The 57,671-nt window shown below is 55.1% G+C and carries 47 protein-coding genes and 3 riboswitches (1 of these 50 running past the window's edge); of the genes, 36 read left to right on the top strand and 11 right to left on the bottom strand.

The window, feature by feature from the left end:
* Positions 1–195 precede the first annotated feature (195 nt).
* The 5 genes from J2Z49_RS09680 to J2Z49_RS09700 all read left to right on the top strand — a co-directional run bounded on the left by J2Z49_RS09680 (position 196) and on the right by J2Z49_RS09700 (position 3,155).
* The gene (locus J2Z49_RS09680; RefSeq protein WP_307402562.1) at positions 196–324 is read left to right on the top strand and encodes a hypothetical protein; all 129 of its coding nucleotides are present in this window, start codon (positions 196–198) and stop codon (positions 322–324) included.
* A gap of 215 nt (positions 325–539) precedes the next feature.
* Entirely contained in the window at positions 540–767 is a 228-nt protein-coding gene (locus J2Z49_RS09685; protein WP_307402686.1) for a helix-turn-helix domain-containing protein, read from the top strand.
* 149 nt (positions 768–916) lie between these two features.
* Entirely contained in the window at positions 917–1,525 is a 609-nt protein-coding gene (locus J2Z49_RS09690) for a tyrosine-type recombinase/integrase (RefSeq protein ID WP_307402564.1), read from the top strand.
* The gene (locus tag J2Z49_RS09695; RefSeq protein WP_307402567.1) at positions 1,495–1,980 is read left to right on the top strand and encodes a site-specific integrase; all 486 of its coding nucleotides are present in this window, start codon (positions 1,495–1,497) and stop codon (positions 1,978–1,980) included. Before J2Z49_RS09690 ends, J2Z49_RS09695 begins: the two co-directional genes overlap by 31 nt.
* Before the next feature lie 209 nt (positions 1,981–2,189).
* A complete protein-coding gene (locus tag J2Z49_RS09700) occupies positions 2,190–3,155 on the top strand; it encodes a copper amine oxidase N-terminal domain-containing protein (RefSeq protein WP_307402571.1) in 966 nt (321 codons plus the stop codon).
* A 165-nt stretch (positions 3,156–3,320) separates the two neighbouring features.
* Here the strand turns inward: J2Z49_RS09700 and J2Z49_RS09705 are convergent, their stop codons facing one another.
* From J2Z49_RS09705 to J2Z49_RS09715, 3 genes are all read right to left on the bottom strand, one after another.
* Complete coding sequence (locus J2Z49_RS09705; protein WP_307402688.1) at positions 3,321–4,142, bottom strand: aminotransferase class IV; 822 nt, start codon at positions 4,140–4,142, stop codon at positions 3,321–3,323.
* 71 nt (positions 4,143–4,213) lie between these two features.
* Entirely contained in the window at positions 4,214–5,779 is a 1,566-nt protein-coding gene (gene pabB / locus J2Z49_RS09710; protein WP_307402574.1) for an aminodeoxychorismate synthase component I, read from the bottom strand.
* Positions 5,780–5,804: 25 nt separating this feature from the next.
* Positions 5,805–6,371, bottom strand: coding sequence for an anthranilate synthase component II (locus J2Z49_RS09715; protein WP_307402689.1), 567 nt, complete (start codon positions 6,369–6,371; stop codon positions 5,805–5,807).
* 357 nt (positions 6,372–6,728) lie between these two features.
* Between J2Z49_RS09715 and J2Z49_RS09720 the strand changes: the two genes are divergently transcribed.
* Both J2Z49_RS09720 and J2Z49_RS09725 read left to right on the top strand, forming a co-directional pair.
* Positions 6,729–7,442 (top strand): type 1 glutamine amidotransferase, encoded by a 714-nt coding sequence (locus tag J2Z49_RS09720; protein WP_307402577.1) that lies wholly within the window; start codon positions 6,729–6,731, stop codon positions 7,440–7,442.
* Positions 7,443–7,755: 313 nt separating this feature from the next.
* On the top strand, positions 7,756–8,313 hold the full coding sequence (locus J2Z49_RS09725; RefSeq protein WP_307402579.1) for an O-acetyl-ADP-ribose deacetylase: 558 nt from the start codon (positions 7,756–7,758) through the stop codon (positions 8,311–8,313).
* Positions 8,314–8,455: 142 nt separating this feature from the next.
* Here J2Z49_RS09725 and J2Z49_RS09730 read toward each other — a convergent pair whose 3' ends face one another.
* The 3 genes from J2Z49_RS09730 to J2Z49_RS09740 all read right to left on the bottom strand — a co-directional run bounded on the left by J2Z49_RS09730 (position 8,456) and on the right by J2Z49_RS09740 (position 12,889).
* Entirely contained in the window at positions 8,456–10,243 is a 1,788-nt protein-coding gene (locus J2Z49_RS09730) for a carbon starvation CstA family protein (protein WP_307402582.1), read from the bottom strand.
* 170 nt (positions 10,244–10,413) lie between these two features.
* Entirely contained in the window at positions 10,414–11,169 is a 756-nt protein-coding gene (locus tag J2Z49_RS09735) for a LytR/AlgR family response regulator transcription factor (protein WP_307402585.1), read from the bottom strand.
* Positions 11,162–12,889 (bottom strand): sensor histidine kinase, encoded by a 1,728-nt coding sequence (locus J2Z49_RS09740; RefSeq protein WP_307402588.1) that lies wholly within the window; start codon positions 12,887–12,889, stop codon positions 11,162–11,164. Before J2Z49_RS09740 ends, J2Z49_RS09735 begins: the two co-directional genes overlap by 8 nt.
* 187 nt (positions 12,890–13,076) lie before the next feature.
* A riboswitch (cobalamin riboswitch) is annotated at positions 13,077–13,361 on the top strand.
* 172 nt (positions 13,362–13,533) lie between these two features.
* Positions 13,534–13,812, top strand: a riboswitch (cobalamin riboswitch).
* 314 nt (positions 13,813–14,126) lie between these two features.
* On the opposite strand from J2Z49_RS09740, the gene J2Z49_RS09745 reads away from it, so the two are divergent.
* From J2Z49_RS09745 to J2Z49_RS09800, 12 genes are all read left to right on the top strand, one after another.
* Positions 14,127–15,743 (top strand): S-layer homology domain-containing protein, encoded by a 1,617-nt coding sequence (locus J2Z49_RS09745; RefSeq protein WP_307402591.1) that lies wholly within the window; start codon positions 14,127–14,129, stop codon positions 15,741–15,743.
* A gap of 162 nt (positions 15,744–15,905) precedes the next feature.
* Positions 15,906–18,719 carry an S-layer homology domain-containing protein gene (locus tag J2Z49_RS09750; RefSeq protein WP_307402593.1) on the top strand — a complete coding sequence of 938 codons (2,814 nt, stop codon included), beginning with the start codon at positions 15,906–15,908 and terminating at the stop codon, positions 18,717–18,719.
* 156 nt (positions 18,720–18,875) lie between these two features.
* Positions 18,876–19,613 (top strand): DUF4430 domain-containing protein, encoded by a 738-nt coding sequence (locus tag J2Z49_RS09755; RefSeq protein ID WP_307402596.1) that lies wholly within the window; start codon positions 18,876–18,878, stop codon positions 19,611–19,613.
* Between the two features lie 12 nt (positions 19,614–19,625).
* Entirely contained in the window at positions 19,626–20,555 is a 930-nt protein-coding gene (locus tag J2Z49_RS09760) for an energy-coupling factor transporter transmembrane component T (protein WP_307402599.1), read from the top strand.
* Positions 20,519–22,273 carry an ABC transporter ATP-binding protein gene (locus J2Z49_RS09765; protein ID WP_307402602.1) on the top strand — a complete coding sequence of 585 codons (1,755 nt, stop codon included), beginning with the start codon at positions 20,519–20,521 and terminating at the stop codon, positions 22,271–22,273. Before J2Z49_RS09760 ends, J2Z49_RS09765 begins: the two co-directional genes overlap by 37 nt.
* Positions 22,240–22,863: an ECF transporter S component gene (locus J2Z49_RS09770; protein WP_307402604.1), complete on the top strand. Its 624-nt coding sequence runs from the start codon at positions 22,240–22,242 to the stop codon at positions 22,861–22,863. The genes J2Z49_RS09765 and J2Z49_RS09770 overlap by 34 nt, the downstream gene beginning before the upstream one ends.
* 99 nt (positions 22,864–22,962) lie before the next feature.
* Entirely contained in the window at positions 22,963–24,357 is a 1,395-nt protein-coding gene (locus J2Z49_RS09775; RefSeq protein ID WP_307402607.1) for an outer membrane protein assembly factor BamB family protein, read from the top strand.
* A gap of 363 nt (positions 24,358–24,720) precedes the next feature.
* Positions 24,721–25,155 carry a DUF3842 family protein gene (locus J2Z49_RS09780; protein ID WP_121450998.1) on the top strand — a complete coding sequence of 145 codons (435 nt, stop codon included), beginning with the start codon at positions 24,721–24,723 and terminating at the stop codon, positions 25,153–25,155.
* A gap of 34 nt (positions 25,156–25,189) precedes the next feature.
* The gene (locus tag J2Z49_RS09785) at positions 25,190–27,226 is read left to right on the top strand and encodes a putative cobaltochelatase (protein WP_307402612.1); all 2,037 of its coding nucleotides are present in this window, start codon (positions 25,190–25,192) and stop codon (positions 27,224–27,226) included.
* A 27-nt stretch (positions 27,227–27,253) separates the two neighbouring features.
* Entirely contained in the window at positions 27,254–28,321 is a 1,068-nt protein-coding gene (locus J2Z49_RS09790) for an ATP-binding protein (protein WP_307402614.1), read from the top strand.
* Between the two features lie 70 nt (positions 28,322–28,391).
* Complete coding sequence (locus J2Z49_RS09795) at positions 28,392–29,231, top strand: ABC transporter ATP-binding protein (RefSeq protein ID WP_307402616.1); 840 nt, start codon at positions 28,392–28,394, stop codon at positions 29,229–29,231.
* On the top strand, positions 29,224–29,964 hold the full coding sequence (locus tag J2Z49_RS09800; protein WP_307402618.1) for an ABC transporter permease: 741 nt from the start codon (positions 29,224–29,226) through the stop codon (positions 29,962–29,964). The genes J2Z49_RS09795 and J2Z49_RS09800 overlap by 8 nt, the downstream gene beginning before the upstream one ends.
* Positions 29,965–29,991: 27 nt before the next feature.
* Here the strand turns inward: J2Z49_RS09800 and J2Z49_RS09805 are convergent, their stop codons facing one another.
* Positions 29,992–30,225 (bottom strand): hypothetical protein, encoded by a 234-nt coding sequence (locus J2Z49_RS09805; RefSeq protein ID WP_307402620.1) that lies wholly within the window; start codon positions 30,223–30,225, stop codon positions 29,992–29,994.
* A gap of 308 nt (positions 30,226–30,533) precedes the next feature.
* Here J2Z49_RS09805 and cobN (J2Z49_RS09810) point away from each other — a divergent pair, with 308 nt between their 5' ends.
* The 9 genes from cobN (J2Z49_RS09810) to J2Z49_RS09850 all read left to right on the top strand — a co-directional run bounded on the left by cobN (J2Z49_RS09810) (position 30,534) and on the right by J2Z49_RS09850 (position 43,881).
* The gene (gene cobN, locus J2Z49_RS09810) at positions 30,534–34,427 is read left to right on the top strand and encodes a cobaltochelatase subunit CobN (protein ID WP_307402622.1); all 3,894 of its coding nucleotides are present in this window, start codon (positions 30,534–30,536) and stop codon (positions 34,425–34,427) included.
* A 74-nt stretch (positions 34,428–34,501) separates the two neighbouring features.
* Positions 34,502–35,542 (top strand): ABC transporter substrate-binding protein, encoded by a 1,041-nt coding sequence (locus J2Z49_RS09815; protein ID WP_307402624.1) that lies wholly within the window; start codon positions 34,502–34,504, stop codon positions 35,540–35,542.
* A complete protein-coding gene (locus tag J2Z49_RS09820) occupies positions 35,521–36,636 on the top strand; it encodes a FecCD family ABC transporter permease (RefSeq protein ID WP_307402626.1) in 1,116 nt (371 codons plus the stop codon). The genes J2Z49_RS09815 and J2Z49_RS09820 overlap by 22 nt, the downstream gene beginning before the upstream one ends.
* 111 nt (positions 36,637–36,747) lie before the next feature.
* A complete protein-coding gene (locus J2Z49_RS09825; protein WP_307402628.1) occupies positions 36,748–37,803 on the top strand; it encodes an ABC transporter substrate-binding protein in 1,056 nt (351 codons plus the stop codon).
* Between the two features lie 31 nt (positions 37,804–37,834).
* Positions 37,835–40,198 (top strand): copper amine oxidase N-terminal domain-containing protein, encoded by a 2,364-nt coding sequence (locus J2Z49_RS09830; protein ID WP_307402690.1) that lies wholly within the window; start codon positions 37,835–37,837, stop codon positions 40,196–40,198.
* A gap of 72 nt (positions 40,199–40,270) precedes the next feature.
* Positions 40,271–41,092: an ABC transporter ATP-binding protein gene (locus J2Z49_RS09835; protein ID WP_307402629.1), complete on the top strand. Its 822-nt coding sequence runs from the start codon at positions 40,271–40,273 to the stop codon at positions 41,090–41,092.
* Between the two features lie 125 nt (positions 41,093–41,217).
* Positions 41,218–42,117, top strand: coding sequence for an ABC transporter ATP-binding protein (locus J2Z49_RS09840; RefSeq protein WP_407650079.1), 900 nt, complete (start codon positions 41,218–41,220; stop codon positions 42,115–42,117).
* Positions 42,089–42,925, top strand: a complete 837-nt coding sequence (locus tag J2Z49_RS09845; protein WP_307402631.1) for an ABC transporter permease — start codon at positions 42,089–42,091, stop codon at positions 42,923–42,925. The genes J2Z49_RS09840 and J2Z49_RS09845 overlap by 29 nt, the downstream gene beginning before the upstream one ends.
* 242 nt (positions 42,926–43,167) lie before the next feature.
* Complete coding sequence (locus tag J2Z49_RS09850) at positions 43,168–43,881, top strand: ABC transporter permease (protein ID WP_307402635.1); 714 nt, start codon at positions 43,168–43,170, stop codon at positions 43,879–43,881.
* 2 nt (positions 43,882–43,883) lie between these two features.
* On the opposite strand, the gene J2Z49_RS09855 is transcribed toward J2Z49_RS09850, so the two are convergent.
* The 3 genes from J2Z49_RS09855 to J2Z49_RS09865 are packed head-to-tail and all read right to left on the bottom strand — an operon-like array spanning position 43,884 to position 45,140.
* Entirely contained in the window at positions 43,884–44,468 is a 585-nt protein-coding gene (locus J2Z49_RS09855) for an ABC transporter permease (RefSeq protein ID WP_407650081.1), read from the bottom strand.
* Positions 44,469–44,482: 14 nt separating this feature from the next.
* A complete protein-coding gene (locus J2Z49_RS09860) occupies positions 44,483–44,716 on the bottom strand; it encodes a hypothetical protein (protein WP_307402639.1) in 234 nt (77 codons plus the stop codon).
* Positions 44,673–45,140: a MarR family transcriptional regulator gene (locus tag J2Z49_RS09865; RefSeq protein WP_307402694.1), complete on the bottom strand. Its 468-nt coding sequence runs from the start codon at positions 45,138–45,140 to the stop codon at positions 44,673–44,675. Before J2Z49_RS09865 ends, J2Z49_RS09860 begins: the two co-directional genes overlap by 44 nt.
* A gap of 305 nt (positions 45,141–45,445) precedes the next feature.
* Positions 45,446–45,727, top strand: a riboswitch (cobalamin riboswitch).
* Positions 45,728–45,866: 139 nt separating this feature from the next.
* Between J2Z49_RS09865 and J2Z49_RS09870 the strand changes: the two genes are divergently transcribed.
* The 7 genes from J2Z49_RS09870 (at position 45,867) to J2Z49_RS09900 (ending at position 56,285) form a co-directional block, all read left to right on the top strand.
* The gene (locus J2Z49_RS09870; protein ID WP_307402641.1) at positions 45,867–47,576 is read left to right on the top strand and encodes a carbon-nitrogen hydrolase family protein; all 1,710 of its coding nucleotides are present in this window, start codon (positions 45,867–45,869) and stop codon (positions 47,574–47,576) included.
* Positions 47,577–47,595: 19 nt separating this feature from the next.
* Positions 47,596–51,369, top strand: coding sequence for a cobaltochelatase subunit CobN (gene cobN, locus J2Z49_RS09875; protein WP_307402643.1), 3,774 nt, complete (start codon positions 47,596–47,598; stop codon positions 51,367–51,369).
* 34 nt (positions 51,370–51,403) lie between these two features.
* Positions 51,404–52,483 carry a radical SAM/SPASM domain-containing protein gene (locus J2Z49_RS09880; protein WP_307402645.1) on the top strand — a complete coding sequence of 360 codons (1,080 nt, stop codon included), beginning with the start codon at positions 51,404–51,406 and terminating at the stop codon, positions 52,481–52,483.
* Between the two features lie 175 nt (positions 52,484–52,658).
* The gene (locus tag J2Z49_RS09885; protein ID WP_307402646.1) at positions 52,659–53,237 is read left to right on the top strand and encodes an FmdE family protein; all 579 of its coding nucleotides are present in this window, start codon (positions 52,659–52,661) and stop codon (positions 53,235–53,237) included.
* Positions 53,238–54,202: 965 nt separating this feature from the next.
* Positions 54,203–54,997, top strand: coding sequence for an FmdE family protein (locus J2Z49_RS09890; protein ID WP_307402648.1), 795 nt, complete (start codon positions 54,203–54,205; stop codon positions 54,995–54,997).
* Between the two features lie 90 nt (positions 54,998–55,087).
* The gene (locus J2Z49_RS09895) at positions 55,088–55,834 is read left to right on the top strand and encodes a DUF4198 domain-containing protein (protein WP_307402650.1); all 747 of its coding nucleotides are present in this window, start codon (positions 55,088–55,090) and stop codon (positions 55,832–55,834) included.
* A gap of 109 nt (positions 55,835–55,943) precedes the next feature.
* Positions 55,944–56,285, top strand: a complete 342-nt coding sequence (locus J2Z49_RS09900) for a CGGC domain-containing protein (protein WP_307402652.1) — start codon at positions 55,944–55,946, stop codon at positions 56,283–56,285.
* An 86-nt stretch (positions 56,286–56,371) separates the two neighbouring features.
* Here the strand turns inward: J2Z49_RS09900 and J2Z49_RS09905 are convergent, their stop codons facing one another.
* Entirely contained in the window at positions 56,372–56,803 is a 432-nt protein-coding gene (locus J2Z49_RS09905; protein ID WP_307402653.1) for a ribonuclease toxin HepT-like protein, read from the bottom strand.
* A 452-nt stretch (positions 56,804–57,255) separates the two neighbouring features.
* On the opposite strand from J2Z49_RS09905, the gene J2Z49_RS09910 reads away from it, so the two are divergent.
* A protein-coding gene (locus J2Z49_RS09910) for a class I SAM-dependent methyltransferase (RefSeq protein WP_307402655.1) crosses the window boundary here: on the top strand, positions 57,256–57,671 show its 5' portion. 193 nt of this gene lie beyond the right edge of the window; only the first 416 of its 609 coding nucleotides appear in the window; the start codon lies at positions 57,256–57,258; its stop codon lies off the right edge, out of view.

Here is a 57,671-nt window from a genome sequence, read left to right on the forward strand (position 1 = left end):
AATACCAGTTTAATAGCGGGACTAAACATTGTCCAGCAACGGGTATAGCCTCTTTCGGGAGAGATTTCCCTTACGGGTTAAACCGGTGGATGGAGAAAAAGGGCGGAAGTACCTGCGGCTGCGGGGCTACCCGCAGGACAGGCCGCTCGACGGCCCATCCCAGGCGGCCCTGCCCTGGGACCAGCGGGCCAGCGAGTGGTTTGCCGAGGACTTTGCGTGGTGGGCGACGGAGGGGCGGCAGAAGCCGGTTTTGACCGGCGGCGGCCGCCGGGGAAAGAACTGCTGGCCTACTTCGACGGGCTGTTTTCGCGGGCCGGGCTGTAAATGCTCGGCTTTTTTTATTACGGGTCTTCCTGACAGCAATAAAACATTTAAAGAGTGGAGTGAAGGTCTGATGGAAAGTGAAAACAATACTGGTAGTTATTAGGAAACAGATGTGGAAAAAATTCCACATCGGTTACTAAGGTATCGGTACACAGTGGCTGCGCACCGATTTTCGGGCTGGGCTGTAAACGCCCGGCTTTTTTACTTTGTGGGAGGTGATTCAGTTCATGCCCACCGAGCGGGAAATTGAGGCCATGTCTGCTTTCCTCACCGTGGAGGAAGCGGCCGGAATCCTGCGGCTCAAACGGTCTATGGCTTACGAGTACGTGCGGCAGGGGATTATTCCCAGTATCCGCCTGGGCAACTTCATCAGGGTGCCCAAGGCGCGGCTATTGGAACTGGCAGGCATGCAGGATAAGAAACCGGGGGAGGCGAATTTTTAAGCCGTCCCCGCACAACCGCAAAGAGGTGTAAGTAATTTTTGCGGGGACATATCAGAAAACGGTCAAAAACTTCAAAAAACTCCTGGACCGTGATCGTTGAACTGGGCCGCGACCCGTAAACCAAGAAACGGCGGCAGAAGTGGATCACAGTGAGGGGTACCAAGCGCGACGCGGAGGCAGTTTTAGCTGAAGCACTGGCCGCGGCCTCACAAGGAAAATTCGGCCTGGCTCCCAGTGCTTTGACCGTGGCGGGGCTGTTGGGGGTCTGGTTCGATGCTTCGCGGCGCAAGTGGAAGCCGACGACGGAAGCGTGTATGCGGGCAAGCGCTGACGTATGGGTGGAAGTCCTGGGGGCAGTCCCTGTAGCAAAACTGACCGCCGCCGACGTAGAGCGAGCGCTGACCCTGTTTGAGAGAGAACGGAAATATGCGCCCAAGACATGCCGTCGGCTGTTTACGGTCCTGCGGTGCGCCATGCGCTGGGCGGTTAAGAGAAAACTCGTGGGGAGCAACCCGGTCGATGACGTGGAACCGCCCGCTATCCCGCGCCGGGAAGTGCGGGTCTGGACGGAAGAGGAGGTAGCGCGTTTCATGGCAACGGCCGCAAGGACGGAAAAATACATGCTGTTCCGCATGGCGCTGGCAACAGGTATGCGCCTGGGGGAACTCCTGGCCTTGAGGTGGGAGGACGTGGACTTTAAGTCCGGTGCAGTCCATGTGTGCCGGACATGGCAGACAAGGCCGCTGTTAAAGGGATAATCTTTCAGGAGCCGAAGTCGGCGGCGTCCACCCGGCGGGTACCACTTGACCCCGGTACGGTTCAGGCATTAAGGGAACACAGAAAAAAACAGGCCGCAGTCCGGCTAAAGGCGGGAGAAAAGTGGCGGGACTACGGTCTGGTCTTCTGCACCAAAAACGGTACGCCTTATGCTTACAGCGACGTGCGGCAGGCTATGCGCAGGCTGGTCAAAGGGGCAAAAGTACCGCATATCCGTTTCCATGATATTCGACACACGCACGCCTCACTCCTGCTGTGGCACGGTGTCCACCCGAAAGTGGTGGCTGAACGGTTAGGTCACGCCAGCGTAAAGACCACGCTGGATACTTACTCCCATCTGCTGCCGGATACCCAGGCAGCGGCTGCCGCAGCCATTGGAGAGGTACTGGGCGACAGCGTTAGCAAGCCGTTAGCAAAACGTTGGGACCGGGGCTAAAAAACCTTGCGTCACAAGGGTTCCCGGCCCTACCCTTGATGCGTATTATTTTTGAAGTGTTTTGTTCTTCAAGTATGGTGGTAAGATTCTCAAGCGCCTGCTAAAATAAGCAGCAATCGGAAAAAAGGTTGGCCCTTCACCCCTTAAAACTGATTGGCCAATCGTATAAAATGTACGAAGCAAAAAAACAAAAGAATGGAGGGTGGTTTATGAAGGGGTTGAAAAAGTTTTTCTCCCTGGCGCTGGTTACCGTACTGCTCTTTTCCCTGGCGGGCGGTGCGTGGGCCGCACCGAAGGGTGGGGGGCAGCCCGGCCAGGCCCGGGGACATGCTGAACGGAACATGGAGCAGGAACATGAAAGGAACATGAATGAAGGGGCCACGGTTGAGGAAAAGGAGCAGAACCAGAACAAGGAAAGGGAGGAAAATGGGCTAAAAAAGCAGGAAAAAAGGAAGAGCGTGACAGAACACGTTTATAAGGGTATTGAAAACGCCCTGCAGCATGTGAAAAACCCGGTGGCCCGGGCCGCGTTAGAAGCCATTATGGAAGGAAAAAGCGTTCCTGAGGCGGTTTACCAGGCAAAACAATCCCTTAAGGATTGGCACGACCTGGTGGAGGTTACCGTCGTGGCCGAAGAACTAAAAGAAGCGCTGGAAGAGGATGGATCCATCGACAGGCTTACCCGGGCCGAGTGCTACAAGCATCTGGGTGAAATGCTCGTCGAAGCTGGAAAAATGCAGGACGCCCGCTCTTTGTTGGAACAAGCCCTGAAAAACAACCCGGGGGACGATGAAAACTATATTATTTTAAATAAGGTTTTCGCCAAAGTTAAAGATTCAAAAATTAAGGTATACATAAAAGGAAACATGCCCATGTTTGATGTGGCCCCCGTGGTTGAAAATGGCCGCGTCCTGGTGCCGCTCCGGGTACTGGCAGAGAGCCTCGGTGCCGCCGTTGATTACAAGGATAACACCATTAATATTCAACTCAACAATTCCACCGTTAAACTGGTAGTGGGCAGCGGGAAGGCATTGGTTGACGGGAAACCGGTTATGCTGGAGGTTCCCGCCAGGGTTGTTGACGGGCGGGCACTGGTACCTCTGCGCTTTATCGGGGAAGGTTTGAAAGCTAAAGTAAATTACTACCGGGAAGGCAACCTTGTGGCGGTGGAATAATGAATAAAATGCTCGCAAAAGCCACCCTGGCGGGTGGCTTCAATTATTATGATCCCCAGAACTGGGGCCAGGTTGCCCCGCGATGAGAACCGCCGGGGTAAGTGGCCTATGCTATGCTTATGGCCACTCACCCTTTATCCAGCCTTTTCGGCATCCGCTCCCGGACTATGATATGTGGCCGCTTACCGCCATTTTTATCTCTTCGGTTACAACTCCTGGTTGTCCGCTTCCGATGGGGCTGTCATAAATTTTTACCAGGGGCATTACCATCATTAAAGAATTGGTCAGGAAACACTCGTCGGCGTCGAGCAGTTCATGCGGGGAGACCGGCCGCTCCTGTGCCGCAATGCCCAGCCGGCGGCAGGTTTCCAGCACCACCTGCCTCATGATGCCGGGCAGCAACCCCTGATCCAGGGAGGGAGTAATCACCTGGCCGTTTTTTACCAGAAAGATATTGCTCACTGCTCCTTCTGCCACATAACCGGCGGTGTTCAAAAAAAGTGCCTCATCCCACCCACTTTCCCGGGCTTCCTTTTTGGCCAGCACATTTTCCAGGTAATTTAAAGTTTTAAATTTTACTAGAGGAGATTGTTCATTACGCCGGAAAGATGACCAGCCGGCCCGAAGCCCCTTTTGATAGTCCAGGGTGCTGTAAGGCAGGGGGCGGGTGGAGACGACCAGGTTACCGGCGGCTTCGCCCGGGGCCATTCCGGCGGAAAGGGTTAGACGCAGGGCACCGTCAACAGTATTGTTTAGTTTTATTGTTTGATGTACCAGACTGCCCAGCTCATTCAGTAACAGGGGCAGGGCCATCCCCAGGGCTGTGCATCCCTTCTCCAGCCGTTTCAGGTGTGCTTCCAGCAACACGGGTTGACCCCCGCGTACCAGGATGGTCTCAAAAAGGCCGTAACCGTAAAGGAATCCCTGGTCCAGGGCGGGAATTTGAGCGCGGCTTGCCGGTAGAAACTGGCCGTTTATACATATCACGGTGTTCAATTATTTATCACCTCACCGCATCCTCGTCATTACGGTTTTGCTGAACATTCACTGATATTCTATCACCGGGTTGATCGATGATCCCCTTGCACCACCGGCCTGACGGCCAGGAAAGCAAAAGCCTGCCGGTCATCCAGACCCAGCGCCCGTACCAGTGCCCGGGCCTTGTCCAGCGTTTCTACATACTCCATGTAAGGATCTGAGTCGATGGTAATGCCGCCGCCAACCTGGAAGTAGATTTGTTCCCCTTTAAATATCAGCGTGCGGATCACTATATTTAAGTCGGCGTTACCGTCAAAGCCGATGTAGCCGATGGAGCCGGTGTAGATACCCCGGCGTACCGGTTCCAGTTCCTCAATGATTTCCATGGCCCGGATCTTTGGCGCCCCGCTGATGGAGCCGCCGGGAAAGGCCGCCGCCAGCAGGTCCACCACATCTTTATCCGGGGCCAGTTCCCCTTCCACAGTGGAAACCAGATGAAATACGGTGGCGTACTCCTCCAGCCGGTAAAGTTCCGGCACCCGCACCGATCCCGTCCGGCAGACCCGTCCCAGGTCGTTGCGCTCCATATCCACAATCATCACCAGTTCGGCCCGGTCTTTTTCACTGTTCCACAACTCCTCCCTGAGCCGTATATCGCTGGCCGGGTCTCTTCCCCGGGGGCGGGTTCCTTTTATGGGGCGGGTCTCCACCCGCCTGCCGGTTACCTTAAGGAAGCGTTCCGGTGAGGAGCAGACCACCTGGAATTCTCCAAAGTTCAGGTAGGCCGCCATGGGAGCGGCATTGATGGCCCTCAGGCGCCGGTACAGGGGCCAGGGCTCCACCACCCGGGGCAGGGAAAAGCGCTGGGACAGGTTGACCTGAAAGATATCCCCGGCGGCAATGTAATCTTTGGCCCGCTGCACCGCCCGGCAGTAGCTGATTTCGTCAAAATGGGCAAAAAGGACGGGCGCGTTTCGTTTCCCGGGATGGCTTACATGGTGAGAGCCGTTTACCCGTGGTATGCCCGTGTCGCCGGCATGTGACCACGGTCCCCGGCTTGTTTCCATCTGAACGGTTTCCGTTTGTTGCCGTTGCAGCCCCTTGGCCAGCAAACTGCAGGTTTCAGCCAGCCTTTGCCGCGCCCGCCGTACGGCAGTTGCGGGGTCGGTTTCCGGAAAACCAGTGGAAACCACCCATACTTCTCCCGTAACCCGGTCCACCACCGTGACCACGTCGTAAAACCCCAGGCAGAGGTCGGGGGTTTGTAAATCATCCACAGCCAGGGAAGGCATTTTTTCCAGTACCCGCCCCAGGTCGTAACTGAAGTATCCCACCGCGCCGCCGCAGAAAGGAAGGGGACAGCTACCCGGGGGCAGGCGATAATGGGCCAGTAAATCTTTGAGCTTTTCCAGAGGATGGCCGGTTAAAAGAGTAGTTTCCCCTTCCCGTTCCAGCCATAAGCGTTTTCCCCGGGAGCGCAACACCAGAAAGGGATCTGTTCCCATCAGGGAGTACCGGCCCAGTCCCTGGACGATCAACCCGCTATCCAGCAAAAAGCTGTGGGGGCGGGAGGATAGCCCTTCGAAGAGGGCTAATACGTCTGCTGTTACCGGTATTTTCTTTATTAGAGGTGGACACACCGGCATAATCGATCCCCCCTTTCATTGGGATTCAGGCCAGGGTCAAAAAATTTGCCAGCAGTTTTTTCCCCACCACCGTTAAAATGGATTCCGGGTGAAACTGTACCCCCTCCACCGGATATTCCCGGTGCCTCAAACCCATGATTTCCCCCTGATCGGTTTGGGCGGTAATGGCCAGGCAACCCGGGAGGGTTTCTCTTTCCACCAGCAGGGAGTGGTACCGGGCAGCGGCAAAGGGATTGGGTAACCCGCGGTAAATACCCGTGCCGTCATGGTAGACCAGGGAAGTCTTGCCGTGCATGGGCCGGCCGGCCCTTACGACCCGCCCGCCAAAGGCCTGACCGATGGCCTGGTGGCCCAGGCATACGCCCAGGATGGGGATGCGTCCGGCAAAGTGTTTGATTGCAGCCAGGGATATTCCTGCTTCATCTGGTGTGCAGGGACCGGGGGAAATCACAATGTGGCTGGGAGAAAGATCTTCCATTTCCTCCAGGGTCACCCGGTCGTTACGGAAAACCCGTACCTGTTGCCCCAGTTCCTGCAGGTACTGGACCAGGTTGTACACAAAGGAGTCATAGTTATCGATCATGATGACCACAGTAAAAACCTCCACCAATTGGAAGATTCAGTGAAGCCACTCCCGCGCTGTAAAAACAAAAAAACCAGCCCCTGGCTGGTCCTCACCCCAGAATCTCCGAGTCGTCTCAAGCTCCCCCTGGCTCTTCCTTGCTCAGCTCAAACTCAGCTTTCAGTTGTCAAGGTCAGCTTACCACGGTAATTAGCGGGTGTCAAGATCGTGGTATCCGGTAAGGTAAGGCTTGTCCGGTACGTGCGGTCATGGTAATATGGGAAGTAAAGACGGCTGGAATGCTGTGACCAGGACTAAAAAATAGCTGCTATTTCAGGGGATTTTAGGCTAAAAATAATTCAAAAAGCGGACTGGAGGTTTTTTGACTTGCGAGCGCTGGTAGTACAAAATGTGACCATTGAAGGGCCGGGTCTTTTGCAGCCGGCCATGGAGAAAGAGGGCTGGCAGCTTGATATACGGGTGATGGATCAAGGGGGGACACATTTGCCCGTCTCTTTAGATGGCTATGGCGCCCTGGTAATCCTGGGTGGCCCGATGAACGTCTATGAAGAGGAATCTTATCCGTATTTAAGGCAAGTTGATCAACTGATTAAAGAAGCAATCCAAAAAAGTTTACCCGTGCTGGGTATCTGTCTTGGCGGTCAGCTGATTGCCAAGGCCCTGGGTGCACCTGTTGTCCGCAACCCGGTTCCGGAGATCGGCTGGTCTAAACTCCGGCTTACCGCCGACGGTTTGAAGTCGCCCCTGTTTGCCGGTTTGCCCGCAGAGTTTTTTGTCTTCCAGTGGCACGGCGACACCTTTGCCCTGCCTCCCGGGGTTTCTCACCTGGCTACCAGCGAGGATTGTGTTAACCAGGCGTTTTCTTTAGGGCGGCACATCTTTGCCCTGCAGTTTCATCTGGAGGTGAACCCGGAAATGATTAACACCTGGGCCGAAGCTTATGCTGATGAATTGGAAGAATACGGTGGCCCCGGTGCCGCCGGCCGCCTGATGCAGGAGACCGCGGCAATCTGGGAGGAATACCGGCAGGTGGCCGGGCAATTTCTGACTAACTGGATGGCTATTTTATCGAGGCACTAATAAAACAGGTGTCTTCAGGTGTAAATATTCAGTAAAACCGCTATGACGAGGATGCGGCGCTGTCGGCGCGAAGCACTGGAGTGAGCGGGGACCCAGCACTCACTGGGATAAATAGCTCTTCCTAGAACCTGATTTGCCAATTAAACCTGAAACACCGGAAGCAGGGTCATATTTGGGTGAGTGCTGGGCCGCATCCAACCGGGTTCACTGAATATTTACCTTCAGGTTAAAATAAAACGCGAAAAAGAGAGGAAAACTTTGCCCGAACGCGAATTATTTGGGCAAAGTTTTTTGATTCCGGGAGGGATCCTTCATGGAGGTGCGTTTGGGTTCAACCTTGCTGCGCTTGATGGTGGGGGATATCACCCAGCAGGATACCGAAGCCATAGTTAATGCGGCCAATTCCAGCCTGATGGGCGGTGGTGGTGTGGACGGGGCCATTCACCGGGCCGGTGGGCCGCAGATCCTGGAGGAATGCAAGCAGATTGTGGCCCGGCAGGGCAGCTTGCCCACGGGTCAGGCGGTAATTACCACGGGCGGCAAATTGAAAGCCCGGTATGTCATCCATACCGTGGGCCCCATCTGGTCGGGGGGCAACCGGGGAGAAGACGAGTTGCTGCACAATGCCTATTATAACAGCCTTTCCCTGGCCAGAGAAAAGGGTATCAGATCCATTTCTTTTCCCTCCATCAGCACCGGTGCCTACCGTTTTCCCATCGAGCGGGCGGCGACCATTGCTTTGAAAACGGTGCGGGACTTTATTTTAGAAAACAATTTCTTTACGGAAGTACGCTTTGTTCTGTTCCGTGAAGATGATTTCAAAGTCTACCAGAGGGCCTGGGAAAAACTTTCCGGTGGGATAGAAGGTTGAAAAATACAGGCGCCCCAAAGGCTTTTCTGCCTAAAAAGCCCGGGAAATTCCCCGGGCTTTTTATTAAGGATTTTTCCTTTTTAATGAGGAGTAACTGAATCTATTATTTATTTATTAACCTGGTTATGCTGTGGGAGCTTTTTCAAGGCGCTTCGTACGGGTAACCTGTCCCTTTGGGTGGGGAGAGGAGCTTTACCCACACCCTCACGGAATCGGCAATGATCAGGATGACCATGATCAGCATGATTATTGAAATGGCTGCCAGCAGGTAGTTGTGCTTCGGCAGGTAGTTGATGACAATATTTTGATATCCGGCTGTAATGGTGGTTGCTGACAGGAAGACCATAGGGATGAAGGTGGTCCAGGCATACCGGGCCTTGCCCATCCTGATCAGCATGGTGGTGCCGATAGCCAGGGCCATGCTGCCCAGCAACTGGTTGTTCACACCGAAAAGGGGCCAGATGGTGGAAATGCTACCGCCGTACAGCAGGTATCCCCAGGCCAGGGTGAAAATGCCGCTGGTCAGGATGATGCCCGGCCACCAGTTGTGGTCCTTTAACGGCTTGTATATCGTACCGCCGATTTCCTGCATCAGGTAGCGCCCGACTCGTGTACCGGCATCGATTAGGGTGAGGATGAACAGCGCTTCAAACATGATGGCAAAGTGGTACCAGTAGCCCATCAGATGCCGTAAGCCGCCGATTTTGGAGAAGATGTCGGCCATGCCCACGGCCAGGGACACGGCGCCACCGGGGCGGCCGGCCAGGTTTTCTGACACCAGTTGGGAGAGCACGGGCAGGTCCTGTACCTGCATACCCAGCTTGGTAAAGACCTCCGGCGGGCTATTGATGGCGAAATAATCGGCGGCCGGCAGCACGGTGGCTGCGATCAGGGCCATCAGGGCCACAAAACCTTCCGTTAACATGGCGCCGTAACCGATGGGCAGAATGTCGGCTTCGCTGCGTACCATTTTGGGTGTGGTGCCGCTGGAAACAAGGGCATGGAATCCCGACAGGGCGCCACAGGCAATGGTAATGAACATGAAGGGCCATACTTTACCCGGGATAACCGGTCCTCCACCGGCTACAAATTTGGTCACAGCCGGCATTTGCAGCACGGGGTTGACAATAATCACACCTATGGCCAGCAGCAACATGGTGCCCACCTTCATGTAAGTGCTCAGGTAGTCCCGGGGCACCAGGAGCAGCCACACGGGCAGTACTGCGGCCAGGAAGCCGTAAGCGGCAATCATCAGGGAAAGCTGTTGCTTGTTAAAGGTAAGCAGTGGAGCCAGGGCGGAATGCTGGATAACCGGTCCCAGCACCACCCCCAGGATGATCAGGATTACGCCGATTACAGTGGCTTCGGCAATGCGCCCGGGACGGAGCCACTTGAGGTAGATGCCGATGAACAGGGCTATGGGTATAGTTACGCCGACGGTAAAAGTACCCCACGGGCTCTGGAAGAGGGCGTTGACTACAGACACGCTGGCACCCGCCAGCACAATGATTAACAGGAACAGGATGGCTACGGAAGCGAGCCAGTAGGAGAAATTACCCACTTCCCGGCGGGCTATTTCAGCCAGGGATTGCCCGTCATGTCTGATGGAAGCAAACAGAATGACCATGTCGTGGACTGCGCCGGCCACCACAGCGCCAATAAGAATCCACAGGGTGCCGGGCAGGTAGCCGAACTGGGCGGCCAGAACAGGGCCGATCAGGGGGCCGGCGCCGGCAATGGCGGCAAAGTGGTGACCGAACAATATCCAGCGGTTGGTGGGTACGTAGTCCCGGCCGTCATTATGGGCTTCCGCAGGGGTGCGGCGCTTTGGATCCAGGGCCAGAACTCTCGCTGCCAGGAAAGCTCCGTAAAAACGGTAGGCCAGGATAAATACCAGTGCTGCTATAATTACCAGGGTTAAGGCACGCACATTTATTCCCTCCCTGTTGAAAAATTATGAAACCGGCCGGTCCGTGCTTACATTATAAACTCTCCCGGTGAAACAGGTAACAACGGCTTAATCAACGGAACAAAAGAGGGGTTGATCGGAAATATGGGCCCCATCAACAGAAAAAACCCCACTTTCCGTGGGGTAGCATTTTACGAAGCTTCCAATCCCAGTATTGATTTCAGTTCCTTCACCTGGCTCTTGCTGACCGGGATTTGAGTCTTTTTAGGGTCACCCATCACCAGCCAGTATGTTCCTTTGAACCAGGGCAGCACCCCCTGAACCTGGTTCAGGTTAACCAGAAAACTTTTGTGTACCCGGAGGAAACCTTCACTTTTTAACCGTGCTTCCAGTTCAGTCATGCTGCCGGTGTAGGTGCAGGTATCACTGGCGGTGACGATCTGTACGCTGCCGTCTTTGGACCGGCCGAAGATGATATCCTGGTAATCCAGGAGCCTGATTTCCCCGTTTTTTTCCACAGGCAATTTCTTAATCCGGTGTCTTTTTGCTTGCAGCAGCCCGGCCACCCGTTCCACAGCCTCCGTCCAGTCGTCGGAGCGCCTGCGCAGTTCTTCAATGCGTTTGATGGTCTTGGCCAGCCGTTTATCTTCAAAGGGCTTCAAAAGGTAATCCACTGCTCCTAGCTCAAAGGCCCTGACGGCATACTCGTTATAGGCCGTGGCAAAGACCACCAGGGGCGGGTGCGGGGAGGAAAGCATCTGCCGGGCGGCTTCACATCCCGACATCCCCCGCATTTGGATGTCCAGAAAAACCACATCGGGCTGCAGCTCAGCCACCAGTTTCAGGGCTTCCTGTGCGTCCTCGGCTTCACCTACCACCCGGCATTCCGGGTAGGCCGACAACAGGTATTTTAGCTCGTCCCTGGCCAGGGGTTCGTCGTCAACCACAACAGCTGTAAAGGGCGTCTTCCTTCACCCCCTGGGAGCTGGTTTCTTTAGGAAAGCGCAAGACCACTCTGGTACCCTGCCCGGGTGTACTGTTTACCTGCAACGCATACCCCGGCCCGTACAGGCCCTTCAAACGTTCGTTGACAATGGATAATCCCAGCCCGTGGCCGCGCCCGTAGCCGGGCAGGAGGATTTTATCCAGTTCTTCCGGGAAGATACCCACACCATTATCTTCTATGGTGACTATCACTTCTTCAGGCTGTTCTTTAGCTATGATTTTTATCCTCCCACCCTCCCTCTTGGGTTGCAGGCCGTGCTTGATGGCATTTTCTACCACCGGCTGCAGGGTAAAGGCGGGAACGGGGCAGGTTAAAACTGCGGGATCAACAAGCTGGATTACCTGTAGCTTGTTGCCGAAGCGTGTTCCCTCGATGGCCAGGTAGGCCTCCACATGGGCCAGTTCTTCCGCCAGGGGAATGGGAGCATCATCCTTTCGCAGACTGTACCGGAAGAAGCTGGCCAGTTTAATCAACAGTTCCCGGGCCTTGTCCGGCCTGGTGCGTACCAGGGAGACAATGGTATTTAAGGCGTTAAACAGGAAGTGGGGGTGCACCTGGGCCTGGAGCGCCTTCAGTTCCGCCTGGGCACGCAGCCGGGCTTCGGATTCCACTTCGGCCAGTTCCAGCTGGGTGGAAAACAGGTGGGCCAACCCCCGGGCCAGTTCCAGGTCTACCGGCGTGATGCAGTTTTCCCGGTCATGATAAAGCTTTAAAGTGCCTATGGTTACCTCCCGCCTTTTCAGTGGCACCACCACTGCCGAAGCCAGGCGGCAGTTCTTTTCCTGGCAGCCGATTTCATCCCTGGTCTGGGCTACCTGAACCTCTCCGGTGGCCAGCGCCTTTAAAGTGGCACTGGTCAATATGGGAGTCCCGGGGTGATGATGGTCGTCCCCCCGGCCCACATGGGCCAGGATCTCCTGCCCGTTGGTGATGGCCACGGCGGCCAGCTTGACGGAATTATAAATAATCCGGGCCGTCTGCTCAGCCGACTCCCGGTTCAACCCGTGTCGTAAATAGGGCAGGGTTTGGGTGGCAATGCGCAGTGCCTGCTGTGCCTGGCAGGCGGCGATGCGTTCCCGCTGCTCGGCAGCGGTTTTGGCAATGACCATAAAAATGGCCACGCCGATGGAATTGACTATAATCATGGGCGGGCCGATGATCTGCACCAGTGCCCAGGCCTCGCCGAAAGGACGGGCGGTGGCCAGGATAATGGCCATTTGCAATGTTTCTCCCGCCAGCCCGGCCAGTAAAGCTACATGCCAGGGAATGGGGCCGCGGCGGTAGTAGTGCTGCACCAGCCCGCCCAGGGCCCCTTCGGCCACGGCGGCCAGGGCGCAGGAAAAGGCGGTGAAACCACCCAGCAGGTAACGGTGGAAACCGGCGATCAGGCCCGCCCCGGCCCCCACCAGGGGCCCGCCCAGCAAACCGGCCACCATTACCCCCACCACCCGGGAGTTGGCCAGGGCGCCGTGGATGGGCACGGCGGCGTAAGTACCCACAATGCCCATACCACCCAGGGCCAGAGTCAACAGCAGCTTGTCCCGGGGGGTGAGCTGCCGGGATAAAATACGCCCCAGGGCGGGCATGCGGGAAAGAATAAAGGCCGCTGTGGCCACCATGCTCAATCTGTACGCTAGGGTAAGGGCCAAAGACCAGGTCACGGTAGGTCACCCTTTCTAACTGTTTAATCGACCTGTCCGACAATTAGTATACCACAGGTTCACTCACCAGTACAGGCGGGGCTGGAAGTTATGGGGTGTATGCAGCTAAAAGCTAAATCTAACATATCGTCATTTTTCTATGGACAACTTATCAGAAATGTGTTACTATTTCATGTAAAGGGATTCAACCGCATAGTCGTGTCCGGGTTCCCCTGTCAATCAGGCAGGGGTAAAAGGGAACCAGGTGCGAATCCTGGACGGTGGGGCCACTGTGAATGGGTAGCGGCTTTCCACAGGGCCACTGGCCCAGCACTTACTGATTGGCTGTTACATTTAAGGGTACCCTGTTCTACAGTGAATGATGTAACAGCATGGTTGTTTAGCCAATGTCACTGGTGAGTGCTGGGCTGGGAAGGCGGAAAGCAGGCGATGACCCATGAGTCAGGAGACCTGCCCGGGCGCGCGGCACGGAAAGCCTCCCAGGGAACAGGGGCTTGTGCCGGTAATAGCCTTACCACTTTACGGTGGGCTGCAGCCAGTGTAAACAAACCCCGGTCTCTGACAGGCCGGGGTTATTTGTTTTAGGGTGTTGCATCCTTTCAATTAAATAGCGACAAATGATTTAATATCCTGCTGCCTGAGGACAACTTCATACCGGAACGGGTGCTTTTACCCCGAGGGGTAAAGGTGAAAAGGGAAGCCGGTGCAAATCCGGCGCGGTCCCGCCACTGTGAGGGGGAGGGACTCCACAGCAAAGTCACTGTCCAGCACTCAGTGAGATTGTTTTCTGCTTTGATAGAAATTGGTTACTGCTACGATAAGGTTACGGCGAAGGAAACCATAACATGGCTGAGTGCTGGATGGGAAGACGTGGAGCTCCGGTGAACCCGAGCCAGGAGACCTGCCCGTTACCGGGACAACCAGACCAACCTGCGCGGACGGGGGGTGGTTAAGTTTGTCGTGGCATGATTTTGCTGCGAGGATTGAGCCTCCATCCGGGTAGATGGGGGTTTTTTTTACGGCGAGGCCTGGGGTATGCACAGGTAACAAGCCTTTATACATCGTTAACCCATTCTCCTTTCAGGAGTAAATATATATCCGGCTTTAAGTCAGGCCGGGCTACTTTTTAAAATTAGCCGGTTGGTTTAAATAAAAAGTTTTTACAAAGGAGTTACCTATGGGAACGTTCGTTCCCTATACAAAACATTAAAATCTACTTTCTGAGGAGGACGTTCTTATGAAAACCCATCACTTTGCCGGGCGGTTAACAGCCCTGGTTGCAACGGTCTGTTTATTCCTCGGTCTGCTGGTGCCGCTTGGGGTACCGGGCCGGGTGGAAGCGGCAGTTTCACCCCTGGCGGATAAGGCAGTGCAATTCCTGCATCGTGACTATTTAAAAAACGGGTTGATTAACTCGGATGTGGGTGTGGGCTCGTATGCCTTTTATGTGCTAAGCCAGGCCGGTGTTGACGCCGGAGCCTGGGTGCACCAGGGAGTGACTTTCCGGGAGGCAGTGCTGAAGGCGGTCAGGGATGATCTGGATAAAGCGGCTGAAGTGCGGGCAAAGCAGCTTGCCCAGGATCTGGTGGCCATGCAGGCGCTGGGAGAAAAGGATCTGGCCGGCCGGTTGCTGCAGGTCTTGAAGAACAGGCAGACAGACGAAGGATTTGAAGACATCGGGCCGTTAAGCATCTACAGCAACATGCCTTCCTTTGATCTTTTAAGCAGGGCCGGGTTAATGGATCAGATAAACACCGGCCTGGCCAGGAATTATATCCTGGAAAAACAGTATGTCAAGGCACAAAATCCTCAGTACGGAAGCTGGGGGTCGCTGGATGGTAATGCCTATTACGCCGATTTCATGGCCACGGCCCAGGCGGTGAGGGTGCTGCACTACCTGGACCCGGAAAAGAAAGATCCTCAGGTGCAGGAGGCCATTAAAAACGGCCTGGCCTGGATGCAAAGACAGCAGAAGGCAGACGGCAGCTTTGTGGCCGGTATGGACGACCCGGTGATCGATACTGCGGAAGTAATTGTGACCCTGAAGACCCTGGGTATGGACCCGGCGGCGTGGAAAAGCGGCACGGGGAAGAGTGCCGTTGATTATCTGATGAATAAGTCATTGAACGCCGATGGGAGCTTCGGTACGTCGGGAAACGCCATGGATGCCACCTGGGTGCTCTGGGCGTGCCTGGCGCTGGAAGCGAAGGCGAAAAGCCAGGCAACACAGCCACAACCTGGATCTCAGGAGGAATCCGGACGGCAAGCGCAACCCGGTATGGTGGCCAGTTTTACGGATTTGAAAGGTCACTGGGCGGAAGGGGCCATCAACAGGCTGGTTCAAATACAGGTTGCGTCGGGTTATCCAGACGGTACCTTTAAACCCGAAGAGCAGGTGACCCGCTATGAAATAGCCTCCATGATGGTGCGCCTGCTAAAGCCGGCGGTGGCTTCCCGGCAAGACCTGCTTGTGTTCGACCGGAAGTTTAAAGATAGCCGGAATGTTCCCCAATGGGCCCATGAGGCCGTGGCCGTGGCATTGAGGGAAGGGCTCATTTCCGGCTACCCGCAACCGGACGGCACCCTTATTTTTAAAGGGGAGGAACCGGTAAGCCGTGCCGAACTGGCCGCCGTTATGGCCCGGATTATTGAAAAGAAATGCGGGGAGGTGGCGCCGAAAGAGCTGGATTTCGCCGATGCGGATCAAATTCCGGCCTGGGCGAAAGAGGCCGTGGGGGTGGCTTACGCCAAGGGGGTTGCCGGTGGTTATCCCGACCGGACTTTCCGGGCCGAGAAAAAGGTCACCAGGGCCGAAGCGGCCGCCATGCTTTTGCGCCTGGCTGATGTGCTGTAAGGAGGTATCGAAAAGGCCCGGGAGGGTAAAGAAGGGACAATCTGCCGGGTTAAATCGGGCGGTGTTACATGAGGCGGCCATGCTGCCTAAAGAAGGTACAGTAGTGAAAGAAAGTGGAAAAGTCTGTTTTCAGAGTAAAAACATCGTAAGGGGGTCAGGGCGTTGTATCACCATAAAAGGACGGTTAAAAAGCTGAGTTTGTTACTGGTTCTGGTCATGGCCGCAACCCTGCTGACACCGGCGGTAAATGCCGGCGCCAGCGGGGTATCCGGCTCACCGGCCAACAATGCCGTGCAGTTTCTGTACAATGAATACATCCAGAAGGGAATCAATAATTCGGAGTATGGGGTGGGTTCCTATGCTCTTTATGTCTTAAAGCAGGCCGGTGTTGATGTTGCTTCCTGGGTGTATAATGGTGAAAATCTAAATGATGCGGTTATAAACGCTGTTTATAACGATATTTCACAGCCAGATAATGTTCCGGCCAAGATCCTGGCCCAGGACCTCCTTGCCATGCAGGCGCTGGGGCGAAGCGATCTGGCCGATCAGCTTGTGGAGATCTTGAAAAACAGGCAGACGGAGAACGGCTTTGATACGGGAGCTTACAGCCTTTTCAGCAACCTGCCGGCCTTTGACCTGCTGGGCCGGGCGGGTAAGCTGAGCGTTATAAACGCTGCTTATACCAGGGATTACATTATAAGCAATCAACTTACCCAGTCTACTGTACCCTCAGAGGTATACGGTGCCTGGGGCGGGAGCTGGACGGATGACAAGGGCAAAACAAACTATTTTGCCGACTTCATGGCCACGGCCCAGGCGGTAAGGGCTCTGCATTATCTCGATCCCGGCGGGCAGGATGCCAGGGTGCAGGCGGCCATTAATAACGGCCTTAACTGGATGAGGGACCAGCAAAAGGCCGACGGCAGTTTTGTGGCCGGCTGGGACGACCCGGCCATTGACACCGCTGAAGTGGTTGTGACCTTAAAGGCGCTGGGAAGGGATCCGGCTGATTGGAAGACCAGTGACGGAAAAACGGCCGTTGATTATCTGATGAATAATGTCCTCAATCCGGATGGTAGTTTCGGCACCTCAAAGAACGCCATGGATGCCATCTGGGTGCTCAGTGCCTGTAACTTGTTAAGTAGTCAGTTTTATATTAACCCCTTCAATGTAATAAAGAACATCGGTGAGCAACAGCAATTTACAGCCGTCTGGCAGGACGCCTACGGCCAGTCTGACGTAACGCAATGGGCCACCTGGTCTGTGGCCGACAGCAGCATTGCCAGCGTCGATGACAGTGTTTATGGTCTGGTTAAAGCAATAAAGGCCGGCCAGACGGTGGTGAAGGCCGTGTACAACGGCCTGACGGCGGCGGCCACCCTGACCGTGCAGTCTGCGGCTGGAGGCGGCGGGACCGCTACCGCGGTAACGGTCGGGATGGCCGTAGTGGGCCTGAACGGAGAATTGCTCTACGGTCCCTCCTACGTAATGGTACCGAAAGAAAACAAATGGGGCCTTACCGCCCTGGGCGCCCTGGATGCATCGGGCGTTCCCTACCATACCTCCACGTGGTCCTGGGGCATTCTGGTAGATGAAATTGCCGGGCAGGCCAATAGCGGGATGGCCGGCTGGATGTATACGGTGAACGGGCAGGTTCCCTCCTTTGGCCCGGAAAAGTACAACATTAAAGAGGGCGACAAGATCATCTGGTACTACAGTAAGAGCATGGACCAGCAGCCCCCCGGATGGGACGACCTGGTGAAACGGGCCTCCGGAGGAAGCAATCAGGCAGCCAATCTGCCCGCTCCGGTGAGCGATTCCGTTTTAAATGCAGCCATCGAGGGTGCCGGTTCTGCCGGTCGGATCGTTCTGCAGGCAGAGGACAATCAAACTGTTCTGGCCCTGACGGTGGATCATCTGGCTAAAATAACCGGTGTTAACAAACCGCTGGCCGTGACCGTTTCCGGCGTGCAGTTTGTGCTTTCCGTGGATAGCCTGAAAGTACCGGAGTTGAAGGTTGCCGAGGCGGCGCAGTTGCAGGTTAAAGCCCAGAAGTTGAGCAGCATCGAAGCCCGGGATCTGGTCAAGCCTGTTGCCGACAAGCTAAAACTGGTGGGCGATGTCTACGAACTGGACGTGCTGGCAGTGAAGAAAGACGGCACGGCGCAGAAGATCGCGCAGCTTCCCGACTGCCTGGTAATGCTGCCGGTGCCTGCTGAAGCTAAGGAAGCGGCGGCGGGCGGCCGGGTGAAGGTATACCGCTATAACGAAAGTAAAAAGATCTGGGAGGAGGTGGGCGGAACCTATGACCCGGCGGCAGGTATCATTACCTTTAAAGCCGAACATTTTAGCAAATACGCCTTGATGGAAACCAGCACCCCGCCCGCGTTAAAAACCTTTGCCGACATTGCCGGGCACTGGGCGCAGAAGGATATAGAATTTATGGCCACAAAAGGGTACGTTGCCGGTGTGGGTGACAACAAATTTGCACCGGAAGCCATCGTTACCCGGGCCGAATTTGCCGCCATCCTGGCCCGTATGGCCGGCCTGATGGCCGAACCGGACGGGGCAAAGCGCTTCAATGACGTGCCGCAAAACGCCTGGTACTGCGGTATGGTGGGTGCGGCGGCGAAAGCAGGATTGGTGCGGGGAACCGGCGAACACAGTTTTGCACCAAATGAGCCCATCACCCGGGAGCAAATGGCGGCCATGATGGTGCGGTTAATGGCCCGGGAAGGACAGGATATGAGTATTGGTGAGGCCGATGCGGCCAGAATACTGGCCGGCTTTGAAGATGCTGCCTCTATTTCTCCCTGGGCGCGAAACTCTGTGGCCCTGGTGGTACGGGAGCAGGTCATGAGGGGCCGGGCGCTGGCCCGGTTCATCCCTGCAGGCAATACCACCCGGGCAGAAGCTACTGTAGTACTGTACCGGGTGTGGCAAAAGTTACAGCCGGCTGCTGCTGATAAGAAGTGATACTTCCATGTAGCTATGGGAGGGAGGGCGAGTAAGCCGGTCGGACCGGGGACATGCTGGCGGCCACGTGCCGCCCTTGTGCGGGAGCGGGTGTCGTTCCGCTCCCGCGGGCGCTACAGCGTGAAATGCTTACTTCTGTTTACATGGGGTGATTCCATGAAGCGCAAACTCATCTATGTTATTGGCCTGCTGGTGATTCTGGCCGGAGTGCTGGGCCCCGCCCTTTACATGCACAAAGTTTTCAGCTCCCAGCAGCAATACCGGCAGGCCCATAGCAGCCAGGCTGCTGGCAGCCAGAGAACTAACTACAGCGCAGCGGAACAGGAAAATGCTACTGCACAGAGCCAGCCTGTCGCTGGCACCGGTCAATCTTCTCCCGGGGTAAATACAACCCAGCCCCCCGGCGAATCAACGCAAAGTTCATCACCCGCAGCAAAACAGGACAACCAGGGAGCGGACAGAGCTCAAAGTAAGCGGTCCACCCCGCAGGGTGCGGCCCCTTCCCAACCGGCAGGAAATTCTTCTGCTGCGCCGGAGAGGGAAGCCGGGTGCAGGGTCTGGGTGGCCGTTGTCGGGAAAAATGATGAGTTTCTTTTCAGGCCGGCGCAGGTGACGGTTAAACCGGACAACAGGTGGGGGATTACCGCCCTGGGCGCCCTGGAGGCCACCGGTCTTCCCTACGCCATGAAACCGGCCTGGCCCGATTTTGTGGATTCCATAGGTGGGCAGGCCTGCAGCGGCATGGCCGGGTGGATGTATTCGGTAAACGGCGAGGTGCCCATGCACATGGCCAGCAAGCACCCGGTAAAAACGGGGGACAAAGTAATCTGGTGGTACAGCAGGAGCATGGATCAGCCCCCTCCACGGTGGGAAGACCTGGTAGGCAAAAAGTAAAGGGGTGCCGGAATGTTTGACAGGCTTTTTTACCGGGAAAAGGGGCTTTTCCTGCAGAGCTTTCACCCGGCTACGGTCCTGGTTTATCTTCTGGTGCTCCTCATTCTGAGCCTGATCTATGACCATCCCATTTACCTGCTGGCGCTTCTTCTCCTGCTTGCCCTCCTGATCAGGGAAGTGGACGGCCTGGATGCCTGGGAGGGATTTTTAAAAGCAGGGGTCTTTTTAATGCTGGTGGTGATGATGGTCAACCCCCTGGTGATCCGGGCCGGCAAAACCATCATCTGGCACGGTCCGGCAGTACCTTTCCTGGGGAAGCTGGACATATCCATGGAGGCCGTCTATTTCGGCGCGGCTTCCAGCTTGAGGCTTCTGGTCATCATCAGCATTTTTTGCCTTTATAATCTGATGATCAACCCGGACAGGGTATTGAATCTTTTTTCCGGAGTGGCCGGTAAATCAGTCCTGGTGATAACCCTGGCCACGCGGCTGTTTCCCACCATGGTGAGGGACCTGCAGAGGATCAGGGAAGTACAGCAGTTACGGGGCGTCGACTTTGACACGGGCAGCCTGTGGCAGCGGGCAAGGAAATACTCCAGTTTATATAACGTGCTGCTTTTATCCTCCCTGGAGGGTGCCATGGAGATTGCCGAGTCCATGCAGGCCAGGGCCTTTGGCAGCGGCAGGCGTTCCGTATACAGCCGGAATATCTTAAGACCCCGGGATCTCTTCTGTCTCGGCGGCAGCCTGCTGGCTTTGCTGGCGGCAGTATGGGGGTGGCGTTATGGCCACGGCCGGTACACCTTTTACCCGGAGGCGGACTTTCTAATTAAAGACGGCGCGACTCTGGTGGTCCTGTTTATTGTGTTGTTTTACCTGTCTGTGCCGCTTCTATTGAGCGAGGGGTGGAAGCATTGCCGCTTTTTAAAGTCGAAAATCTGACCTATTACTATCCCGGAACGGAAAAGCCCGCCCTGAAAAATATCAGCCTGGAAATCCGGGAAGGAGAGTTTCTCCTTGTTACCGGTGGTTCCGGTTCGGGCAAGTCCACCCTGTCCAGGGTACTGGCGGGCCTGATCCCCGACTTTTACGGGGGCCGTATCGGGGGCAAGGTTTTCTTCAAGGGTAGGGATATCCGGACGCTGGACCGCCGGAAACTGGCCCGTGAAGTGGGTATGGTCTTTCAGGATCCGGAAAAGCAAATTGTGCAGAGCTGTGTGGAGGCGGAAATAGCCTTTGGCCTGGAAAACCTGGGGTTACCACCTGACGAGATGTCGCGCCGGGTTGCCGAGGTGGTCAGTTTCATGAATCTATCCCCGGTTCAGGAAGCCTTTACGGCCGATCTCTCAGGCGGTCAGAAACAAAAGGTGGCGCTGGCCTCCGTGCTGGCCATGCAGCCCCGTGTGCTTATTCTTGACGAACCCACCTCTCAACTGGACCCCGTCTCGGCGGAAGAAATCCTGAATGTGGTGAAAAGGCTTAATGAAGAAATGGGCTTTACGGTGATCATGGTTGAGCAGAGGCTGGAAAGATGCTTTCATTTGGCAGACCGGGTGCTGTTCATGGCGGGGGGCGAAATTATCTGCCACGGTAATCCCGCCGAGGGAGCGCGGGAAGCGGTCAGGAGGGGACTTCCGTTTGTGCCGCCTGTGGCCAGTTTCTTTGCCCGCCTCAACTCGCCGGTGGTGCCCGTTACGGTAAAGGAGGGTCGGGAACTTTTACAGTCATACTTGAAAGGAAATGTAGCCGTTGCGAAACTGGATGTACCCCGCAGTAGCCATAATTCCACTGCAAAAGAGCAGGAAAAAAATAGCATTATCAGCCTGAAAAATGTATGGTTTGCTTATCCTGGCGGTCAAGAGGTTTTAAAGGATATAAGCCTTGATATAAAAGAAGGAGAATTTGTGGCCATCCTGGGGGAAAACGGTGCCGGTAAGTCGACCCTGCTCAAGATAATGGTGGGTTTGCTCAGACCGGGCCGGGGCAGGGTTTATGTAAATGGGAGAGAACCGGGACGTAATGGGTTTAAAGAAATCAGAAAATTTACCGCCTATTTATCCCAGAACCCCAACGACTACCTCTTCCACGAAACGGTGGAAGATGAGCTGCTTTTCACCATGCGTAATTTCGGCTTGAAAGACCGGGGGCGGGTGGATGAAATCCTGCACAGACTGCAGCTGGAGCGCTACCGCCGGCGAAACCCCAGGGACCTGAGCAGCGGGGAAAGGCAGAGGGTGGCTTTAGCTTCCGTTCTGGTTACCGACCCCGGTTTGATCATTTTAGATGAACCCACCAGGGGGGTTGATTTGGGTTTAAAGTCGGAACTGGGACATTTTCTGCAAGAGGAGGCCGCAAAGGGCAAAACGGTAATCGTGGTAACCCACGATGTGGAGTTTGCGGCCGAGTTTGCCGGAAGAGTGGTGATGATGTTTGCGGGAAGGATTGTTGCCGCCGGGGAAAAGCACGCGGTGTTGGGGAGATCCGTATTTTACTCCCCGCAGATCAGCAAGTTGTGCCGGGGCATTTGCGATGGAGTGGTCACCTCTGCCGAAGCGCTGGAACAGCTTGGGCCGCTTCTGGCCGCTAAACCGGCCGTCTTAATCAAAAGCACGGGAGAGAAGGCCATATGGGGACGAGCTGGGGGCTGTACACCACATTGACCGGCATCCTTGCCGTTTTATTGCTTTTGTCCGCCATGGAGAAAAAAGGGGCTCTGGACTCCCGGCAGGTATCGGTTATTGCCGTGCTGGCCGCCTTGTGTGCGGCTGGCCGGGCGGTGACGGGAGTGGGTCTTTTATTTCTGCAGCCCACCATGTTTCTGGTGGAGATAACGGGATTTGTCTATGGTGCGCGGGTCGGCTTCTTTACAGGGGCCATGACTCCTTTGATTTCCAACTTCTTTATGGGACAGGGATCCTGGACGCCCTGGCAGATGCTCTGCTGGGGGCTGGTGGGGGTTTCCGGGGCGGCAGTCAAAGTCCTGTTCCCCCGGGCGGGAAACAAAACCCTGACCGCAGTCTGCTTCCTCTGGGGTTACCTTTACGGGGCCATCATGGATGTCTGGCAGTGGACCGTCTTTATGCGCCCCCTGACCTGGCAGACCTATTTTCTCACCTGGGCGGCGGGTTTTAGCTTCGATTCCCTGCGGGCCGCCGGTAATCTTTTCTTCTGTGCCGCCCTGGGGCACCAGACCTTGAAGATTCTCCAGTATTTCCATAAGAAGATGGATATACAATATCTGGAAAGTTAACCCGGAGAAGAATCAGGCGTCTTTCGCTCCAGACAGCGCCGTACCCTGGTGGTAACGGTTTTACCAAATATTAACGTCGTATGGAGAAGGAGGGGCAGAATGCTAACGAGAAGGCCGTTTTTGTTTTTGCTGATCTTACTGCCCTTTTGCCTGGCCGCTGCAGAATTAATTTTTCCCGGGCAGGTAGAAGCAGCTCCCGGGCGGGCTCCGGCGGTAGAGTGGGCCTTTTCCCCGGGTAAGGGTGAGGCCCGCTGTGTGGCCCAGACAGGGGACGGAGGATATGTTTGCACCGGCTGGATCGAATCCAGGGAAGGGGGTTCTGACGTTTTCCTTGCCCGGATGGACCGTAAAGGGAACAGGCTGTGGCAAAAAGTATTCAAGGGCAATGGCTACAGCTGCGGGTACTGTGTAGAAGAAGTCCGCGGCGGCGGTTTTATCATTGTTGGGGATACAAAATCCAAAAACGGCTATGACCACGATGTTTATGTGGTGCGGACGGATGAAAGGGGCGAGCCCTTGTGGGAACGTAACTTCGGCGGCCGGTATTGCGATTATGCCTGGTCCGTGCAGCAGACAGAAGACGGTGGCTTCATCCTGGCCGGGGGTACGGAGTCCTTTGGCGCGGGCATATATGACGTCTACCTGATCAAACTGGATTCTTCCGGTAAGAAGCTCTGGGAAAAAACGTACGGCGGTAAGGGTTCCGATTGCGGTTATGCCGTGCTGGAGATGGGTGACGGCGGTTATCTCATTGCAGGTAATGCTGAATCCTTTGGTAACGGAAATCCCGACGTATACCTCCTGCGAACGGACGGAAATGGGCAGGTGATCTGGCAGAAGACATACGGCGGCAAGGGGTCGGATTACGGCTGGTCTCTGGCTCCATCCCGTGACGGCGGCTATGTGATTGCCGGCGAGAAGGAGATTACCGGCGGGCAGGGCGGGATTCTGGCGCCTTACCTGGTCCGGGTTGACCCTGATGGAAATTTGCTCTGGGAAAAGACGTACGGGGGCCAGAACGCCGGTTCGGCTTATGCCGTCCGCAAGACCGGGGATGGCGGGTATATCCTGGCGGGTAAAAAAGAATCCGCCGGGGGCGGCTACGATATCTGGGTGGTGAAAACAGACAAAAACGGCGATCCTGTCTGGGAGAAGACCATCGCCGGCGCCGGATGCAACAGCGGCTACAGCATCCAGCAGTCAAAAGACGGCGGGTATGTTGTGGCGGGGAGAAAGGGGATGGAAAAAGGTGCCGGGAGTGAGATTTTGTTGCTGAAACTAGAGGGGACCGGAACATTGAATACTCCCTTATTGCTGTTCACCGGTGCAGGAGCCGCCATTGCCGGCCTGGCTTTGCTTTTTACCCTGAAAAGGAGGGGAGCAAAACAGGGGATAAAAAATTTACAGGGCAGCAGGAACTTTGAATTTAATGGCGAACAACATTATAAAATTAATGGGCGGCAGAAGTCGCCTGGCTTTTTAGGGACCATTTAGGGATCACTATTCGGCAATTGAATTCAAAGTTTAGAGTACAGGCAACCATGAAGGTGCTGTTTTCCTCCAGGGAGGAGGGCAGGCTTTCATGGTTTTCTTATTTTTGCCTGCCCTGGGCAGGCAGTGCGGCATCAGCCGCGGTTTAACTGCGGGGGTCCTAAGCTAAACCTTGGCGTTAGCTTTTAACCCTATACCTGTTTGCCGGACGGGATCCACGGTAAACGGGTCGACTCCTTCTCAACAAGTATGCAGTGGTCTGGTCAACCCTGCATGCTGTACCTCCTTTCGTCCTGGCATGTGGGGACTGGTCACCCCCACATGCCGCCACTTCTTTTTTTAAAATTTGGAGGAGCAGCAAAAGGCATGCGTATAGCAGTAATTGACGGTCAGGGCGGGGGCATTGGCCGGGTCATCGTGGAAAAGTTGCGGAAGGCCCTGCCAAAGGACGATGTGGAAATCATTGCCCTGGGTACCAACGCCATGGCGGCGGCTTTGATGCTCAAGGCGGGGGCCAACGATGCGGCCAGCGGCGAAAATGCCGTTATTTACAATGCGGATAAGGTGGACATTATTGTGGGCACCATTGCCGTACTGATGCCCCACAGTATGCTGGGGGAATTTACCCCGGCCATGGCCGAAGCGGTGGCTAAGAGCCCTGCGAGAAAGATTCTTTTGCACCTGAATCGCTCCAATGTAGAGATAGTGGGGGTAGTTGCCGAGCCGCTACCCCATTTAATTGATTTTCTGGTAGAACGGGTGAAGACTATAATGGCTGCCAGGTGCGCGGGAAAGGGTTAAAGCCGCTGTTTATTTTCACATGGAGGGTCCATTTATGTCGGTTTTTCAGCGGGTAACATACCCCTTTACGGCCATTGTGGGCCAGGAAAAAATGAAAAAAGGGTTAATCTTGAATGCGATTAACCCCCGCCTGGGGGGAATTATCATCCGCGGGCAAAAGGGTACGGCCAAGTCCACCGCCGTGCGGGCACTGGCTGCCCTGTTGCCGGAAATTGAAGTGGTGGTGGGGTGTCCCTTTAACTGCGATCCCAATGACCTTGCTTGCCTTTGTCCCGGGTGTAGAGAACGGTTGGCGGCCGGCCGGAAGCTGGAAAGAACCAGCCGCCAGGTGCAGGTCATTGATCTGCCTGTTTCGGCCACCGAGGACCGGGTGGTGGGCAGCCTGGACTTTGAATACGCCATTAAGCACGGCCGGCCCCGTTTCGAGCCCGGGGTGCTTGCCCGGGCCAACCGGGGAATCATCTACGTAGATGAGGTCAACTTGCTGGATGATCATATTGTGGATGTCCTTTTAGATGCGGCGGCTATGGGCGTGAATGTGGTGGAAAGGGAAGGCATCTCATATACCCACCCGGCGGAGTTTGTCCTGGTGGGCACCATGAACCCGGAGGAGGGAGAACTGCGGCCCCAGTTGCTGGACCGTTTCGGCCTTTGTGTGCAAATTGAGGGGGTGGACGACCCGGAGCAACGGGTGGAAATCATCCGCCGCCGGGAGGCCTTTGATGCGGATCCAATGGTTTTTTTGGCCTGCTGGGCTCCTGAAGAACAAAGGTTAAGGGAGAAAATCATTGCCGCCCGCGCTTTGCTCCCCCGGGTTACCATCCCGGAGAATCTGTTATACCTGGCTGCCCGTTTGAGCATGGAAGCCCTGGCGGCCGGGCACCGGGCCGATATTGTCATGGCCGCTGCTGCCCGGACTATTGCCGCCTTCGACGGCCGGATAGAGGTAACCGAAAAAGACATCCTGGAAGCGGCAGAGCTGGTTCTTCCACACCGGGCGAGGGAAGCTCCTCCACTGCCTCCGGAGCAGCCGGAACCGCCTCAAGAGGAACCGGAACCGCCGCAAGAGGAAGATCATCAGGAACAAAACCCGGAACAAAGCGAAGAGGCCCCGGCCGGGGAACCTTTTGAAGATAGCCGATCGGCAGAACAACAGGAATCGCGGGACCAGGAGTCGTCAACACAGGATCAAGAGCCGGATCAGGCTTCCTCTCCTCCCGCAACTGCGCAGGATGTGGTCTTTGCTGTGGGGCAGCCCTTTCCGGTCCGGCGCATTACTTATGACCGGGACCGTCTGTTGCGAAAAGGGTCCGGGCGCCGTTCCCGCACCAGAACGGCCACCCGGGCCGGGCGATATGTGCGCAGTACCATGCAGCGCAAAAACAACGACCTGGCCTTTGACGCCACCTTAAGGGCGGCGGCTCCCTATCAGGCTTATCGAGAAAAGAATGGCCTGGCTGTGGCGCTCACACCGGCAGACATCCGGGAAAAAGTGCGGGAAAAGCGCATCGGGAACTTTTTGCTTTTCGTCGTAGATGCAAGCGGCTCCATGGGAGCGCAGCAGCGCATGGTGGAAACCAAGGGTGCCATCTTATCCCTCTTATTAGATGCTTACCAGAAGCGGGATAAAATTGGTCTGGTGGCCTTTAAGGGGGATGCGGCAGAAATTTTGCTGCCGCCCACCGGTAGCGTGGAGATGGGTTATAAGCTGCTGGAAGAACTGCCCACCGGCGGGAAAACCCCGCTTTCCGCCGGGCTGCTCAAGGCTTATGAGGTAGCCAGGGCCCACTTGTACAAGGACCCAAACATATCGCCTCTTTTGATTCTTATCTCCGATGGGCGGGCGAATGTTAGCATGGGTCAGGATAAGCCCCTGGCCGAGGCCCGTCGGGTAGCGGAAATGATCCGCGATGAGGAACGAATTAAAACCCTGGTCGTGGACGTGGAAAAGAACGGCTTTGTTACCTTTGGCCTGGCCCGGGAGCTTGCTTTTGCCCTGGGGGCTGAATATTACAAAATAGATGATTTAAAGGCCGATACTCTGGTACAGGCAGTGCGAGAGATTATTTGAAATCCTGGATTAAGGGAGATGGATAAAATGAAATATATTTACCCTTTTTCAGCCATCGTCGGGCAAGAAGAGATGAAAAAAGGCTTGTTGTTAAATGCCGTCAACCCCAAACTATCCGGCATTCTCATCCGGGGGGAAAAGGGCACCGCCAAATCCACCGCCGTGCGGGCTCTGGCGGCATTATTACCGGAGATCGATGTGGTTGCCGACTGCCCCTTTAGCTGTGACCCCGATGATATCACCACCATGTGTATGGACTGCCGGCAACGCCTTGCCGCGGGCGAGGAACTGCCCCGGGCCAGGCGAAAAATGCGGGTGGTGGACCTGCCCGTATCAGCCACTGAAGACCGGGTGGTGGGGACGCTGGACATTGAGCAGGCCATCAAAAAGGGAGAAAAGCACTTCGAACCGGGTGTTCTGGCCCAGGCCAACCGGGGTATTCTTTATGTGGACGAGGTAAACCTTTTAGACGATCACGTGGTCGATGTGTTGCTGGATTCCGCAGCTATGGGAGTAAACACTGTGGAGCGGGAAGGGGTTTCCTTCACCCACCCGGCACAATTTATTCTTGTGGGCACCATGAATCCGGAGGAGGGAGAACTGAGGCCCCAGTTGCTGGACCGTTTCGGCCTTTGTGTACATATCACCGGTATTATGGACCCGGAGCTGCGGGTGGAGGTGATCAGGCGCCGGGCTGCTTTTGAAGAAGATCCCGAAGGGTTTACCAGGCAGTGGGAGGGGGAAGAGGAAAAGTTACGCCGGCAAATCGTGGCGGCTAAAAAACTGCTGCCGGAGGTAGAAATCCCGGAGGAAATGCTTTATCTGATCGCAAAGATAGCCATTGAAATGGGTGTGGACGGCCACCGGGCCGACCTGGTGATGATGAAGGCGGCCAAAACCATGGCCGCCCTGGCCGGCCGTACCGAGGTTACCCGCGATGATGTGCACAGTTCGGTGAACCTGGCCCTGCTCCACCGCATGCGTCGCAAGCCTTTCCAGGAATTGGATATTGACCGGGAGAAGCTACAGGTGATCATGGGCGGACAAAAAGCACGCCATGCTCACGATTATCACCACGGCCACAGCCACCGGTAATATGACGACGCGTGCAGGGAGGGTGTGGCCGGTTTTTACGTGCAGTGACATTGAGCCGGAGGTTTGCAGAGTGATTGAGCTTCGCCAGTTGACCAAACATTACGGAAACATTGTCGCCGTGGATGGCCTGGACCTGGAGATAAAAAAGGGGGAGATCTTCGCCCTGCTCGGTCCCAACGGTGCCGGTAAGACTACCACTATAAGGATGCTGACCATGCTCACCAAACCTACCGGCGGCACGGCTTTAATCAATGGCTATGACGTTATGCGGGATCTGGACAGGGTGAAAAAGGAAATCGGCGTGGTGCCCCAGCATATGAACCTGGACCAGGAGTTGACCGCCCGGGAAAACCTGGAACTGCACGGGCGCCTGCACAGGATTCCTGCTTCCCGCCGGCGGGAAAGAATCGAGGAACTCCTCGACTACGTGGAACTCCGGGAGCGGGCAGGGGATCTGGTGAGCAAATTTTCCGGAGGCATGAAACGCCGGTTGATGATTGCCCGGGCATTGATGCACAACCCAAAAGTTCTTTTCTTAGACGAACCTACCGTGGGTCTGGACCCCCAGACCCGCCGCAAGATCTGGGACTTAATCCGGCGCATGAACAGTGAAGGCATGACTGTCCTTTTAACCACCCATTACATTGAAGAAGCGGAAGTTCTCTGCCACCGGGTGGGCATTATGGATAAAGGCCGGTTGATTGCCCTGGGGACACCCCGGGAATTAAAGCAAAAAGTAGGGGAAGTGGTGGTGGAATCCTTTGGTGGCAAAGACACCGGTTATAAACTTTTTCCCAGCCGTGATAGGGCCCTGGCCTATGCCGGCCAGTTGGATGGAAATGTTTTAATCCGGGAATCCAACCTGGAAGATGTTTTCGTCGAGCTAACCGGGCGTAAGGTGGGTGATTGAGATCGATTTCTACACCGTATTCTGGCGGGAAATGGTGGTTTTCAGGCGTACCTTTGTTAAATTCTTTGCTTCCCGGCTGGTGAGCCCCCTTTTATATCTGGTGGCTTTTGGCTGGGGGCTGGGCCGGGGGATTCAAATGAATGGGGGCAACTATCTGGAATTTGTGGTGCCCGGGATTATCGCCCTTTCGGCCATGAATACCAGCTTTAACGCCGTGGGCGTTTCCCTGAATATGAGCCGCCTGTACCACAAAACCTTAGAGGAATACCTGATTGCTCCCATCAGCGCCGGTGCTTTTGTGCTGGGCAAAGTGCTGGCGGGCACCGTGCGCGGGCTGGTTGCTTCTCTGATCATTCTGGCCCTGGCTTTTGTGTTTGGAGCCCACCTTGCTATAAATGGGTGGTTTTTCCTGGTGGTCATCCTCACCTGTTTTCTCTTTGCCGCCCTGGGAGTGGTGGCGGCCATGACCATCAACTCCCACGAGGATATGGCCAACTTTTCTACTTTTGTTATTTTGCCCATGTCCTTTCTCTGCGGTACCTTCTTTTCCCCTGACCGCCTGCCCGGGGCCGTAGCGTATATAATAGAGGTGCTGCCCTTAACCCACTCCAGCCATGCCTTACGTGCCCTGGCCCGCGGGGACGGGCTTCTGCCCGTATCCCTGGCAGTGCTGGCGGGGTATGCGGCGGTGTTGTTTGTTGCTGGCGTAATGGTGGTGAAAAGGGTCAGGTAAGGAGGAGGGCCTGTAAGGCCCTCTTCCTTAATGCAGGTGAAGCTGTTTCATCTCCTTGAGCAGTCTTTCGCCGTCATTTATATGTGCCTGCAGGTGACTGATGCGGTCCGGATCGGCATTGGTCCGTTTCAAATCCTCCAGCTCCAGCCGGTGAGCTGCTAGTGAGCCCTCCAGTTCCCGGTACATTTCCATGGCCCGTTCAAAAGAGAGACCCCTTTGCCTTTCTTCTTCAAAACGGTGCTTGATGCTGGAACAACTCATGTGCATAACCTCCTTAAAGTATTTTTATCCTGAAGTTTGCCTCATCCCGCGGAAAAAGATACCTGAATAAAATTTTTATTCCGGGAGGAATTTTTCACTTTGAGTAGAATATTTCCACCTTAAGTAGAATAGAGGGAAACTAAACCCGTATTACAAAGGCGACCGGAGTCGCTACCTCGTGACATTTTCAAATAATAACCGCTTTTAAAACTTAATATTTAAGTAATAAGCCACGAAGGCGGAACTTTCCTTTACGAAGGAGGGTTATTGTCTTCGTGGCTTTTTATTGTATGGATAGGGGGGATTTCATGAAAAAAGTTACCGCCGTGATGTGGCACAGCCACACCACCACTATGCGGCGGGCCGCGGAGCTGGTCAGGGACGTGCTGGAGGTTAAGGTGTACTCGGCCCGCTTTTTAGATGAGGGTAAAGAAGATCTCACTGAAGCCCTCGAGGACATGGCCCGGGCCGACCTGATTTTCCTTTACCGTTCAGCGGCAGAAATTGTCTGGGATGAACTGGAAAAGACGGTAAAACGACTGGCCAGGCCCGTGGTTTGCGTGGCCCATGACCCGGCTTTGTGGGTCCTTTCAACAGTGGGGCCGGATGTGGTTTCCAGATGCTACACATATATAGTTCAGGGCGGTAAAGAAAATTTTGCCCACATGCTCCGGTATCTGGCTGTCGAAGTTCTGGGTGAGCGGCTGGAGTACAGCGAGCCGCTTACCTTCCCCTGGGAGGGTATTTACCACCCGGCCGCTTCTGGTTGTTTTGCTACGGTGGAAGATTACCTGTCCTGGTACGAGACATACCTCAGTCAAGCCGGCTGGCCCGAATCATTGGTCGCTTCCGCTCCCACCGTGGGCCTGCTCTTTGCCCGCAACAACTGGGTAAACGGTAACCTGGCTGTGGAGAACTTGTTAATTCGCCTCCTGGAGGAAGAAGGGTTCAGGGTTATCCCTGCCTTCTGCTACTCCCTGAAAGATGACGGGCTGGGTACGAAGGGTTCCGGTGAGGTGGTGCGCCAGTACTTCTTAGCTCAGGACGGAAGGCCCCGTATCAAGGCCATGGTCAAGCTGATCTCCTTCTTTTTGGAAGCCCGCACCCGAACCGATGACTTCTTGCGCGAGGATGTGGCCACCTCAGGAGTGGCCCTCTTACAGCGGCTGGGTGTGCCCGTCTTCCAGCCGGTAACTTCCTTTTACCGCACGGTAGAGGAATGGGTAGAGGATCCCCAGGGTTTAAACCGGGATATAGCCTGGTGTATAGCTCTACCCGAGTTTGAAGGGGTAATCGAGCCAATTTTCATTGCCGGAGCCAGGCGTGAAGGGGAACTGGAAATCCGCGTGCCCGTGGAAGAGCGCTGCCGGCACCTGGTGAACAGGGTGTCCAGGTGGGTTGAACTGGCGCGAAAGCCGGTCCACGAGCGAAAAGTGGCTTTTATCCTCCACAACAACCCCTGTGCCTCGGTGGAAGCCACGGTGGGCAGCGGAGCCAACCTGGACACCCTGGAGAGCGTGACCAGGATTTTGTGCCGTATGAAGGAAGCGGGTTATTCCGTGGAAGTTCCCGCCAGCGGCAAAGAGTTAATCGACACCATTATGAACCGGAAGGCCATCTCGGAATTCCGCTGGACTACCACCGATGAAATTATCAGCAAGGGCGGGGCGTTAAAGCTCATGCCCGTAGAAGAGTACCGGCAGTGGTTTGATCATTTATCTCTGCGGGTGAAGGAACGGCTTACTGAAGCCTGGGGTGCCCCGCCGGGAGAAGCCAAAAACGGCGTACCCGCGGCCATGGTCCACGAGGGGAAAATCGTCATTACCGGAGTTCAATATGGCAACGCTGTGGTATGCGTGCAGCCGAAGCGGGGCTGTGCCGGTGCCCGCTGCGACGGGCAGGTCTGCAAAATCCTGCACGACCCGGACATCCCGCCGCCGCACCAGTACCTGGCCACCTACCGCTACCTGGAGCGGGACTTTGGCGTGGATGTCCTAGTGCACGTGGGCACCCACGGCAACCTGGAATTCCTGCCCGGCAAAGGCGTGGGACTCTCCGGCGAGTGTTACCCGGATTTAGCCATCGGTTCCCTCCCTCACCTTTACATCTACAACGCGGATAACCCGCCGGAGGGCACCATTGCCAAAAGGAGGAGCTATGCCACCCTGGTGGACCACATGCAGACGGTGATGACCGGGGGTGGTCTCTACGACGAGCTGGCCGAGCTGGAGCGCTACCTGGAGGAATACGAAAAGGCCAGGGTGGCCGACCCGGCCCGGGCCCATACTCTGGAGCATTTAATTATTGAAGAAATCAAAAAGACCAACCTGGACAAGCAAATTTCCGTGGAAGGCGGCCATGATAATTTTGCCGCCATTGCCGAAAAAGCCCACGCCGTGCTTTCCACCATCCGCAACACGCAGATCCAGGACGGGCAGCACATCTTCGGCGAGATACCGGAAGGAGAGCGGCGCATTGAATTCATCAACTCCATCCTGCGCTTTGACGCCGGGGAAAAGGTCTCTTTGCGCCGGGCCGTGGCCGGCCTCATGAATCTGGATCTGGCCGGGCTTTTGGCCGACCAGGGAAGGTTCTCGACTCGTTACGGCAAGTCCTATGGTGCCCTCTTGGAAGAAATTGATGCTGCGGCTAAAGCCTTTATTGGCAGGTTCTTAAAGGGACAGGAAGTGGATCCGGGTTTTGCTCAAGAGGTCCTGGGGGATAAGTTTGTCTGCCCCGAGGCTTTGCCGGAAGTAAATGCCCTTTTACCACGGGTGCTGGATTTGAACGAGCGTATTGAAGGTTCTAAGGAGATCGAATCGCTGCTGGCCGGTTTTGACGGGAAATACATCCCCGCCGGGCCCTCCGGGCTGATCACCCGCGGCAGGGACGATGTACTGCCTACTGGCCGCAACTTTTATTCCCTGGACCCCCACCGGGTGCCCACCCGGGCCGCCTGGGAAGTGGGCAAGCGCCTGGCGGAAAAAATTCTGGAAAAACACCTGGCTGATGAAGGCCGCTATCCGGAGAACATTGCCCTTTACTGGATGTGCAACGACATTATGTGGGCCGACGGCGAGGGCCTGGGGCAGATGTTCTACCTTTTGGGCGTGCGTCCCCGGTGGCTGCCCAACGGTCGGGTGGCGGGTATCGAAGTAATCCCGCTGGAAGAATTAGGACGCCCCCGCATTGACCTGACCGTGCGGGTCTCCGGCATTACCCGGGACAACTTCCCCAACTGCGTAGAGCTTTTAGATGAGGCCATCCAGACCGTGGCCGCCCTGGACGAGCCGCCGGAGCAGAACTACGTCCGCAAGCACACCCTGGCCCGACTGGACGGGCAGAACGACCCGCAGGCCTGGCGGGACGCCACCTTGCGCATCTTTGCCTCGAAGCCCGGCACCTACCAGGCCGGCGTCAACCTGGCCGTTTACGCTTCGGCCTGGAAAGAGGAGAAAGACCTTGCCGATATCTTTATCTACTGGAACGGTTACGCCTACGGCAAGGGTGTTTTTGGCAAGGAGGCCTTCCGCCAGTTGCAGGCCAGCCTGAAGACGGTGGATGTAACCTATAACAAGGTGGTTACCGACGAGTACGACCTCTTCGGCTGCTGCTGCTACTTCGGCACCCATGGCGGGATGACTGCCGCCGCCCGGGTGGCCTCCGGTAAAGAGGTGAGGACCTACTACGGCGATACCAGGGAACCGGAGCATGTGGAAGTACGCACCCTGGCCGATGAGATCCGGCGGGTGGTCCGGACGAAGCTTTTGAACCCGAAGTGGATCGAGGGGCAGAAGCGGCACGGTTATAAAGGCGCCGGGGACATTTCCAAACGTATTGGCCGGGTCTACGGCTGGGAAGCCACCACGCAGGAAGTGGACGACTGGATCTTCGATGACATCACCAGGACCTTTATCCTGGACGAAGAAAACCGCCGTTTCTTTGAAGAACACAACCCCTGGGCGCTGGAAGAAATCGCCCGCCGGTTGCTGGAGGCCCACCAGCGGGGCCTGTGGAATGCCGATCCCGAAGTGCTGGAAGGATTGAAAGAACACTACCTGGAGATCGAAGGCTGGCTGGAGGAGAGAATGGGCGACATCAAGGGCGACTTCCAGGGCGGCGCCATCGACATCCTCACCGCCGAGGAAGTGGCCGACTGGGGAGCCAAGATGCGGGAGATCAAAGCAAGGTTGGGGAGTTAAAATTTGGCTTTTGTTTCTGGGGAGAGGAGAGTCACATCATGATTTTTTGGAGGAAGTGGCTGCCTGTAACAGTGGTGGTACTGCTGGTGGTATCTATTCTAGCCAGTGGCTGTACTTCCGGTCAGGGTAAATCATCTAAGCAAAGAGTTATCGTTAAAGAACGGTTGGTTGCCCCTAATGGGCAAATTGAAGATCGCGAAGTTTCGGTTCCCTGCCCGCCCATGCGGGTGGTGGTTTTGGGGGGCTACCCTGCTGAGATGCTAAAAGCCCTTGGCGTTGAGAATACGGTAGTTGCTGTCGATGAGCACACACAGGAAAAGACGGGATGGCCGGACTATGTGAAGAATTTGCCTTCGGTGGGATCCTCAAATACGCCGAGCATGGAGAAAATCTTGGCTTTAAAACCGGACCTGGTTATCGAAGGTTTTTTGGAGCCCAAGTTAAGGGAGCGACTTTTGAGCTCCGGAATTGCTGTCCTTAAAATTTACGGGTACAGGACTGAACTGATCGCATCTGAAATTGAGACACTGGGCATGGTTTTCAAATGCCAGGAGCGGGCTCGGGAGTATGCCGGCTACTTAGAAAAACAGTGGCTGGCAATAAAGAAACGGACAAAAGGTTTGGCAGAAAAAGATAAACCGAAGGTTTACTGGGAATCAAGTTTTGGGGAGTGGAAAACTCATGGTCCCGGGTCTGGTGCCCAACCCCTTATTGAGTGGGCTGGCGGGATTAACATAGCTGCTGACCAGAATTCTTCCTATCCCAAGGTAACTCCAGAATGGGTGGCAGCAAAAAACCCGGATGTAATTATTAAATACGTTGGTGCTCCGGCCATCGGCTGGAAGGGGGATGTTAAAAAGCTTGAAGAAATACGCCAGCAGATCATGAACCGCCCTGCTCTCAAGAACACCAATGCCGTTAAAAACTCGCGGGTGTTCCTGGTTAGTGACAAAATTACCTGCGCCCCTCAGGGTGCGGCAGGAGAGTGGTATATTGCCAAGTGGCTGCACCCTGAACTCTTTCGGGATGTGAATCCAGAGGCGGTGCACCGGGAGATGCTCAAGAAGTTCTACGGGGAGGAGCTTAAAGGCGTATGGGTTTACCCGTTGAAGTAGGTGGCCCTGGTCCGGGGGCAGATATAAGTGCTATTAAAACGGCATATTCCCGCCACATTGGCCGGAAAATCCTCCTGGTCGGTGTTTTGCTCGGCTTAACCGGTGCTACTGCCCTGGTGGCTACCGCGGTGGGAGCCGCCGGGATAAGTGTGGCGGACGTCTGGCGGGTAATTCTTTCCCATCTGGGTGTGCCGGTAACCCTGGAAAGTGATCTGGCCGAGACGGTGGTCTGGGAGATCCGCCTACCCCGCATTCTGCTGGCCACCATCACCGGGATGAGCCTGGCAGGGGCCGGGGCGGTGATGCAGGGGGTGCTGCGTAACCCCCTGGTTTCGCCCTACACGATGGGGCTTTCCAGCGGCGCGGCCTTCGGAGCGGCCCTGGCCATCGTGCTGGGGACGGGCCTGGTGGGCGGGAACTACCTCGACGTATCGCGCTGGCTCATCGTTACCAACGCCTTCATCTTCGGGGGGTTGACCACACTCCTGGCTTTCTCCCTGGCCCGGTTTAAGGGTATGGCGCCCGAAACGCTGGTTCTGGGCGGGGTGGCCATTGGTTACCTCTTTCAGGCGGGCGTCTCCCTCTTGAAGTACATTTCCAATAACGAAGCCTTAAAAGAACTGGTGGTCTGGCTGATGGGCGGCTTCTGGGGGGCGGACTGGCGGACGGTGGCGCTCCTCACACCGGTGGTACTTCTCTGTATGGCCGGACTCCTCCTGTACGCCTGGGACCTCAACGTGCTGGGGGTTGGGGAGGAGGTGGCGGCCAGCTTAGGGATAAATGTGGGGCGCCTGAGGGTTTATACCCTGACTCTGGCTACCCTTGCTGCTGCAGCTACGGTGGCCTTCACCGGCATCATCGGGTTTATCTGCCTGGTGGGGCCGCACATCTGCCGGATGCTTGTGGGCAGCGACAACCGGTTTTTGATCCCCTGCTCCTGCCTGATGGGAGCGGTGCTCCTGCTTCTGGCCGATACCCTGGCGCGGACCATCATTGCGCCGGCGGAAATTCCGGTAGGGATTATCACCGCCCTGATGGGCTCTCCCTTCTTCATCTACCTGCTAATCAAGAAAAAGCGGCAGTGGTGGGGATAGGAAAAGGGGCCGGAACGGGAGGGGGGGGTGATAGCTCATCCTGCCTGGAACAGTATTTCTGGCGCCGGGGAACTTAATTTTTAAATTTTGATGGTAAGGAGGGACGTAATTTTGCTGAGGGGGAGAAAATGGCTGCTTCCTTTAACCTGCTTTTTGATAGCTGTTGTCGCCTTATTGGGGGTTACAGGTAACAGGGAAGCGGTGGCTCAGAAGCGGATTACCATCAAGGATTCCATGGGGCGCACGGTGAGCGTTCCCTGCCCGCCGCAGCGGATTGTGGAGGTAAACGGTGATGTGGCCGAATTGATCTGTGCCTTCGGAGACGCAGGTAAAATCGTAGGAGCGAGCAGCTATACGCTGGAAGATAAAATACTCAAGCCAAAGCTGAAAAAAGCAAAGGACGTCGGCAAGAGTTTCACGCCCAGTGTCGAGAAAATCATCTCGCTCAAGCCCGACATCGTCTTCGGTTACGGCAATTTCTTAAAGCCGGAAGTCGTAGCACAGCTCCAGCGGGCGGGCATACCAGTAGTGTTTTTGGATTGCTACAAGCTTAAAACGATGGCACAGGACATCCGCACCCTGGGGACCATTCTCAACCGCAGGAAAGAGGCGGAAGCTTACATTGCTTATTTCGAGAAGTACCAGAAGCTGTTTGCGGAGCGGACAAAGAAAATACCGCTCAATAAGCGGCCGCTGGTCTACCTGGAGCAGTACACCGACTACACGTTGAGTGGTCCGGGTTCCGGCGGCGCCGAGCTTTTGGACGGCATCGGGGCCCGGAATATCGGTGCCGGGTTGCGTGCGCCCTACCCGAAGATAAGTTCCGAGTGGCTGGTGGCCCAGAACCCGCAGGTGATCATTAAAGCGTGCAGCACCAGCGTTCCCAGCGGTTACGGGGAGAATGCGGACGCGATGAAAAAGAAGCGCACGGAGATGATGCGCCGCCCTGGCTGGAACAAAATTACCGCCGTGCGGCAGGGGAAGGTCTACATGCTCTCCAGCGAGATCTTCACCGGGCCGCGGGCGATCGTGGGGATGGCTTACATGGCGAAGTGGCTCTACCCGCAGCTTTTCCGTGATGTTAACCCGGAGGCGATCCACAAAGAGATGCTCAAAAAGTTTCTCGGCATAGAGCTTAAAGGGGCTTATGTTTATCCGGCCAAATAAAGGTTTTAAGGGAGGTTGGATGACAGCCGTGATGAGCAAAATTCTGGTGTTGATTTGCGTATTCTGCTTTTTGCTGACTGCGGCCGGACCGGCAGCGGCCTATACAACAGTAAAAGCCCAGCAAACTCCTACCGTTAGTGCTGATAGCACGGTGGCCCTGGGGACGTTACTGCTTAAAGAAGAGTACGCCAACTCCATTAAAACTGGAGACTGGGTTACCATCAGCCTGCCTTCCTTTGTGGAACTGCAGCAATTGCGCTTGTATTTTCCTGGCGGCACATCCTACTGGCCGTCGGTGACTGATGCCACTTATGCTGTTGATTATACGGTGTACAGGATGGGAGATGAGATTCCTCTGGGCAGCAGTGGTGTTACCCTGTGGAAAGAAGGATTGAACACTTTTAGCCTTAAAGTTACAAAAATAAACAGAAAATCTGCAACATCTACTTTCCGGTGCGAAATCTACTTCGACCAGGTCTACATAAAGGCCCTGCCTCCTGAAGAATCAGGGAAGATAGATGTAACCCTCGATGCTCCTTCAGGCAGCGGGTTTAGTCCAGGTACAGTTACGGTAGCCAATGTCTCCATTGGTGGAAGTACGGCTACGGCTGCTTCGCCGGAAAGCTTGACCGACCTGGGGGGGAAAGTGGCTAATATTACCCTTAAGGAGAATGTCCCCGGGGCTCTTAAAATGAACGGTACCGATTTCAGAAAACAGGATACGGTAAAATTTGTCCTTTCCCCTGGTTTTACCTGGCAAACCGTAGTTCTGCTCCCGAGCTGGGGATGGCAGTCAGGTGATATTGATTATGCCATGGGTGAGGATACCAGTGGCAGGAGTGTTCTGTATTTACAAATCAAAAAAGAAACCACGAAGGATACCGGGGTGGGGCGGGTGATTATTTCGGGAACGGTTTCGGTGGACGAAAGCATAGCCCGGTCCGGTAAGGTGGAGGTAAGCTACGAGGGTAACAATCCGGGTGTTGATCCGGCTCTGCTTGAAGTAGCTGAATATAGCACTGCAGGAGCGGCCGTCAACGGCAAAACTGCTACGGATGTTGTTGCCGGCCACAGCAACCAGCGGATAGGAGAGTTTACGGTGACTGAGGGGATGGCCGGTGATCTGGCCAGGGGTCGTACCATCACCCTAACGTTACCTGAAGGAGTCAAATGGAACACTTATCCCACAGTAAAAAGGGAAGCCGGAAATGGCGAACTGAGCGGTCCCGTACCGGTGGGCGATGACAAACAAACAGTCAAATTTACCGTGATCAGGTCGGGTACTGAGAAAACCGCTTTTTGCTTCAAATATGCCGCGGTTGACCTGGCTCTGGATGCTCCCGAGCAGGTGGATATCACCGTGGGCGGCTCTGCCGGGGCCAGGGGTACCGTAACTGTAGCCCATGTTCAGCCTCCGGTTGCGGTGGTTGCAGAAAAGACCACGGTACGCATTGGTGTTCCCAGCCAGCCTGGCGGCAAGCTGACGATTACCGAAAATATGCCGGGTGCTGTGCGGGCCAGGGACGCCGGCGGTGCCACGGCATTCCTCCGGCTTGAGCTACCTGAAGGCGTTACTTTCGCTCAAAAACCGGTGGTGGAAGTGAGCACCGGAGATCTCATTCTGGACAACACTCATATCAGACTCGAACAGGGCGACCGGGTGCTGGTGATTCCTGTCAAGACATCCAGTGTTAGCCCTGTTAGTAAACCGATTGAGGAATCTGCTGTGCAGTCTGAAAGTTCCCCCACCGGTGAAGCAGAAGAAAAGTCCGCTAGCAGTACGGAAGTGGGAGTAACCGGTAGTGGTACTGAAACAAGTAGCGGTACAGAAACACAGGGTAGTACCATCACGGTCAGCGGTATAGTGTTAACCGTAGATAGAACAGTTCCGGAAGGGGCGGTCAATCTGAAAGTAAGCGGCAGTGCCTTAAGCGAGACTGAAAGGATTTTTTCTGGTACATTAAATGAACTGAAAGTACCTCTGGCCACATGTGGCACTCCTGCCCCAGATCAGATTAGGGTGGCGGCTGTATTCACCATTGGCAGCAAAATGTATCAAGTCGGCGGCACGGAAAGGGAAATGGACGTGGAGCCTTACGTTAAGAACGGCCGCACCTATGCCCCGGTGAGGTACCTTGCCCTGGCTGCCGGCCTGAATGACGAAAACATCCTGTGGGACGGTTCAAATCAGACCGTAACCCTTCTGGCCGGCAAGCGGGTGGTCCAGTTCAAGGTGGGGCAAAAGGCCTATCTCATCCAGGGTGTGCCCATCTCTATTGATGCAGCGCCGGAAATAGTCAACGGGCGGACAATGCTACCATACCGCTTTGTAGCGCAGGCGCTGGGACTGCAGGCAGAGTGGAATGAATCTGCCCAGCAGGTGATTATCCGTTAATAAGGTAGTACCGGGGGTGCTCCGTAAACCAGCGTACCCCCGGTACTGTATCCAGGAGAGGAGGAAATCGGGGTGCGGCTTCAAGTTAAGGGCGTGTGTTTTTCCTACGGAAGCGTATCAGTTCTGGAAGATGTGACCTTTAAAGTACAGGCCGGCGAGACATTGGGCATTATAGGGCCCAATGGTTCCGGCAAGAGTACCCTTTTGCGCTGCCTGGCCAGGGTGTTGAAGCCGCGTATGGGGACGGTTTTTCTGGACGGGAAAAACCTGGCCGCTCTTCGCGGCCGGGAGGTGGGCCGCTATTTGGGGTACGTGCCCCCACCGGGTACGGGGCAGGCTTTTCCGTGCACCGTACTGGAAACGGTGCTGCAGGGACGCCGTCCCCACCTCACCTGGGGAGTTAGCCATGGCGACCTTGCTGCGGTAACCAGAGCGCTGGCCTATTTGGGTTTAACCGGCCTGGGGGAGCGGCAGCTCGGTGAACTTTCCAGCGGCCAGCGGCAGAAAGTGCTTATTGCCCGGGCCCTGGCCCAGGAACCCGAGGTTTTTCTGCTGGACGAACCCACGGCGACCCTGGATATACGTTACCAGCTTGAGGTTCTGGCGCGGATGCGGGAACTTGCCACGGAACAGGGGCGGGTGGTGGTAATGGTGCTTCACGACCTCAATCTGGCCAGCCGCTTTAGCGATCGTTTGTTGTTGCTGCATAACGGGCGTATTGTTGCCGCCGGTACTCCCAAAACGGTGCTTACGCCGGAGAACATTCGTGTTGTATATGGGGTCGAAGCAGTGGTAACAGAGTCCAGGTGGGGCCTGCAGGTGACGCCGGTGGCGCCGCTGGATATGACCGGAACGAAGGGAATGGTAAAGGTAGTTCTGGCTGCTCGGGGATGACGATTGGTAAATCTACTTTGAGAGGGGCCGGTCGACCAGTTTTATCTGGGATATGATTCCATGCCCTCTGGGCGGATATGAGTCGCCGGAGGCCTGAAGGAAGGGCGTGGAAGGAGCGGGAGAGGTTGAAAGGTGCCGGAGCCGATACCTGTGTACAAGAGCAGCCGGCGGTAATGATCGAACTGAAGGACGTAGTAAAAAACTACGGCCGTATAACAGCCGTAGCCGGCGTGAGTTTTCAGGTTTTGCAGGGGGAAATCTTCGGCCTTTTAGGCCCCAACGGGGCCGGCAAAACCACCACCATCCGCATGCTCACGACCCTGACCAGGCCCACCGCCGGAGAGCTATATGTGGCCGGTTACCCCGTGGCTACCTGCCCGGTGGAGGTTAAGAAGCGCATCGGCGTGGTGCCCCAGCAAAATAACCTGGAGCGGGAATTAACCGGGCGGGAAAACCTTTTGCTCCATGCCCTGCTGCACAGGATGTCCCGGGTTGAGCGGGAGCGGCGTATTGAGGAGTTGCTGGATTATGTAGGCCTCTCTTCCCGGGCTGATGAACGGGTACAGCATTACTCGGGCGGTATGGCCCGCCGCCTGCTCATTGCCCGGGCCCTGCTGCATTGCCCGCCTATTCTCTTTCTGGATGAACCGACCATCGGCCTGGACCCGCAGACCCGCCGCAAGATTTGGGATTTAATCCAGTTGATGAACAGGGACGGGATGACCGTACTATTGACCACCCATTACATCGAAGAGGCGGACAGCCTGTGTCACCGTGTGGGCATCATTGACCACGGCCGGCTTATCGCCCTGGGGACGCCGGCGGAATTAAAGGAGAGGCTGGGGAATTACTGCGTGGAATTCTTGAACGAACAGGGTACCGAGCGGCATTTCTTTGCCACCCGGAGCGAAGCAAAGGCATACGCCCAGAGCAAAGATTTTGATACGGTAGTCCGGCGTACCAACCTGGAGGATGTTTTTGTGGAGCTGACCGGCCGTGAAGCAAGGGAACTGGCTTCAGTCTAAAAAGTTACCTACCGGTGAGGGTGCCCCCCTGGCCGGGAGCTCTTTGAGAGTTGGGTCGCCTTTAGCCCGCCTGGACTGGCTGCCCATTGTGCTGGCCATGGGGATGGTCTGGCGGCGTCGCTGGTGGCGCTTTCTCATCGGGGGATTGAACAGGCCGCTGATCTTCCTGGTTATTTTTGCCTGGAACCTGGGCGATAAGGCGGCTACCGCCACCGGCAGTTATCTGGGTTTTCTGGTGCCCGGCCTGGTGGTCATGGCTGCAGTTTCGGCCAGCTATGCCGACCTGGTGAACTGGTTTACCCTGAGGCGTACTTTTTACCGGGTGCTGGACGAGTACCTGCTGGCTCCCATTTCCAGCAGTTCACTTTTAATCGGGCACGTGCTGGGTGCAGGGATCAAGGGATTTCTTACTTCCCTGTTGGTGTTCCTGACCGCGTCCCTGCTGGTCAGGGGTTTCCAGTTTTCCATTCTCTGCTTTATTCAATTATTGATTATCTGCCTCACCTTTGCCTGCCTGGCGGTGGCCGTAGCCATGGTCGCCGGGGGTGATAAAGATACACTGATGTTTACCAACCTGATCGTGTTTCCGATGACCTTTTTCTGCGGCACCTTTTTTCCGGTGGAGCAACTGCCCGGCCCGCTGGAGTGCTTGAGCTGGGGCCTGCCCCTGACGGCGGCCACCTATAACCTGCGCGCTCTTGTCCTGACCGGTACCGGTAAGCCGGGGTGGTTTTTCCAGAGTCTGGGCTGGTTGGCTGGTCTGTACCTGGTGGCTTACTTCTTATTGAGGTGGCGGTTGAAAGATTAAGTAGGGCAGCGGCTTTTACGGCCTGCTCGAATGCCGCTCTTTGAAGCTGTCCCGGTTGGGTTCCTCAGGCACGCGGTCGAGCGTGAGCCGGGGCAGGCTTAAGCTGGGGTAGGCAGAACCCGGAGATATTCAAGCGCCGGTATCTGTAGGGGATGTGATGTTGTTTGCGTGTTCCGGCAACCACGAGCGGGGTAAAGGCTCGCTGCTTTTTACCCCCATGGTACCCAATTATCTGGGAGGAAATGATCTACTGGCGGAGCAAGTTCTGGCTCTACCTGGCTACCTACATGCTCTCCCCCATGCTCTTTTTGCTCTCCTTTGGATTCGGGGTGGGGCGGCGGCTGCAGATGATCATGCCCGGAGGGATGAGCTATTTGGACTTTTTGGTGCCGGGCGTGGTGGCCCTGGCTTTGTTCAATAACGGGGTGACCTCGGTAACGATACGTATGTTCTATACGCGCCTGTACTGGCAGAGTTTTGAAGCCTACCGTCTGGCCCCGGTGAGCAATTTTTCCATTTGCCTGGGCTACACCCTGGCCGGCGCCATGCGTGGCCTTTTAGCCGGCCTGATTGTTCTGATAACGGTGTTCCTGCTCGTCCCTGGTTTAAAGCTAAACTGGCCTTTTTTCGGGACGATGCTGCTGGCCTCCCTTTGCTTCGGGACTTTTGGCGTGCTCATCGGCCTGTGCCTGCGCTCCTTAGACGACCAGGCCCTGGTCAGTGAATTTATCCTTGTCCCCGTCACCTTTTTAAGTGGTACCCTGATCCCCGTGGAGCGCCTGCCCGGATTCTTGCAGCACGTGGTATGGTTTTTCCCCCTTACCCCGGCGGCAGAACTGTTGCGCACCACCCTGACCGGGAACGGCTTCAACTGGTGGCTGGCGGCGGTGCTGGGAGGATGGAGTGCTGTTTTATTTACCCTGGGCTGGCTCAGGCTGAAAATGTTGGATGGATAAGATCAAGCGACTACCCTGGGATAAAGGTATGTGCCCACTGCTGTAGCCAGAGTGCAGGCTACCAGCAAAACTCCTACGTCCGCCTGCCAGCTGGTCAATTGGCCGGTAACAAGGGCGCCACGCAGGAAGTCCACCATATAGCTTAGCGGGTTGACCGATGCCACCACGCGCAGCCAGTCGGGCATGATGGAGATGGGATACAGCGCGTTGGAAGCAAAAAACAAGGGCATGGTGATTAACTGGCCGATACCCATGAAACGTTCACGGGTTTTAACAATGGCTGCAATAATCATGGACAGGGTGGCAAAAAATACGGCTCCCAGTATGACCACACCGGCGGCTGCTGACAGGAGGGCCGGGTGCCAGTGCAGGGGTATGCCGGTTATGGACGCAAGCAGAAAAATAATGGTTACCTGGCTTAAGGCACGCACTCCGGCTGCCAGAGCTTTGCCCAGCACCAGCGCCACCCGGGGTATGGGCATGGCCAGAAACTTTTGCAGTATACCCATATCTCTTTCCCAGATAGTCGAAAGACCAAAGAAGATGGCTGTAAACATCACCGACTGCGAGAGAATGCCGGGGGTCATATAAGTCTGGTAAGTTACCCCGCCTGTGTCAAATCGCGTACCTTGCTGAAAGCCTGGCCGAAAATCAGCAGCCAGAGCACAGGCTGCACGGCCCGGGTGAACAGCTCGGTCGGTTCGTGGCGCAGCTTGCGCAGTTCCATTTCGACGATGACCAGCATGTCTGTTAGTGCCTGCAGCACTGTGCTGCCTGATTTTGCCGCCGGTTCAACCGAGGCGGCGACTGATGTGGCGAACCTGTCTGATTCCACGAAAATCTCCCCCTGCATCCAAAAAATTACCGGTAAAATAAGTAAATACATCATCCATGGAAGCACCGGGGTTACCCGTCATTGCCTTTAATTCTGCCGGCGTACCGGTAACCACCATTTCGCCACGATTAAGTATGCCAATTCGATTACAGACTGTATCGGCCTCTTCCATATAGTGAGTGGTAAGCAGGATGCGCTCCAGTCGCTTGACAGTGATGGTCACCGAGCTTGAGCCGGTACCCATGCGCACGGCAATGTCTTTGATCCGCTGTGGCCCAAACCGGTGCAGGATGTGCAAAACCCAGTACTGCTCGGGTGTAATCTTACCCTGTTTTACCGGGTGGGACGTCAAACGCCAGCAACGCCAGATTTGCCAGATTGCATCGGCAATTTTTTCAGTGAGCAACTGCTCGTTATTATTCATCACATCACCTGTCTTCCCAACTAAAATATACCATCAAAAAATTTGATGATCAATGTATTTCACATTTGGGGCGTAAAGTCGGTTATACTATCTTTGAAGAAGGACGGCCTGCATGCAGGGATTGCATGAGGTGGACTGAATAGTAACCTTCTCCGAAAAAATTTTTTTCTAAAGGAGGATTTGGTCGTTGGATATAGAAGTCATCCCAAAGTAGAAATTTTCATTTTAAATAATTCCGGTATGAATGGAAATGCTGGCCACGAAGGTCTGCCCCGGAATGGGAAAGACCTTTTGTGTTTTTAACAGTTAAATAATGTGGACGGGGTGTCCTGCTTCTCTGATGGGGGCCAGGCTGAAAAGGGAAGCCGGTGCAAATCCGGCGCGGTCCCGCCACTGTGAGGGGGAAGGAACCCACATAATGTCACTGTCCAGCACTCACCGATGATATTGATGAAACCTTAAGCTATGTTTTCATTATTTGTCAAGCGTGCCATTGGATGTTACGGTTCATTGGTGAGTGCTGGATGGGAAGACGTGGAGTTCCGATGAACCCGAGCCAGGAGACCTGCCCCGTTTTTTCACCATGCTGCCTACGCGGATAGGGATGTGGTAGGTCTGATTTTCCCTACCCCCGCTTTATGCGTAGCGGGGGTTTTTGATTGCCCGTTTTTAATTGCCAGGAGGAACCCCGGCATTATATCTGGCCGGACGGTCGGAAATTTCCGGGTGGAAAAGGAGTTTCTTGATGAGGTGTTAAAGATGCCGGAAGAAGTCAGGGTGGCTTTAATCCATGCAGCCATCAAGTGGAAAAATAAGGAACATAACCTGCGGCGGTTGCTGGCCTTAAATGAAGAGGCTGCTGCCGGCGGTGCCCGGATCATTATAAACCCCGAGTTGGCCACCACGGGTTATACCTTTGAAAGCAGAAGGGACATTTCCCCCTTTGTGGAGACCGTTCCCGGCCCGACCACAGAATTGTTCGGCGCCCTGGCCCGCCGGTACGGGGTCTACATTTGCCTGGGGCTGCCGGAAGTGGATTTAAAATCGGGGATTTATTATAACACCGCAGTGCTCATTGGCCCGGACGGCCGGGTAATGGGTCAGCACCGTAAGCTGGCCCCTGCCTTTAAGGAAAATCTCTGGGCGGCCAGGGGTAACCTGCCCGTGCTGGTGGCAGAAACCTGCTTTGGTAGAGTGGGTGTGCTCATCTGTGCCGACACATACTGGTACAAGGCGGCGCGAATGGCTGCCCTGAAAGGTGCCCGGGTGCTGCTGATCCCGGCCAACTGGCCGCCCCATCACTACCCGCCGGAAGTTTTCTGGCGTGCCCGGGCTCTGGAAAACGGAGTTTATGTACTGGCCTGTAACCGTACGGGTCAGGATAAAAGCATGAACTGTAATGCGTCACAATCGTTCATCATTGGCCCCGACGGTAGCGTTTTAAAGGAAGTACAGTCTGCTAATGACACCATCCTTTATGGCACGTTGCCATTAAAAAACGGGAGATTTTTTACCCCCGGGGCCGGTGTCCTGCTGGGCGACAGGCGACCGGAATTCTATGCCGGTATAACGCTGGATACCTTTTCCCAATTTGAACCGGAGGCGCTGCTGGGGTTGTCCGCAGGAAAGGAGTTTGCCGTAGCCACTGTTCAGTTTGCTCCACAGGCTGGAGAGCCGGTGAGAAATATCCGGCGCATTTTGTCATTCCTGGACCAGGCCGCAGACCTGGCTGCCCGCAGGGGGATGAAGCTCGACCTGGTTGTTTTTCCGGAACTTGCTGTAACAGGGGCCATATCTCAACCAGCACAGGCAGAAGAACTGGCCGAACCGGTTCCCGGCCCTGTTACCGGGGCTGTTATCCGGAGGGCAGAAAAGCTGGACCTGTATGTGGTGATGGGGGTGTTAGAAAGGGAAGACAGTCAACTGTTTAACACTGCCGTGTTGATCGGTCCGGCGGGATTGCTTGGAAAATACAGAAAGATACACTTAAGTCCCTCCGACAGGGAATGGGCTCGCCCCGGGCAGGAAGATTTTTGCTTTTTTGACCTCCCCTTTGGCAGGGTGGGCATTTTACTGGGGCATGACCTGTTTTTCCCGGAAAGCCTGGAGAGTCTGGCCAAACAGGGGGTGGATGTGCTCTGCGTTCCCGCCCTCTGGAATGATGAAAAAAGCCAGTTTATCTGGGAAGCCAGGATAGCCGAACAAATGCACCTGGTGGTGGCCAACCAGTGGGGGTCCAGTGGTTCTTTTTGTGCCCTGGGCGGCAGCTTAATTTACAGTTATTCCCGGTACTCTGAAAGGCGCGTGCGGCTGGTGTCTCCTGTCAATGAGGACAGGATCAACATTATGCTTTTAAACCCGCAGGAAACCAGGCAGAAGAAGTTCCTGGAAAAGGTGGATTATGACCTCCTCCTGACACATTACAAACTTTTTTAAGAAGAGGGGCGAGAATGGGATGAAGCTTAGAATATTGTTTTACACGGCCATTGAGGGTGAATTGGGCAGCCTCAGTAATGCCGTCAGGAGCGTGCACCGGGAATACGGTCCGCTGGTGGAGGTTCTGGCATACGCAAAGCGGGATTTAACCGGCCCGGAAAAGGAAGCAGAGTTACTGGATACGGTTCACTGCTGCCACCTGGTGATCCTGCACCTGATGGGTGGGCCTGACTCCTTACCCTCTTTTGACCGGGTAACGGCTCTTGCCAGAGAACAGGCCATACCTCTGGCCGTTCTGCCTTCGGTGGGGGATGATACCCGGGCGCTCCTGGGCTTGAGCAACCTTTCTGAAGAAGATTACCGGCTTGTCCGGTTATATGTTAGTTACGGCGGGGAAGAGAACCTCAAAAATTTACTCATCTGGTCAATTAACCGTTATTTGGGCAAGTTTTACCCTGTGCCGGAGCCCAAACCCCTTCCCTGGGAAGGATTATACTACCCGGGGTGTCAGAGTGAGGCCCAGGCGGCGGCTCTTCTTGAGGAAAAACTAAAGGAAGGTAAACCCGTGGTGGGCATTCTTTTCTACCAGAGTTACCGGGTAGCCGGCAACACCGATTTTGTGGACGAGCTGATCAATCAAATAGAAAACCAGGGTGGTGTAGCCCTGCCGGTATTCCTGTATGCAACCAGAAACGATGAGCTGGGTAGCCGGGGGATAGCCTGGGTGGTGGAAAATTACTTCAGTCGCCAGGGCCGGCCGCTGGTGGATGTGGTGGTAAACACTCTCATGTTTGCCCAAACCATGGCCACGCCAACCTTCAGCCGGGTTGAAGAAAAGGATCTCTACCTGCGCCTGGGTGTGCCCTTAATCAAAGCCATCCTTTCCGTAGCGTCCCGTAGCGAATGGGAAAACAGCCAGCAGGGTCTCGGCCCGCTGGACGTGGTTATGAGCGTGGCCCTGCCGGAGTTTGACGGCGATCTGATTACCGTGCCGGTGGCCACCCGGGAGGAATTGGAAAGAGATCCCCTTACCGGGGCAGCTCCAATTAAATATGTGCCCGTTGCCGAACGAATGCAAAAAGTGGCCTCTTTGGCCCTGCGCTGGGCAAGGTTGAGGCGCAAGCCCAACCGGGAGAAAAAAGTGGCCATTATCCTGCACAATTACCCGCCCCGCAACGACCGCATCGGCAACGCCTTCGGCCTGGATACGCCGGCCAGCGTACACCGTTTGCTACTTGCCATGCGGGAAGCCGGTTACCTGGTGGAAGACTTGCCCCCTGACGGGACCGCCCTGATGGAAAGAATCTTAGCCGGTTTAACAAACGAGCGGGGCTGGCTGGACCCGCGGGAATTAGAGAGACGGTCAGCCGCCCGGGTGGATAAAAACACCTACCGGCAGTGGTATTCCACCTTTCCGGCCAGCGCCCGGGAACACCTGGAGCGGGACTGGGGGCCGCCGCCGGGAGAGGTTTTCTATTACGGTGAGCACCTGCTGGTACCCGGAATCTTTCTGGGCAACGTGTTTCTGGGTGTACAGCCCCCGCGCGGCTTTTTGGAAGACCCGTCGAAGATTTACCACAGCCCGGATCTTTCCCCGCCACATCACTATCTGGCCTATTACCGGTGGTTGCGGGATGTTTTTCAAGCAGATATTGTCTTTCATATTGGTAAGCATGGCTCACTGGAGTGGCTTCCCGGCAAAGGGGTGGGGCTCTCCGCGGCCTGCTTCCCGGACCTGGCCATTAACGACCTGCCTCACGTTTATCCGTATATTGTAAACAATCCCGGGGAAGGCACCCAGGCCAAGCGCCGTTCCCATGCCTGCATTATTGACCACCTGGTGCCGGTCATGACCAGGGCCGGGTCATATGATGAACTGGCCGAAATTGAGGTGCTGCTTAAGGAATACAATGAAGCAAAAATGCTGGATGATTCCAGGTTGGCTTCCCTGTGCAATTTAATCTGGGAGAAAGTGGTGTCTGCCCACCTGGATCGGGATTTACAAATGAGCCGGGAGGCAGCCGAACAGGACTGGCAGGGCTTTCTGGAAAAATTACACGCTTATCTGTACGAAATAAAAGATACCCTGATCCGGGACGGCCTGCACATTTTGGGCCGGCCGCCGGCAGGCGAGGCTCTGGTGGAAATGCTCCTGGCCCTAACGCGCCTGCCCAATGGATCGGTGCCTTCCTTGCGGGAGCAGGTAGCCGGTATAAAAGGGTTCAATTACGAACAACTCCTGGCAAACCCCAGTTATTTTGATCCGGCCCAGGGACGTACATATGGAGAAATGCTGGATGAAATCGAACACCTGGCCCGCCGGATACTGGAAGCCTTCGTAAATGGCGGTTATACGGTAGATGAAGCGCCCTTTATAGTGCAAAAACTCCTGGGAAAACAAAATGAGGAGATTTGCCGGGTGCTTGAATACGCAGGCAATACGCTAGTGCCGGCTCTGGCCGCAACAAAGCAGGAACTGGACAACTGCCTCAACGCTTTAGCCGGGGGGTTTGTGCCCCCTGGACCTTCGGGAGCTCCTACCCGTGGCATGGCTGACATTCTCCCTACCGGGCGTAATTTTTACTCCGTGGATCCCCAGGCTGTTCCCAGCCGTGCGGCCTGGCAGGTGGGCCGCTCCCTGGCTGATGCCCTGCTGGAACGGTACAGGCAGGAGAAGGGAACCTATCCCGGGAGTGTTGGCATTGTGGTATGGGCTACCAGCAACATGCGTACGGGCGGTGATGACATAGCCCAGGCGCTGTACTTAATGGGAGTCCGGCCGGTATGGGATGAAAAAAGCGGGAGAATTAAGGGGTTGGCTGTAATCCCCCTGGAGGAGCTGGGACGGCCCCGGATAGACGTGACCATAAGGGCCAGCGGGATGTTCCGCGATGCCTTTTTAAATGTCATTCACTTGATTGACCAGGCAGTGGAAATGGTGGCCAATCTGGACGAGCCGGAAGATTTAAATTTTATAGCTGCCCACGTGCGTCAGGAGATGGCAGAAAAAGCAGCTCAGGGCATGAGTCCGGAACAGGCCCGGGAAGAAGCCCTGTGGCGTATTTTCAGCGATCCCCCGGGATGTTACGGGGCCGGGGTAAGCAACCTGATAACCGCCAGGAACTGGCGGGACGAAAAAGACCTGGGAGAAGTCTACGTCACCTGGGGCGGTTATGCTTACAGCCGGCGCTCTTATGGCAAAGATGCCCGCCCTGCTTTCAGGCAGCGCCTGGCTATGGTGGAACTCACCGTGAAAAATGAGGATACCCGCGAGATCGATATGTATGACAGCGATGACTTTTACTCCTACCACGGTGGCATGGTGGCGGCGATAAAGGCAATAAAGGGGGAGCCGCCCATGTCTTTCAGCGGCGACAGTTCGGATCCGGCAAGGGTGCGGGTGCGTACTCTGGATGAGGAAACCAGGCATATTTTCCGGGCCCGGGTACTCAATCCCAAATGGATTGAAAGCATGAAACGCCACGGCTATAAAGGAGCGGGGGACCTTTCCCACCTGGTGGAGGTGGCTTTCGGTTGGGATGCCACCGCCGGCGTGCTGGAGGACTGGCTTTACGAGGCTCTGGCCAAAAAGTATGTCTTGGATCCATCCATGCAGGAGTGGTTTAAAGAAGTCAATCCGTGGGCTTTGCATAACATTGTCGAACACTTGCTGGAAGCCATTGAAAGGGGAATGTGGCAGGCTGCACCGGAAATGAACGAAGCTTTAAGGGAACTTTACCTGGACATAGAAGCCGAACTGGAAGCCCGGACGGAGTGGCCGTTAAACAAGTAAAGGAAAGTGTGTAAAAATTAACGGGTGGGAGCAAATGACTGAAAAAATAAAGCTCCTTATTTTGCTGGTGACCACGGATTGTAACCTGCGCTGCGCTTATTGCTATGCCCGGGGAGGCGAAGGCAAAGAACACATGACCTGGGAGGTGGCCCAGCAGGCGGTGGATTATGCCGCCGCCCGGAGCCGATCTTTTAAAATCCAGTTTTCCGGCGGCGAGCCCCTGTTAAACCTGCCCCTGGTGAGAGAGGTGGCGGCCTATGTCCGGTCACGCCGGCTTTCCGTTAAATTACAGCTGCAGACCAACGGAACGCTGATCACCCCCGCAGTGGCCCGGGAATTAAAGTCCCTGGGCGTGGCGCTAGGGGTGAGCCTGGACGGTCCGCCGGAGATTAATGACCGGTTACGCCCTTATAACAGGGGCAGAGGTTCAACCCCGGACGTGGTCAGGGGGCTGCAGAACCTGGCCGTGGAAGGGATTAAGGTGGGCCTGACGGCAGTCCTGACGGATAAAAGTACGCCCGGCCTGACCCGATTGGTGGAGCTGGCCGCCTATCTGGGCAATGTTCACGGCTTGTCTTTGGATTTGCTGCGCCCTGTGGGCAGGGGAGGAGAGGGGCAGGCGGTCCCGCCGGACGTGGATCTGCTCGACCGGTCCGTGCGGGCGGCCTTCCACCGGGCGCAGGAAATAGCCCGGCTGGGCGGGCCGTTAATCCGGTTTCGGGAAGTGGAGAGGTTAAAATACCTGCTGTGCCGGGGTGTGGCCAGGCAGCATTACTGTTATGCCACCACGGGGCAGTCACTGGCCGTTTCGCCCGACGGTTCAGTTTATCCCTGTGCTTCCCTTTGCGGCCTGACAGAATTTTACCTGGGCCGGATCACGGACGGAAGGTTTTCCCTGGCCGAAGCGCTGGCCGGAACGCCGCTCCTGGGACGTACCGTGGAAAGAGTGGCCGGCTGCCGGGATTGCCCGGATAGATTCTTATGCGGCGGCGGTTGTCCCGCCCGTGCTTATGCCCTCACCGGCCGGGTGGACTGTGCCTGTGAGGCAGATTGCCTGTTAAGGAAAGTCTATCTGGATTTTGTTAAAAAGGAGAATACTTGTGCTCATATATGAATTGAGAAGCGGTGAAAAAGTCTACCGTGAACTGATTTGCCTTGAGGCGTACCCACCTGCAGGTATTCGGTGCCCTTGTTCACGTGCTGGCATCTAACTTGTTGGATGTAATTTGTAAGTCGATGGACTGCGCGGCTTTATCGATCCGTGTTTTAAAGAAAGGAGAGGCTTTCTGATGACCGATTGGGGAAAAGTAATTGCCTTTCATGGGCACCCCTGTTGTTTGCTGGCTATTGGGTACCGGGCAACAAAGGTGGCTTTGGGGAAACTGGGTGTTGGCGGTCCCGGGCACGGCCTGGTGGCCGTGGTGGAAAACCGCACCTGTGCCGCCGACGCGGTGCAGGTGGTCTCGGGTTGCACATTTGGTAAGAGAAACTTTGTCTACAGGGATAACGGCAAATACGTCTTTACCTTTGCCTGCATGGGAGAGGGGAAAGCTTTGCGGGTAAGCTTAAAGGCAGGAGTGCTAAGCAGGGAAGGTGATGATTTTGTAACCCTCATGGAAAAGGTGGCAAACGGCGTAGCTACAGAAGAGGAGCGGGAGGAGTTTTACCGCCGCCAGGAGCCCCTGATGAAGTACATCCTGGAAGGCCCGGTTGAGGAAATTTTTGAAATGCAATTTGTAGATTCAGAAATACGTCTTCCCGAGCTCTGCCTGGAGATGATAACCTGCAGCCGCTGCGGCGAAGAAATGATGAAAGATTATGCCTTTTTTCAGGAGGGGCGTCCAGTCTGTAAGGATTGCTCAGTATAGATTACCGGAGGGATGAGGAGAACCGGGAGTGATGGTTGCGGGGACCAATTTTACACCATCACATTGGACACAACTTACCGCGGGCAATCCATTCACCTGAGCAACATTTTTATAGAGACCGCCCCTGAAAATCCACTCCCTTGTGGGGTGGGATGAAAGGGGCATCGTCCGGTAGGGCGATTAGTACTTTTCAAACATACATTCCTATGGTATAATGTACCTGTGCTCTTTGACAATCGGAAGGGGGTTGCAGCGGGTCAATGGGCCGCTGCGTAAAACTGATTCCCGAAAGAGACTGGTGCTTTGAAGTAAGCACGTATCTACATAGCCGCATGGTGAAGTAGTAGATGCCTATGGACCGGGCCTTCCCGGCAAATGCCGGGATGTAGCTCACGAGGAAAGCGTAAGACTTGCGTTTTAGCAGGCAGCATTCCGATGACATGAGAAACCTTCGGGACGAAGCCCCCGGGCTTGTCCCGAGGGAGGTTCACTGACACTTTCTAACGGCTAGTTAAAACTGGAGTTGAGAACGAAAGAAAAATTTGCCGCGTACAGAAGCCGGTTCCGTTTAACGACCCTTTTTAACCGGGACAGGTGCAGCACCGGTTAAGCTTTAATTTAAGAATAAATTTGAGCGGGCGAAAATAAACGGCCACGAAGGCCCACGACTTCCTTTTCACGAAGGAAAGGGTCACCGTGGCTTTTTCTTTTTGCATCAGGTGCAAATTTTCAAGTGAAGGGAGTGAGTTGTCCTGGATATCAGGAAAATTTTATCAAAGATCCAGCAGGATCAGATTACCATCATCCAGGAAGAGGTATCGGTTCAGTTCGATAACCACCAGCAGACGCCCCTGGGGTTTCAATGGCGCAACAAACACTACGAGGTGCTGGAGCCTATCTTGGTAACCAGGTCCACAGGAGGTCACCTGCACTACCTTTTGCTTACCGATGGAGGCGTCTTTAACTTGACTCTTGTACGCGAAAAAGAGGATTATCCTTTTTGTAAAAGCAGGTGGGTTTTGAGGTACCGGGTGAAGGACGATGTTCCTACTAAAAAAGTAAGTCATGGTTTTAGCAACGTGATTCCTTTGTATCCAGTAAACCGCAGCAACAACTCTTCTCCTTTGCCGCAGGGGACAAGCAAGTTGATGGCGGTTCCCGTGCCCCTTTTAAACATCGTTTATTACCACGGGCATCTTTGCCCGGAACTGGCCGTAGGCTACCGAGTCGGACTGGTTGCTCAAAAAGAACTGGGCCTTACGCGCGAAAAGGCAAAGGATTTCTTTGTTTTGGCAGAAAACATGACCTCTGCCATAGATGCCTTACAGTTCATGACGGGCTGTACCATAGGAAATCAGAACTTTTTTGCCTACGATCTGGGTAAACACGTTTATTACTTTGGTAGTTTCCCTGCTGGTTCTGAACCCCGGCAGGAGGCCCTGCGGGTGGCTTTAATTAACCCAATTGTTGACCTCAGCCGCCAGGGTGAAATTGAAAAGAGGATCGTTGCTGGCCAGGCCAGTGCAGCCGATTTAGAAGAATACCAGCAGGCCATTGACGATGCCGTGTGGGAGATATTGAGCATTCCCGATGAGAGCTTGTTCGTAAAGACCAGGGTCTCGCTGCGGCCGCCGCAAACGGCCTGCCGCCGCGACTACATTAAATGTTCCTGCTGTGGCGAGGTGGTGGCAGTGCAGAAAACCGTGGTGGGAGAAGATGAGCTTTTATGTCAGATCTGCGCGGCCAGAAAAATGGTTTGAAGTAAAAACAGTTTCTTTACAGAAATGCAGCAAGACCCTTTCTGTCCTCTCATTGAAAGTATACCATTTAAACCAAGGGAGGAGTTCTTCATGTTGAAGGTAGTGCAGGGTCACGAAATTTGGGTTCTGCCCGAGGGAAGTCATGGTCACGAAGGACATAAAACCCGGTGCCGGATTTTTTACGGGCACGCCATGCGTCCCGATGGCTTGGCGGACCCGGCGCGGCTGGCGGCCTGGGTGCTGATCCCCGGCGGAGCAAAGCTTTCCTTAAAGGTAGAAGCGGGAGATGACCGGTTTCACCTGGTGGCGTTTACGCCCGACCGGGATGGGTTCTGGCCCGTGACGGTGGAGAACGACGTAGGGCCGGTGGCGGTTACCGCGGACGGTTTTTACCGCCGGGGGACGCGTAAAGAGTACCCAGATGCCCGGGAAGTGGGCTACTACTACCAGTATGCCAAGACATACGTGCAGGTGGGGCATTTCTGTGCCGCCTGCGGCCCGGTGGTGCAGCCACCGGAAATCACCAACCTGGCCCACGACCTCGAACTGATTCTTACCCCCGGTGCTTACCGGGTGGGGGACGAAGTAATTCTGGAAGTTCTTTACCGCGGCCGGCCTTTACCGGGGACAGAAGTGAAGGCGACCTGGAGCCTGCGGGAAGAAGATGACTGGGGGCTAAGCGCAAAAACTGATGATGCAGGACGGGTGAAGTTTATCTTGAGCAATCCCGGGCACTGGCTTTTTTACAACCGGGTTGCCGACGAAACCCTGGGCCGGGAAGGCGAGTACGACAAAAAGGTGTACAGCGCTACGCTGAGCCTTTTTGGTGTGCGATAACCCGTTGGAAGGATTGCTGGAGCTGGTTTATTGGTAAATAACGGAGTAATTAATTGACATATGATAAGTGATATGTTATAACAAAACCAAAAAAGGAGTGATTCGGAAGGTGAATGTACTTATTGTAAGTTGTGGTTCCTACGTATCTCAGGGTTACGGCTGTCCCGGCGAGTGGAAATGTTTTAAAGCCGCCCGCGACCGGGAAGGAAACTTCAAGGATTATGATTCTGTGAGTGTGGTGGGTTTCCTGGCCTGTGAATGTCCCGGGAGATCATTGATCCCAAACATCGGTTGTGTTAAAAAGAATGTAGATTTTGATGTTATCCACCTTTCCACCTGCATGGTTAACGCCTGGCCGGCCTGTCCCTACAGGGATGTGGACGAGCTTGCCAAAAAGATTACGGAAAAGTTTGGGGTTAAAGTAGTCAAGGGAACTCATGATTACGCATAGCTGACGTTCCTGTTTTTCCATGCCCCCGCTTTTATATCCTAGCGGGGGTTTTTGGTTATCCTCTTTAGTTTCATTTTTCCAGATCGTTAATTATTTTTTGCAGGAATTGAATAACTGCCATGATACTTTTTTTTAAATGCCATCCAGACATCCTGGATATTAAGGTCCAGGTGGTCCATCTTTTTCCACCGCAGTTCTTTGGTATAGGCGTGACGGTAAAGGTGTCTGAACGCCTTGTAGTCAGTCAAAATCTCGTGCATTTCAGCCGAGATTATGGCCGGCCTTACACCGGGTGTTTTCCGCGAACTGATATAGAGCAATTCCGAATGCCAGTCCCCGGACCGGGGCATGTACCCGTCCACTGTTTTGATTATCCGCGCTAAAATGTCTTCTATTCCAGTGTAAAAGTGGTGCAGGTAGCCAGCCAGGGCCATTAGCTTTTCTTCGGGAATCTTGCCGGAAATACGGTTTATTTCCTGACCCAGGGAATGAATTTTGCCTACGATAATCTCTGGCAAGGATTTGCAGATGCAAGGATTGTGAATGATCTCCTCCTGACTCATTACAAACTGTCGCAATACTGCGGCGTGCGGTAATGGGAACAGGCTTTTCAGCCAGATCATAAAGAAGAGTTTTTGTTGACATTTTCTCTTAATTGCCTTACAATGGTTTAAACAATAGTTAAACAAACTACCGTTGTTTATAACCATAAAAAAACTGAGGAATACTGATTTTTGCTGAAACTTTAACCCCGTAACGAAGACGGGATCAGAACGGGCAAGCTGGACCTGGACTGGACAGGTAAAGATACAAGGCCACGGAGGCTCCCTGTTTCCTTCCCAGAAAGGGTAAGGAGGGTGCCCGTGGCTTTTGTTTTTGGGGGCTGGTACCCGGGATAAAAAGGGATTCCCTTCATCCGCAGGTTATTAAAGCCAATTATCGTGGCCGTTAATATGGGAGGTAGATGTTGATGGCTGATGCACACCGGGATTATTTTAACCAAAAGGCACCCATTTGGGACAATTTATTGACTGGTGAGACATTGGAGCGGTTGAAAAAAATCATCGATGAGCTTGCCATCAGACCCGGGAGCTTTATTCTGGACGTAGGTACCGGTACGGGGGTTCTTTTACCTTTTCTTGTTGAAGCGGCCGGTCCAGAAGGCAAAGTGGTGGCGCTGGACATTGCTGAAGAGATGCTGGCCAGAGCCAGGGCGAAAAATCCGGGGAATGTGGAATTTGTACTGGCGGACATAAGCTGTACGCCATTTCAGGAAGATACTTTCGATGAGATCATCTGCAACTCCTGTTTTCCTCATGTTACCGATAAACCCCGTGCGCTGGCCGAAATGGCCCGCATTTTAAAGCCTGGCGGGAGGCTGGTCAT

The organism is Desulfofundulus luciae (genome assembly GCF_030813795.1).
Taxonomy (GTDB): Bacteria; Bacillota; Desulfotomaculia; order Desulfotomaculales; family Desulfovirgulaceae; genus Desulfofundulus; species Desulfofundulus luciae.

Excerpts from the sequence above, each read along its gene's own strand:
- J2Z49_RS09695 (WP_307402567.1), top strand. The coding sequence starts at position 1,495 with ATGGCAGACAAGGCCGCTGTTAAAGGGATAATCTTTCAGGAGCCGAAG.
- J2Z49_RS09700 (WP_307402571.1), top strand. The coding sequence starts at position 2,190 with ATGAAGGGGTTGAAAAAGTTTTTCTCCCTGGCGCTGGTTACCGTACTG.
- pabB (WP_307402574.1), bottom strand. The coding sequence starts at position 5,779 with ATGCCGGTGTGTCCACCTCTAATAAAGAAAATACCGGTAACAGCAGAC.
- J2Z49_RS09725 (WP_307402579.1), top strand. The coding sequence starts at position 7,756 with ATGGAGGTGCGTTTGGGTTCAACCTTGCTGCGCTTGATGGTGGGGGAT.
- J2Z49_RS09745 (WP_307402591.1), top strand. The coding sequence starts at position 14,127 with ATGAAAACCCATCACTTTGCCGGGCGGTTAACAGCCCTGGTTGCAACG.
- J2Z49_RS09755 (WP_307402596.1), top strand. The coding sequence starts at position 18,876 with ATGAAGCGCAAACTCATCTATGTTATTGGCCTGCTGGTGATTCTGGCC.
- J2Z49_RS09760 (WP_307402599.1), top strand. The coding sequence starts at position 19,626 with ATGTTTGACAGGCTTTTTTACCGGGAAAAGGGGCTTTTCCTGCAGAGC.
- J2Z49_RS09770 (WP_307402604.1), top strand. The coding sequence starts at position 22,240 with ATGGGGACGAGCTGGGGGCTGTACACCACATTGACCGGCATCCTTGCC.
- J2Z49_RS09775 (WP_307402607.1), top strand. The coding sequence starts at position 22,963 with ATGCTAACGAGAAGGCCGTTTTTGTTTTTGCTGATCTTACTGCCCTTT.
- J2Z49_RS09780 (WP_121450998.1), top strand. The coding sequence starts at position 24,721 with ATGCGTATAGCAGTAATTGACGGTCAGGGCGGGGGCATTGGCCGGGTC.
- J2Z49_RS09785 (WP_307402612.1), top strand. The coding sequence starts at position 25,190 with ATGTCGGTTTTTCAGCGGGTAACATACCCCTTTACGGCCATTGTGGGC.
- J2Z49_RS09790 (WP_307402614.1), top strand. The coding sequence starts at position 27,254 with ATGAAATATATTTACCCTTTTTCAGCCATCGTCGGGCAAGAAGAGATG.
- J2Z49_RS09805 (WP_307402620.1), bottom strand. The coding sequence starts at position 30,225 with ATGAGTTGTTCCAGCATCAAGCACCGTTTTGAAGAAGAAAGGCAAAGG.
- cobN (WP_307402622.1), top strand. The coding sequence starts at position 30,534 with ATGAAAAAAGTTACCGCCGTGATGTGGCACAGCCACACCACCACTATG.
- J2Z49_RS09820 (WP_307402626.1), top strand. The coding sequence starts at position 35,521 with ATGGGTTTACCCGTTGAAGTAGGTGGCCCTGGTCCGGGGGCAGATATA.
- J2Z49_RS09830 (WP_307402690.1), top strand. The coding sequence starts at position 37,835 with ATGAGCAAAATTCTGGTGTTGATTTGCGTATTCTGCTTTTTGCTGACT.
- J2Z49_RS09850 (WP_307402635.1), top strand. The coding sequence starts at position 43,168 with ATGATCTACTGGCGGAGCAAGTTCTGGCTCTACCTGGCTACCTACATG.
- J2Z49_RS09855 (WP_407650081.1), bottom strand. The coding sequence starts at position 44,468 with ATGACCCCCGGCATTCTCTCGCAGTCGGTGATGTTTACAGCCATCTTC.
- J2Z49_RS09865 (WP_307402694.1), bottom strand. The coding sequence starts at position 45,140 with ATGAATAATAACGAGCAGTTGCTCACTGAAAAAATTGCCGATGCAATC.
- cobN (WP_307402643.1), top strand. The coding sequence starts at position 47,596 with ATGAAGCTTAGAATATTGTTTTACACGGCCATTGAGGGTGAATTGGGC.
- J2Z49_RS09880 (WP_307402645.1), top strand. The coding sequence starts at position 51,404 with ATGACTGAAAAAATAAAGCTCCTTATTTTGCTGGTGACCACGGATTGT.
- J2Z49_RS09885 (WP_307402646.1), top strand. The coding sequence starts at position 52,659 with ATGACCGATTGGGGAAAAGTAATTGCCTTTCATGGGCACCCCTGTTGT.
- J2Z49_RS09895 (WP_307402650.1), top strand. The coding sequence starts at position 55,088 with ATGTTGAAGGTAGTGCAGGGTCACGAAATTTGGGTTCTGCCCGAGGGA.